This is a genomic window from Oxobacter pfennigii (assembly GCF_001317355.1).
GTDB lineage: Bacteria > Bacillota > Clostridia > Clostridiales > Oxobacteraceae > Oxobacter > Oxobacter pfennigii.
Window position 1 is genome coordinate 1 of record NZ_LKET01000026.1, and the last position, 57671, is coordinate 57671.

Consider the following 57671-nt stretch of genomic DNA (forward strand, 5'->3'; position numbering starts at 1 on the left):
GACTGGAAATACGTGGCATAGAAGATATTAATGATACAATTATTGCATTTACTGCCAGAGAAACTGCAACGCCGCCTTTTCTTGAAATAAATTTTGAAAGTTTTGAAGGCCCTACAGGTCCTACCGGACCAACGGGTGCTACTGGTCCTACCGGTCCGACTGGCACTACCGGCGACACAGGTGCTACTGGCGCTACTGGTCCTACCGGCCCGACTGGCGCTACCGGCGACACAGGTGCTGCTGGCGCTACTGGTCCTACCGGCGACACAGGTGCTACTGGCGCTACTGGTCCTACCGGCGACACAGGTGCTGCTGGCGCCACTGGTCCTACCGGCCCAACTGGCGCTACCGGTGACACAGGTGCTACTGGCGCTACTGGTCCTACCGGCCCGACTGGCGCTACCGGCGACACAGGTGCTACTGGCGCTACTGGTCCTACCGGCCCGACTGGCGCTACCGGTGACACAGGTACTACTGGCGCTACTGGTCCTACCGGCCCGACTGGCGCTACCGGTGACACAGGTACTACTGGCGCTACTGGTCCTACCGGCCCGACTGGCGCTACCGGCGACACAGGTGCTACTGGCGCTACTGGTCCTACCGGCCCGACTGGCGCTACCGGCGACACAGGTGCTACTGGCGCTACTGGCCCTACCGGCCCAACTGGCGCTACCGGCGACACGGGTGCTACTGGCGCTACTGGTCCTACCGGCCCGACTGGCGCTACCGGCGACACAGGTGCTACTGGCGCTACTGGTCCTACCGGCCCGACTGGCGCTACCGGCGACACGGGTGCTACTGGCGCTACTGGCCCTACCGGCCCGACTGGCGCTACCGGTGACACGGGTGCTACTGGCGCTACTGGCCCTACCGGCCCGACTGGCGCTACCGGTGCTACTGCTGCTGGTGCTATCATTCCCTTTGCAAGTGGACCTGTCACCACGCTGACTACAGTTCTGGGTGGATTAGCAGGCACACAGGGGCTTATCGGTTTTGGTTCCAATGATACCGCTCTTATTGTAGGCGGTTTAATTGACACCACCGGTCTTAACAGTCTTGCCTTCTCGATGCCAAGAGATGGCACAATAACGGATATCGCAGCATATTTCAGTGTCGGTGCAGCTGTTGCGCTTGTTGGAAGCGAAGTAACCATTTCGGCGCAGCTTTACAGTTCACCTACCCCTGATGATGCATTTGCTCCAGTTCCGGGAACAATAGTCGACCTGGCTCCTGTCCTTACCGGAGCTGTTGCTATCGGTACTACTGCCAACGGTATCCTGACAGGGCTTTCAATTCCCGTGACAGCACAAACCCGGCTGATGATGGTATTCTCGGCAGCCGTTACAGGAGGTCTTGATATCGCAACTATCATAACCGGTTTTGCAAGTGCAGGCGTTACCATCGAATAAATCAAAAATATAAGAGGTCTGGAGTTCCAGGCCTCTTATTTATATATAATGAAATATTTATTTTTTTACTTTGTCATAAAAAACACACCTAAAGTATTGGGGCCGCAGTGAGAAGAAATGGTACAGCCGGCTCTTGAAACGTATATTTCCTTAAAATCGTATATTTCCTTCATGGTATCACTTACAAAATTTATTCTCTCTTCTGATATACCCGAATGTGCAATATAAGCTTTATCAGTTCTTATGTTAGTATACTGGTTTAATTTATCTAAAGTATAGTGTCTTAATACTTTGTCTAGAGAACCTCTGTATTTTTTCCCTACGCTCATTTTTCCGCTGGTGTTATCGACCTCTATACAGGGTTTTATATTGAGTATATTTGCCCCTAAGGCAGCTATGGCAGAACACCTTCCCCCCTCATAAAGATAAGTAAGGTTATCTACTATAAAGCTTGCATGGCTTTTAGTCCTTAAATCCATTATTTCCTGTTGAATTTGAGATGCCGGCATGCCTTGCCCTATGCGTTCTGCAGCTTCTAAAACAAGAAGACCGGTACCTGCAGACAAATTATGAGAATCTATAGGATAAACATTTTTAAGCTCTGCCGCCGCAATGCAGCAATTCTGAAATGATGAGGACAGACCGGAACCTATATTTATATGAACTACTTCAAAACCCTCATCAGTCCATCTCTTAAAGTGGCTTACATACTCGCTGGGATTTGGAGCTGCTGTCTTTGGTAAAATTCGATGCTTTTTATATGTATCATATATGTCATCAGGTGCAATATCCACGCCGTCATCGTATTGCTTGTCGCCAAGTATGATATGAAGAGGCCGGTAATAAACATTATATTTTTCTCTTAACATCTCACCAAGGTCACACGTGCTATCTGCACTTAATATAATCTTTCCCATTTTATTTGCCCTCATCTATTTAATAATATTATTTTTAATTAACAGCAAATACATAATTTATGTACTTTTTTTAAACTCAGTCCTGCATTTTGGACATGTTATTATTATCTTTCCTTTCCCCTTAGGCACCCACATTCCGATTTGGCAGTTAGGACATTTAAACCTCCTATTGCTCCTTGATTCTTTGATATAGTGCACTGCTTTTTTAAGCCGGGTATAAACCGGGCTTAAAATTATGGAAAATTTATAATTTTCCATACTGCGCTTATAAGTATCTCTTGAAAAAAACCTGAAAATGCTTATGAGCATGGGAATATAACTCAGTAAAACCATAAAGGGCAGCTTAAATGCGTCAGCAAAAAAAGTCAATACACATGAGAATATTACAAGAGCTAATGAAAGCTGATCCCAGCCGTACCTTCCCATCATAAATCTTCTCAGCCAGTCCATTTTTTATCACTCCTAATTTAATTTTTTATGAAATCTTAATATGAATTATTGATATAATTCACCATATACATATCTGCAAACCCCTTAATTTCATCATTTAAAAGATTTACATCAATGGTGCAAAAACGCGCAATACAAAGCGCACCAGTGTCCTATACCACTTGATGTTTTTAAAGTCTTCCATGGTAATCTGATTGCACATTTTTAAAGTATTAAAAAAATCTTCTCTCATATCAACAATACTGGGTGAATTATACATCCATACACCACATTCAAAGTGCAGGTATAAACTTCTATAATCCATGTTTATAGTACCAACTACTCCATATTCATTGTCCACTACAAAGGTTTTTGAATGAATAAATCCAGGGATATATTCATAAATTTTTACTCCGCTCTCAACAAGTACTTTATAGTAGGATCTTGTAACCTCATGAACAAACCATCTATCCCCGCAATAAGGCACAATTATACGTACATCAACTCCTCCTTTAGCAGCTGATGATAAGGCCGTTACCATTTCATTATTAATAATTAAATAAGGTGTGGTAATATAAACATATCTTTTGGCTTTGTTGATTAAATTGAGATAAATCGTTTCTCCGACGGATTCATCATCTAATGGATTATCAGCAAAAGGCTGGACATACCCATCTCTTTCATTAAGATTCTTTACAGTAATGTCATTTTTAAATGTCATAAAATCTTCATCTATTCCCCTTAGATAATCCCACATGGACAAAAACATTACGGTAAGGCTCCACACCGCTTCCCCGCTTATCATAATGGCCGAATCCTTCCAATGGCCATGCTTTTCAATCTCATTTATATACTCATCCGCTAAGTTAATCCCCCCGGTGAATGCTACACAGCCGTCAATTATTGCAATTTTACGGTGATCCCGGTTATTTATACCAACAGATAATATAGGAATGAGGGGATTAAAGATGCAACATTTTATCCCCATGGCTTCAAGCTTTTTATCATATCCATAGGGCAAAGTAAGTATACAACCTATATCGTCATAAATGACGCGTACATCTACACCTTTGGATGCCTTTTCAACTAAAATATCCAGTATACTATTCCACATCACGCCTTCCCTGATGATAAAATACTCTAAAAATATATAATGTTCTGCCTCTTTCAATTCTTCCTTTAATCTTTCAAATTTTATCTCTCCAATGGGAATATATTCAGTTACCGTATTACCATAAGGCGGGCTATAAGCATAATCCTGTATATATCTTGACTGATTGGCAGCAGTTTCATTTTGCGAACTTATTTCATCCAGTATAAAGCTCCGGGGCGGTAAAGCTGCTATCATTTTATCTCCTATGGATTTCATTCTGCGCTTTTTAGCTTTGCTTAGCTTGTTGCCGCCGAAAAAAATATAAAACAATCCACCAAAAATAGGAAACAATAATATAGGTATAATCCATGCAATCTTATATGCCGGATTGCCTTTTTTATTTATGATCCATAGCACTGCAATGGCACTGACAAATATACTTGCACCGTAAAATAAGACAAAGTATTCTTTAAACCTCAGAATTATTCCTATTAAAACTGAAAGCTGTATTAATACTGCGATGCATATGAAAGCGACTCTGTGGAATAAAAATTTTCTTATGAATTTCATATTTTTCATCTCTTTAATTATTAATACTTAAATGTTTGCCTGGGATTATGCTGGAAATTTGTAATACTTCTAGCTTAATGCCAGTTTTTCATAGTGTTTGTATAAAGAATGAAATTTACCGCTATAATTTCTTTTCCAGGGTTTCTTCTTTCCGCAAAAGTGAAGTATGACTGTGTTTCGTATGACATGGTCCATATCCCACACCCTGTTACTTCTGATCTTATAATATGTGTAGTATCTTGCATCATAGTTATATAGTTTTTCGTCCAGACTTTTTATCTTCTTCGAATATAGAGCATTTAATATATCTTGATCCGGCATAATCAATTTGGACTTATTTTTTTCTGCAAACTTGTAAATGGACTGCTCATCAACGAGTTGTCTTTGAAGCTCCAGATTCATCAAAAGCACTCCTGAATTGTAGTATGCATCTATTTCATAGGGATTTAACCTGAGTCTGTTTATCTCTTTAATAGAAATAACATCATGATATGCGGCAGCATACAAAAAACCTTTAATATCCATATAATAGAGATCCCTTATGGGATTGATTACTAAAATATCGGGGTCCAAATATAATATTTTGTCAAGGTTTTGAGGTAAAAATTTAAATGCCAGTAGGCGATAATACATTTCTTTGGTATAATGGAGAACAACTGGTGCATTTTCAAAATAGCTGTCATCAATAGTAATTACTATTAATTGACTGCCATGTAATCTGATATAGCTGTTTAAATCATCCAATTCCTCATCTTTAATACTGGAATGTATCAAATAGATTGAAAAGCTTTCTTCCTGATTATTTATAAAAAGTGATTTTAGCATGATTTTTAAAGGCTTTATATAATTCGAATTCAAAGTAACAAGTATATTCATATTAATTATCCCCCCAGTTTACCAGAGACATCATGCAAAATTTACATTTATATATTTTTATCTAACCCTTTATTAATTCTTACCGGCAGAAACGATGTTTTGCATCAAATCATTGAGCTTTTTAATTCCGCTGATTATGTCGTCAAAGGTTTCTTCTGCCTTTTCGTCGATATTTTGCAGTATCTTTTCATTTAAGAATTTGTCCATTCTCGATACAATCTCATTGCCCTTTTGTGTAAGCGCTACCGTAACCACCCTCTCGTCCTGTTGATTTCTTACTCGTTTAAGCAGGTCCATATGCTCTAATTTTTTGCACATGGAAGATATATTTGCTCCGGCAACATATATCCCTTCAGCCAGGCTTCCGATACTATGGGATTCATATTTATATAATTCCATGAGTATTCTTACCTGGAGCATTGTCAATCCATATTGCTCGCATAAAGGACTAAAGATTTTATTTGTATTCTCATTAATTTTTCTCGTATAATCCCAGATGATATTTTTAAATTCGGAAATGTTCATGGCAGACCTCCATAAAATATATATTTTATATATAATATATTTTATATATAATAGTCAATATATAAATTACCTGAATTATAATAAAAATATTCGGCCTTCAAAAGAAAATACACATTTTTTCATTTTCGACATAAAATATAACGAAAGTATGACACCCTTGATAGCCACTATCAGAACATTATACCTGGAGATATTAATATTAAATAAGATATACATAACTGTCCTTTATAACAATTTATACATCACGATAGTCAGAAAAAGTCATACCGTATATATAAATGTTGAAAGGGAGAACAGTCATGAACACAGCACTTCAAATTAACCTGCAGGTAGCAGAACAAATATTGGCCGGCAGTAATGTGATTTTTGATACAACTGCATATTCTTATGGAAATATTAACTATGACAGCTCCACAGGTATCATAGCCTTAAACGAAACAGGCAGATATCAAATCAATTGGTGGGTTGCAACTCAGTCATCCACCTCAGTAGATGGAGTTGTATTCGCCGTTTCTTCTTCTGAAGGAGATTTTTTAATAGGAAATTCTCCAAACAAAACCGGATTGGTTTATGGGGCAGGAATTATAGAAGTATCCTCGGCTCCTGTTACGATTTCTTTAATAAACACCAGCATGAGTACCGCTTATTATGCAGCACAGGTCCCGTTAAAAGCAATGCTGGTAATATCTCAGAGCATGACTCCGGATGATACGCAATGCCTTGCCATAAACCAACTATCCAACATTCTTTTGCAGATGATCTCATCCTACTCCAGCACCACCTGGTCGGTGTTTTCTAATTCTCTGGCTTCTTATTCAGGCGTGCCGCTTGATTTGTACACGGATCCAAATGCAGCAGGTCCTGGAATTCTGCGTTTAGTGGACATTAATGATGACTATGAGGCACTGCCCATTACTAACATCACAGCTATTTATCCCGGAGATGGAACAGTATACGACCCAACTTTCACTTATTTGCCCACCCCCGTTCCTCTTCCCCAAAGCTGTGATGCCAACACTATTGCGGCAATACAGTCATATCTGCCTCTGGATACCGGCGTAGATATCCGTTTGGGTCCTGCTATTACAGCCACTGGAAATATCTACCGCAATGAATATGGCGTTCTGGTACTTTCTGATGCAGATGGAAACACTCCGATTTTTATAGCTACCCCACACATCCTGCGTATATTAACCGACTCTAACCCGATTCAGATGTCAGCATCAAAGAGTATCAGCAAAAAGCCAAGTATTTCTATAAATAATATATGAATTAGAATAACTCAAAATAATGCACCTTTGAAATGAGAACTATATCATAAGGCATAGCTCTCCTAATGCTTGCTATCTCAAGAGCTATGCCCTCCATATTTCTGGCAAAATAGTATTCAACTTTTTTATTAAATATGCTATTATAAATTATTATGAAGAATGAAAATAAATCATCTGAAAACAAAAAAAAGATAATATACCATACAACAAGATTGTTTTACGAAAAGGGCTTTAACAATACATCCTTTGAGGATATTGCTGATTGCTGTAAAATAACCAAGCCTTTGATTACATACCACTTTGGCACCAAAGCAAATCTGGCAAAGGTCGTTGTTCAAAAGTTCACTGCTGAAATTAAAAATCATATCACCGAGAGGATATATAGAAACTTTGAAAAATATAATCTTCAATACAGCACAGCTGCTGAGATTATGATGGTTCATCGTTTATACAATGAAGATAAAAAAGCTCTTTTATTTTTCTGTGAATACATGAACAGCAGCTTTGAAAATCAGTTTTCAGGCGGTGTTAACCTTTACAAAATGCATGATAGGCGGTACCACCTGAAAATTGACCGCTCTTCTGACGAGCTCACCATGTTGTCAATTGCATCACAATTTTCGGCATTATCTTTAATGTATGCTTATTTCACGGGAAAGCTCAGCTGCACCTTCGAGCAGTTTAGCGATTATGCAGCACGCATACCTTTTGTTTTCATGCATGTTAAAGAAGAAGAAATAGATGTTATTCTTGCTGAAGCTAAAAATATACTAAATAAATTGAATTTTAAAGTGTGTCCATATTTCAGGATTGAATAAGGCAAGCATCTTAAATGCAGTAAATTATGATGATTTCAGTTTATAGGCTATATATTTATAGCCTTTTTTATTGTACATTTTTTTCATTAGTAGTATTTATTTATTGTAATTTTAATGGTATTATATATATGTGACTTTACGTGTAAAGGAATAATTCCGGTATTTTGCTGGCTTTCTGGAAGCATATTCAAAAGAAATGAAAAATTTCCTATACATAACACCGGCATTATCCTTAAAGTTTTACAGGTTATGACATAACTTTTATAGACATTTTAGTTCCCCAGTTCGATATGTAATTTATGAAATTTTTGGATTCCGCTGTTTGCTTATCATTTTGCTTTGGCATATACAAACAGCAGATATACAAAAATTTTAGTGTCTTATGCATTCCAAGGTATATTCTTTTCCGAAAATGATATATAAATGAACAAGTTAATAAAGTTATAAGTCAATCCCTAATTAAATTCAGCGGTATATTATGAGGCAAAGTCAATAACTTTGACCGCATTAATATAAATGTATTAAAAGGAGGAAATTAAAATGTCAAAAATTGATGAAGTAAAAGCTGGCGTCGCAGCCGGTAAAACCAAAGTTGTTCCTGGTTTAGTACAGGAAGCATTGAACGAAGGACAAGCAGCAACTGCTATCCTTGAAGCAATGGTTGAAGCTATGGGAGTAGTAGGTGACAAATTCTCATCAGGAGAAATATTTGTTCCCGAAATGCTTGTTGCAGGTAAAGCAATGCAAAAAGGGGTAGAAGTTTTAAAACCTGTTCTTGCAGGTGAAGGTTCAGTTTCCCTTGGAAAATGCATAATAGGAACTGTTGCAGGAGACCTTCATGATATCGGCAAGAACCTTGTTGCTCTTATGATAGGCAGCGCAGGTTTCGATGTTATCGACCTTGGTGTTGATGTCACAAAAGAAAAATTTATTGAAACAATAAAAGCAAATCCTGATGTAAAAGTAGTAGCTTGCTCAGCACTTTTGACAACAACTATGCCGGCTATGAAAGAAACAGTAGAGGCAATTAAAGCCAGCGGTTTAACAGGATTCAAGGTATTAGTAGGCGGAGCACCTATCACTCCTGAATTTGCATCCTCAATCGGAGCTGACGCTTATGCCCGTGACGCAGGCGGAGCTGCTGTTAAAGCTAAAGAACTGGTTTAATATTTAATTTATAATTTCCATGCAGCACTTATAGTGTAAGTATTGTGGCATTAATTACCTTTGTTATCACAGCAATATATGGTTATAATTGGTATTTCTATATAATCATAATGTGACGGAGGAATGAGATATGTCAAAACTCAAATCATCTGAAATTAATGCTTATGCCTTCTATAGTTTTGCTTCCAGTTTAGCTTTTGCTATACCTATGAGTTATCTAACAATTTTCATGACGGAAAATCTTCTCTACAGCGCAGCACTCATGGGAACTACCTTATTAATTGCCCGTGCCATTGACTTTGTTATCGGTCTTATTGCAGGCAGCGTAGTTTCAAAGACAAATTTTAAGTGGGGAAAGTACCGTTCATGGCTGATCATTTTGCGTTTTGTGGTCTTTTTTGGTATCGTAATTCAATTTATAGATACATCTAAGCTTCCTACTTATACCAAAATGATAGTAACAATTTTAGGATATGGTATGCTGCACTTTTCTATGAACTTTATACAAACAGCACAGTATGGTGTTCTCTCGGCAATGGCAGGCAGCGACATGGAGGACAGAGACAAGCTTTCCATAAGGGGTACTCAGTGGATGGCGGCCGGCAATATACTGGTATCGGCCATAACTCTTCCTTTCATACAGGCTATAACGCCATACGTTGGCAGTTCGAATGCATATACAATTGCTGCAACATTGTTTGGGTTGGTTTTAGTTGTAGGCAATATGATGCTGTCAAAAGCGGCAGCGCCCTATGATATTCCTCAACCAAAGGACACAGCCACCAATGTTGTTTCTACAAAGATATCAGATTTAGTTAAATCTGTTGCTACAAACAGCCAGCTCCTGGTATATATAACAGCAAGTTCATTATTCAATATCGGTCTAATGACATTCAACGGCATTTTAGCTTACTATTTTATGTATGTACTGGGTAATTTCCTATTAATGTCACTGGCTATGACAATAACCACAGCCTTTGGCCTGGTGGCCAGTATAATAGGGCCCAAAATCGGCAGAAAACTTGGGAAAAAGAATGCCATGGTATATGGATTGCTTATTTATGCAGCCGGAAATTTATGCATTTCTTTCTTTGCAAAAGGCTCCTTGGTTGTATATATAATTTTTTCTTGTATCAGTGCAGTGGCTATGTATTTTTTCCAGGCTTTCGGACCCCTCTACGTTCTGGATGCAGGAGAATACGGGTTTTATAAAACCGGTAAGGACTATCGTGCTATGGCAACAGGATTGTTTACAATGCCATTTAAAATCGGCTTTGCTCTTGGCGGAGCTGTCTCAGGTTACGGCCTTGCAATTATAGGCTATACAGCCGGCATGACACCTACTCCACAGTTTGTTGACAAATTTATGCTGCTCTTAGGCGGTATACCGGCAGCCTTTTATGTAGTTGCAGCTGTGCTGATGATTGTAGGGTATAAAATAACTGACGAAGATGCTGCCAAGTATGCAGCTGCTAATATTGAAAGATTGGCAAAAACAAGCTAGTAATGTGGTTAAATCAATGTATTAACAAGCTAATAAATTAAGAGGAGTGAAAAAATATGGCAATAAAATTTGATGAAAAAGAACTCAAAGTTGCAAGCGAAATTCCAAACAGAATGGGAGGAGCTCCTACACCTGTTTATGATTTTCCCGTATCCAGAAAAGAAGGATACATTGCGGCTTTAAAGAAACAGCCAATTTGGGCAATAAGCAATGTTGAAACACGTTTCATTACTCCAAAAGCCAACCCGGATAACGTTGCCAGAGCATTTGCATTCGAAGATACAATGATGCCGCCGGCTGAAGGCGGCGGAAAAGATATGTTTGGTATTGAATGGGTATATGTACCGGTAGCCGGCGGTTCAATGGTTAAGCCAGGAGCTCCATTCCTTAAAGATGCTAATGAATGGAAAGAAAAATTAGTTTGGCCGGACCTGGACAAATGGAATTGGGAAGACAGTGTTAAGAATATCCATCTTAATCCGGAACAGTTCAATATCGCTTGGGTATTAAACGGATGGTATGAAAGACTTATATCCTTCATGGACTTTGATAAAGCTGTTGTGGCTCTTATAGATGAAGACCAGCAGGATGCAGTTAAAGAACTCTTTGACAAGCTTTCTGACCTTTACATTAAGCTCATTGACAAATATCTTGAACACTTCCCTGGTATTGATGGATTCTGTTTCCACGACGACTGGGCAGCGCAGAAGGATACATTCTTTTCACCTTCTACTGCAGAAGAAATGATAGTTCCCGCCATGAAGAAGGTTACAGACCACCTCCATTCAAAGGGTTTGTATGCTGACTTACACTCATGCGGAATGCTTGAAAAACAGATCCCAAATATCATAGCAGCAGGATGGGATTCATGGACTCCACAGACTATGAATAATACTCAGGCTTATTATGAAAAATATGGCGACCAATTATTGATAGGCGTTATTCCGGACGCTGTAAGCCCTGAAGCTTCAGAAGCTGAACAGAGAGCAGCAGCTAAAGCATTTGCTGAAAAATTCTGCGTACCCGGAAAAGGCTTAGTAGTAAATTCCTATGCAACTGCAGCAATTACTCCTGCATTCAGAGAAGAATTGTACAGGCACTCCAGGACCATATACAGCGAAATCTAATAAATAACTAAGTGACTGGGGATGGTTCATAATTGTTGTAAAATGACAAACAATTGTGAACCGTCCCCTTTGTTTTTACCCCCTGTTGAGGTATAATTAAACTGTACAATCTAGGTAATTGCAAGTGTTTATATTTTTTTATAAAAGGAGAAAACTATGAATTACGATGATATAAAACAATTGGCTGTATCCTGCGGATTTACCAACGTCGGAGATTTAAATGTAGATACTGTTGTTGCAAGAAATGAAGTCCGTGATGCCTGTGCGGAAAATAAATGCCATGCTTACGGAAAAAACTGGTCATGTCCTCCTGCCTGCGGCACATTGGAAGAATGCGCAAGCAGGATGAAAAAATATCATCATGGACTTATTTTACAGACTACAGGTGAATTAGAGGATTCCTTCGATTACGAAGGTATGATGGAGTTAGCTGAAACCCATAAGAATAATTTTGATGACTTCTCGGAAAGAATAAAGAAAATATATCCAGATGCCATGCTTCTTGGCGCAGGCGGATGCAAGAAATGTGAAAAATGCACATATCCAGATAGTCCCTGTCGTTTCCCCAATAGCATGACTTCATCAATGGAGGCTTATGGTTTGTTGGTAAGTGATGTCTGTAAATCAAATGGGGTTGAATATTATTATGGTCCCGGCACTCTGACTTATGTAGGCTGCGTGCTCATTGACTGATTTATATAGAATGCTTGTATAACAAAAAACCTTTCCCAATTCGGAAAGGTTTTTTCTGGCTTATTCACATGTTAACCGGCAGGTATACTGAAATATATTAAGGTGCTAAATGAGCACCTTAATATATTTAGTGAAATTTATATACCGTATTCGCTTTTTATGAATTTCTCCAGAGCGGCAAGGGAGCGTTCTACCTTTTCAGTATCGATACAATATGCCATTCTGAAATATCCCGAACAGCCGAAGCTGTCTCCCGGCACCAATATCAAATCGTATTTAGTGGCCTTCTGTGAAAATACCTTTGCATCTTCCTCCAATGCTTTAGGGAAGATATAGAAGGTTCCTCCCGGTTTTACGCAAGTAAAGCCCAATTCCACTAACTTTTCATAAATCAAATTCATGTTGCGCTCATATATGGACATATCTGAAGTTAAATCAACAACCTCAGCTACAGCAAGCTGAATTATTGACGGCGGGCAGTTGTGGCCTATACCCCTTGATATTTGCCCGCACATGCTGACTAAGTATTCCGAATCCTTGCAGGCTGGATTAACAGCAACATAACCAATACGTTCTCCGGGCAATGACAAGGATTTTGAATATGAATAACAGGATAATGTGTTATCATAATAATTTGATACATAGGGTGCTTTTACACCTGCAAATAATATTTCTCTGTAGGGCTCATCGGAAATTATAAAAATTTCATGGCCGTATTCTTTTTCTTTATTCTTAAGCATATCGCAAAGCTTTACTATTGTTTCCTCGGAATAAACCACACCTGAAGGATTGTTGGGAGAATTAATCAATACGGCTGCTGTTTTTTCATTGAGCATTTCCTCAAAAAGAGTAAAGTTAATCTGAAAATCTTCTGTATTGGGCGGAACAACCTTAAGCACCGCCCCCGATAAATTTATGTAAGGATGATATTCCGGGAAAAATGGTGCAAAGGTTAAAATTTCATCACCTGCATCTGATACGCACCTTACTGCATGGGCAATGGCACCTGCAGCACCGCTGGTCATAAATATGTGGTTTTCGGTGTAATTCATACCGAATCTTTTGTTCAATGAATCAGCAATTTTCTTCCTTACAGAAGGAATTCCCAAGCTGGGGCTGTATCCGTGAAGCTCTGCCGGATTTTTTTCTTTTAGCATTTCAATCATAACATCAGTAAATTCCCTTGGGACGGGAACAGATGGATTACCTAAGCTGTAATCAAATACATTTTCATAACCTATTGCTTTTCCGCGCTCTGTGGCAAATTCAGAGAGCTGCCTTATTACAGATTTACCTTCCAGCATCTTTTTGTATTTTTGTGAAATCATTTTTCATCCTCCTTCTTTAATATACTTCTTTAGGGGACACTTTTCCTCTTATTCAGTGTTAGGGGACGCACCTTCTCTTCTTAAGGAATAAGTCTGAGGTAGTCGAAGATATGTCTCCAACCTATAAATTTATAGGGTAGTCGGAGAAATGTCCCCATCATAGTCCATTTACAACATAATCCGGGCGTTTTCCTTTTAATGCAGCATCTACATTCATCCAGTTCTTTTTATGGGCGCGAACGAAATAGCTTGTGGTAATGCCGCCTATATGAGGTGAGAATATTATCCTGTCCTCATATTCCCTTGGCAGGTTTAATAATATATTATCTTTTGTTGTAGGCTCTGGATACACCGTATCTAAACCTGCACCTTTTATTTTTTCCGTTACAATAGCATCATATAATGCTTTGTTGTCAACAATTTCTCCCCTGGCCGTATTTATTATGTATGATGTGGGCTTCATTTTACTTAAAAATTCTGCATTTATCATGCCTGTAGTTTCAGGCGTTACGGGGCAGTGTATGCTTACTATGTCACAGGTTTTTGCCATCTCATCCAAATTCATATAAGTAACATTATAATCCTTTTCCAATTCGGCAGACTTTCTTGTCCTTGTATAATAATAAGTCTGGCATTCAAATGGTATAAGCCTTTTTGCTGTTGCCATGGCGATATCTCCAAAGCCTATAAGGCCTATTTTGCAGTCTCCCAATTCAGTTATTCCCTCTACCATCATCTTTTCCTTCATTTGAATTTGATTGCCTTCCCTCTCGGTCCTGTCCCCTACGATAAGATTGCGCAGAAGACTAAGCATTAAAAGAATGGTCTGCTCTGCCACGGCAGCTGCATTTGAACCCTTGGAATTGCATACATATATATTCCTTTCCTTAGCGGCATTACAATCAATGCCGTTATATCCTACCCCTTCCGACTGTATTATCTTAAGATTAGGCATATTGCTTATGGCATGTCCTGAAAGCTTTGCCATAGGGTCAATTAATATCGCATGTGCGTCAGGAACTGCTTTCAATATTTCCTCATCATCGGCACCCCGAGGGCAGAAAACCATTTCAATGCTCTTCACCACATCCAAATCAGGCATGTATTTCTTATATCTGTCTTTATTTCCGATAATCAAAACCTTCATAACAAGCTCCTTTACATTTGTAATCTTTCTCAAATGCTTTTAAAAACAGCACCTAATTTTCATTTTAAACAAAAATCAGGTGCTGTTAAAGCTTTTTTATTAATTTTGCGCAGTTATTAAAGCTAATTTTCTGTTATAGTCATTCATGACATATATATGAAATAATATCAGAGGTATGAGTAAAAACAATCCGTTGTATAAGAACATGTCTCTTAAAGATACATACTTTGTCATCATGCCAAGTATAATTGCTCCTCCGCCTACACCTATATCGGTAAGCGCATAGTATGTTGTGCTGGCAACTCCTCTGTTTTCAGGCTCAACTATATTTATGGTCATAGCCTGAAGACACGGCATTATTATACCGTTGCCCAAACCCATCAATACAGCCGCTATAATATATGAAATAAGTCCGGTACTCATTGATAAAACTATTATTCCTGCTATAAACGAAATAAAACCAAAAGTAACTACATATTTTGGGCCATGCTTATCTACCAATTTACCTGTAAAAAGCCTTGTTACCGCAACTCCGATGGAATTTCCTAAAAAGTACACTCCTCCGTTTACTATGCCTATTTCCTTACTGTAAATAAGGATGTATGACATAACTGTACCGTTTACTACTCCCACCAGCATATTAAGAGCTGAAACCCTGTATACTCTCTTTTCCAATAAGCTTTTCAAATTAATAGCTCTGGTAGGCTTAACCTGCTTGGGCAGGGCTATCATTGAAGAAAAAGCAAATGCGAAAACAATTAATACGGATGCAATAAGGAAAAGCTTCTTGTATTGATTATCACCCATAATTGATAAAGCAAGAGCCGGACCTAACGCCGATGATATGGTCTGGGCCAGGCCAAAATACCCTATACCCTCGCTCCTTCTTTCAAAAGGAAGGATATCTGCAACAATGGCTCCGCTGCCTGTGCTGGTCAGTCCGAAGCATACACCGTGCAAGCTTCTTACCAATACAAGCAGAAAGAAAGTGGATGACAAGGGATAAAAGAATGATATGACTGCCAGCATTCCCATTGCAATAACATACATCTTCTTTCTTCCCATAAAATCAAAAGCATATCCTGCATAAGGCCTTATGACCAAAGCAGCCAGTGAATATCCCCCGATTAAATAACCTATCTGTGACTGTGGTGCTCCTAAGACGTTAGTTGCATATAAAGGCAGCATAGGGCTTAAGAACTGGAATCCTATACTCATGCAAAAACTTGATAGGAAAAATACTGCAAAGTTTTTGGACCACAAAGATTGTCTGGATGTTTCCACTACTATTTCTACCTCCTGTTCAAATAAAACCAAAAAAAATTTTACATGTAAAAATTTTAATAACTCCTCTTAGGCTATCACAAATCTTTTTTTAAATCAATTTTTTATCTTAAAAATAAGAAACATAAACGTTTTCTTCAAGGAACATAAAAATATTCCAATAACGATTTGAAAGTCCAGTAAAACTGGACTTTCAAATCAGTGTATAAATTTATGTTGAATTAATTGAGCTTGCTTATATATTGATTTATATCTTCTACCATTCTTTCAGCTGCTGTGATACCGCCCGTCATAGTGTACCATGCATCCCCTGTCAATACGTAGATATCACCGTTTTTAGCAGCCTGTGTCTGTTTTATTATCGGGTCGTTCATGAAGTTTTCAGCACCTGCTCCTGTTCCTACAGTTGCACTTCTGTCAAGAAGGAAGATAACATCAGGATTTTTTTCAAGAACGTATTCCGCACGTACATCAAAGCCGTGCTGATTTGTCCAAGCCACTGCTCCGTCATCTACCGGTGTAAAACCAAAATCCTCATAAAGCATGTCAAAACGGCTGTTAGGGTTGAATACTGAAAGTGTAGTCTGGTCTACCATCATGCAGAACAATGCTTTTTTACCTGAGCTTTTAGCTTTCGCATTTATATCTGCAAAATCCTTCTTTATCTTTTCAAGCTTTGCATCAAGCTCAGGCTTGATAGAAGGGAAAATCTGTCCCAGAGTAGTTATATTATGCTCTATATCTTTTAAAAGCTGGGAATTTGAGGCATTCGTTGTAAGCTTCATAAAACTTGCATCAGGGTATCTTGCAAAGGTATCAGTCATATATTTTTCTTTTTCTTCTTTGCTTAAGCTCTCACCTGAAGCGCCCACTCCAAATGCCCTTCCGCCTGTGATGACAAGTTCAGGCTGTACCAGGTCCAGTACATCCCAATCCACATAGAACAAGCTCCCGCCTGAAATAACCTTGTCATCACCTGCTTCCTTGTAGAAGGACAAATCAGCAGGAAGGCTGTCTTTTGAGGGGACTATCAACTGAGTGATGCCTGTTTTATCAAAGTCTCCATTATATAATATATCAAGTATTGAATAATCGTAAATTGCCACTTTTGTAGGGTTGGTATTTAAAGTTACTTCTTTTCCGTCCGAATCTGTTACAGTAACTGTTTCTGCCGGTGTTTCTTCCGGTGCCTGAGTTTCAGGTGCTTTGTTGCAGCCTGATAGAGACAGCGCTCCAAGCGCCATCATGGCAGTTAATATAAAAGAAATAATTGATTTTTTCATTGTTAACCTCCTGAATTTTTATATATTATATATATTAATGGTTGTTTTATATAGCCCAACCAGGCTACATCTTGTCATAATACAGGCAGACGCTTTTGCCGTCCTGCTCAACTATGTTAAAATCGTGGTCAAATACATCATCTAAAACCGCTTTTGTGATTATATCCTTCGGACTGCCCTGGCTTATAATGCGGCCGTCTTTCATGGCTATTATATGGTCGGCATAGGCTGAAGCAAAATTGATATCATGAAGCACAACCACCACCGTCTTATTCAATTCGATGACAAGGTTTTTAATTACCTTCATCATCTCCACTGAGTACTTGATGTCAAGATTATTTAAAGGCTCATCAAAGAATATATAAGGCGTGTCCTGGGCTAAAATCATTGCAATAAAAGCTCTTTGCCTCTGTCCTCCCGAAAGCTCGTCCAAATACCGGTGTTCCAAACCAGACAAATTCATGTACTTAAGGCTTTCCTCTGCCTTTTGCTTATCAACATCCGTAAGCCTTCCACCGCAATGGGGAAAACGACCAAACTCCACCAGGTCATTTACTGTTATCCGGATATTAATGTTGTGTGTCTGCTTTAATATGGCTACCTTCTTTGCAACCTCGCTGGTTTTAATCCTTTTTATATCCATACCGTCGATGGTTACCGTTCCTGAAAGAGCAGGAATTAGGTTGGTTATTACTCCTAAGAGAGTGGACTTTCCGGCTCCGTTTGCACCTATCAGCGCAGTAATGGCATTTTCCTTTACCACCAGACTTATATCTTCCAGAGTTTTTTTTCTGCCATTTTTGTTGTATCTTTGATTAATATTTTTTATCTCTATCATCTAAACACCATTCTCCTTCACGATCAGGCAGAACATATATGAGCAGCCCACCAAATCGATTATTACCACTGCAGGTACAGCTCCTTGCAACAACTCGACTATGGATTGGCCGGCAATAAGCGCCAGTGCCGCAACTGCTGACGAGCCTATAAAAAGCAGCATATGCTCATAGGTTTTAAAAATCTCACGGCTTATATTAACTGCCAGCAGACCTAAAAAGGCAAGGGACCCTATTAATGCTGTGGCAATAGACATACCAATGGATATAAGCACCAGATTTATATTCAGCTCTCTTTCATAATTAATCCCTAAGGATTTTGCGTTGTCAGGCCCTAAAGACATAACATTATAGGTTCTGTGACGAAAAAGCATAACTGCAATGACACATATCATAATGGGAATGGCAAGCATAATGATATTGGTGTTCATATTGTTTACCGTGACGCTGGTAGCCGCCCTCACCTGATTAAAATCATTTGTATCCATGATGACCTGCAAGTATGTAGAACCGCTCCTTATGACTCCCGATAGTATAAGTCCAAACATTAAAAGAAAGACCAGATTATTTTTATTTTTTCTGAGTATAAACCCATACATGAACATTGAAATTACAATCATAGCCCCTGCCACAATCAAATAATTGAGATAAGGGTTTAAAAACACCTTAGACATTGACCCGAATAAGAAGACAATTAAGGTTTGGGTTCCTATAAATACCGAGTCAAAGCCTATCATTGAGGGAGTCAATATCCTGCTCTCGGTTATGGTTTGAAAAGCCAGGCTTACGACTGCGATGAGTACTGAGGCAACAGCCATTCCTCCTAAAGCAGGCACTGTTCGGCTCATGATATTGCCAAAAACCGCTGGTTCCATTACCAAATTAAGCCTTGTTGCTTTGGCATAGGTTCTGGAGTAAATATACAAAAATGTAGATGCTGCAAGAAGCAGAGCAAGGATTGCGTATATGAGAAAAGCACGTTTAGTTTGCGGTTTTAATCTTTTTAGCACCTCTTAACCCCCTTATCAAATAAATCATAAATATGATTCCCCCTATGATACTTATGGTCAAACTGACACTCATCTCAAAGGGGTGGATAACAAGACGGCTTAACACATCACATACAAGGACAAAATCTGCTCCGAAAAACATCAAATCTATAATGGACTTTTTCATATTGTCACCGTAAAAGGAGGTTGCCATATTGGGTATTATAAGCCCTACAAAAGGCAGCGGTCCTACTGCCACAAAGGTTGCGGCACTTATAAGGGCTATTATAACAAGACCAACAAAAACAACCCTGTTATAATTAAGACCTAAATTCTTTGAAAAGTCCTCGCCCATGCCTATGATGCTGAACCTGGTGGAATAAGTTATGGCAAAGACAAGGGGTAAAATTACTATGTATACCGTGGAAAAATCCCCGATTCTTGCAAAGCTTCCCAAGTTTATTGCTGTCATCATCTGCATCACATCAAACCTGTAGGCCACGGCAGTAGTCAAGGCTGAAATCAAGCCTCCGTACATCATTCCAATAAGAGGAATGTACACTACCTCTCTAATTTTCAGCCTGTTTATAACAGATGTAAAAATAAGTGTTGAAAAAAAAGCAAACACAAAGGCAAACAATGTTTGTACAATTCCCGGCTGCTGATTTAAAAATATATATGATAGTAGCAGTCCAAAGGCAGCTGCATCCGTAGTGCCGCTTGTTGAAGGCGACATGAATTTATTGCGGCTTATGGCCTGCATTATAAGACCGGCGACGCTCAAGCCTGCTGCAGACAATATTATGGCAGCAGTCCTCGGAATCCTGCTGTGCCATAAAACGCTCCATGCCGTTAAATCCTTGTTAAACAAGGCATTAAAGCTGACGCTGGCCGATGAGCCAATCATAAGCGAAGCTGTGAGGAGAATCAAAAATAAAACAATAATTGAAATCCTTTTCCATTGCCAAAAATAAGCAGCTTTTAACCTGATTTCCATGCCTTCCCTCATCATAAATAAAATTAATTAAGTTATCTATATCTAACTTAATTTTAAAAAATCAAGTTAGTACAAGCTAACTTATGAGTAAATATATCATGTTAAGAACATCAATGTCAATAAGTTTTTTAGCTTAAGCTAACTTTTTTATCTATTGAAATAATTCAAGAAGGTTTAAAACCTCCTTTTTATGTTATAATTTTAATGCAGCTTAAACCTTTGAGTTTTATAATTCAGGAGGGAAATTTAATGTATAAAAACCCCTATGAACATACGTCCGGAATAATTAAAAACTCCAAAGTTAAAGAAGCCGGATTTGAAGAACAGCAGTTTTTCACGGGACAAATTAATATGAATTATGTTTCAGGGCCGGATAACGGAGTCCCTCTTGTGCTTATTCCTGCCCAAATGGGTACCTGGGAGAGCTACAAAAAGGTTATGATTCCTTTATCCGAGAAATTCAAGGTATATGTAGTTGAAATAAGAGGCCATGGAAAGTCAAGCTGGACCCCCGGTAACTATTCCTGGAAAATCATAGGGGAAGATATGAAGGCCTTTTTAAAAGATGTGGTAAAGAACAAAGCAATTATTGCCGGCAACTCATCCGGAGGCATTATAGCATTATGGTGTGCGGCAAATTTGCCTGATTTTATCATGGGTGCAGTAATTGAAGATGCGCCTGTGTTTTCAGCCGAAATCCCAAGATTTAAAGAGCAGGATAAATACGTGTATAACGGCCTTAAACACTTAGTTGACACCATAGGAAATATTGAAAACCGAGATATTGCCAACTATTTTAAAGGGCTTAAGATGCCTGTATCTGAAAATCGAAATAAAGAAATGCCGGACTGGTTTGTCAAAATACTGTCCAAAATGATAAAAAAATATGAAGCAAATCACCCGGGGCAGCCACTGGAAGTTGGATTTGCCGATACACTAAGAGTTATGTTAAAATCCCTCTCCATGTTCGACCCGGACTTTTCACGGGCTTTTGTAGACGGGCGATTTTATGAAGGCATAGACCACAAAGATGCCTTAAGCCGTGCAAAATGTCCTCTGCTTATAATGCATGCCAATTGGCACCGCTATAAAGACTGGGGTTTAGTTGGGGCAATGGATGATGAGGATGCCGCACAAATACTGAAGCTTGCACCTCATGCTAAATATATAAAAATCCCTGCAAATCACGTCATTCATGTTTTTAAACCAAAGCTTTATATAGAAGCTGTTGAAAATTTTGCAAGGGAGATAGAAATACAGGGAAGTTAAACTAAAAGATTTAACTTCCCTGTAAAAGCATTGTAGGCTCTCCTGAATAATACACACATAAAACATGGAGGGCGCGGGTTAAGGCTGTATATAATAAAAGCCTCTCTTCCTCACTATTGTAATTTCCCTCGCCGGCGTTGAAGATTATAACCACGTCAAATTCCAGCCCTTTGGCAAGGTAAGCCGGTATTACAATTACATCGTTTAAGAATTCCTCATCGTCGTCAATCAACACCTTAATCTCTACTCTGTCCTTTAAATAATCGTATACTTCTTTAGCCTGTTTTTTAGTCCTTGTTATGACACCGATGGATTTATATCCTTTTCCTTTGTATTTTATTATGTCTCTATGAATTCTTTCCTTTATATACTCTTCTTTATTAAAGCCAAAGACTATAGGTTCATCTCCGTGCCTTGCCACCGATTCCGCTGTGACTTCCTTGTTAAGAAGCTTCCTCGAAAATCGTGTTATTTCCGCCGTGGATCTGTAGCTTTTAGATAAGCTCATAATACAGGTATTATCCTCTGAGAATATATGTGATATATTATTATAATCTCCTACATTCATATATGGGTTTATTGATTGATTTAAATCTCCCAGCATTGTAATACTTGCATGGTCAAAAAGCTGATGAAAAACCTCATATTGAAGGGGAGTATAATCCTGAGCTTCATCAATAATAACATATTTTATATCTGTTGTTTTTGGAAGGTCTCCAAATGCACCCTTCAGATATAAAAGGGGAGTCTGGTCTTCATAATACAGGGTATGATATTTGAAATTTTCCAGAGTATAGCTTTTTATATCGACTATTTCTTCTTTTGTGTATTCTGTATTTACGTTATGGTAAAACTGCTCCAAATTCTCAAAGAGCTTCATATAAAGATCAATCAGATTAAAATCTGTCAATCGGTCAACCTGTTGATATACTTCATTTAATTCTGCCTTCACGCTGTAAATTTTGTTTCCCGCAGCTTCATTTATACTTTTCCTTTCGTAAGGCTCAAGAAGATACAAAATCCTGTTCTTTATCTTTTGAAGCCTTCTTTTTATAGGAAGGTCGATATAATCATTGTGAAAAAGTTCCCTCAATTCTTTGGAGGAAATTATTAATTTGCCACCGAAAATTATATCATCAAAGCTCCTGCCTGCTTTTTGCACATGGTTTACATATTGCTTTAAAACATGGATGAATTCCATGGAAGACTTGTATTTTATGCTGTTCATCCTTCGTTGATAAGCGGGGCTATCCTGGGATGACAGGATATATTCCATCATATCGTAGTAATCTTCTTTATTAAGTTCATATCCTAAAGCTTTATGCATATATTCCTTAAAGGTTGTCTGGGAGATATTATCCTCACCCAGCTGGGGCAATACATTTGATATATAATCATTAAAAATCTGATTGGGTGAAAATATAACTATATTTTGAGAGGTTATTTTTTCACGATACTTATATAATAAATAGGCGACTCTGTGAAGGGCAATGGATGTTTTTCCGCTGCCCGCAGGGCCCTGTACAATTAAATTTTTAAATTCTTCATTGCGTATTACCTTGTTCTGCTCCCTTTGAATGGTAGTCACAATTGCCTTCATTTTGTCGTCGGTGCTTTTGCTCAGTATTTCCTGAAGGATTTCATCGTCAATCTTAAGGTTGCTGTCAAACATGTACTCAATTTTGCCATTGGTTATCTTATATTGCCTCTTTAAAGTCAGTCGTCCCTTGATAACCCCTTCAGGACATACATAGGACGCTTCTCCTATTTCATAATCATAAAACATGCCGGAAACAGGGGCCCGCCAGTCGTAAATGAGAACATCATAGTCATCGTTCACCAGGTTTGATATGCCTATATAAAACTTTTCAGCTCCCGCCTCTCCGCTTTCGTGAAAATCTATTCTTCCGAAGTAGGGGGATAAAATCATTTTTTCATACTTTTCCTTAACCTTTTCTATGAATCCGTGGCTTCTCTTTTGCCATCTTAATATATCAATATAACTCATAAAATCCGACAGCTGGTCTAATTCATTGGCTATAGAGACAGAACCGACCTCCTGCCATAATTCTCTTTGAGTTTCTATATTTTCTCTTTTTATTTTGTCATTTAAATGCCGCTTTTCATCAAGCTGCTTATGTGCTTCTTTCAGCACAGTATCCAGCCACTCGCTTTCCTTCTTCCATTCAACATCATTTATTCCCATGACAATTCCTCCCCTATAAATACAAGGTAATATATATTATACGTCGGTTTTATAGGTGAATACCAACAATATATTTTGTGTGAATTTTATATTTTAATCCATAGGAAAGAAACCAGGGTAATCCGGCACATAAAAACTAATGTTTCAGATGAAAAATCTGGGGCTGTTGCATATGAAACAACGTAAATGAGCATTGTGAGAGTTCTCAGCAAGTTCTTGGTGGGTCTGCCGCAGAAAATACTTAGAATTTTAGATTGTTTGAACGAAGGAAGTTTAAGAATTTTTGTATTTTCAAGGCAGGAAACCTTAGAACTTGCTGAACTCAAGCACAGCAATGCAGTGTTTAAAATGCAACAGCTCCGGTCAAATGTATCATTTTTCAAAGTTCTTTAGGGCATTTTTAATGCTGTCTACATTTCCATTATTCTCTTCAATAATACGGCTGACTTTGTCATAGCCCAGCTTCTGTGTATATTCCACCGTAAATGCATAAGAGCTTTCGAGGAGTTTTAAACATCTTTCACTATCGGCTTCTATTAAGTCCACGCATTTTGTACGGAAAATAATAACGGTTCTCTCTAAAAGAGACAGGCTTTCAAGTAAAGAATCTGCTATCAGCGGTAAAAACGCATTAAGTTCAAATTCCCCATGAGAAGCAGCGGCCGTAATGGCATAATCATTGGCAATTACCTTCATAGAAGCCTGTATCACCATTTCAGGGATAACCGGATTTACCTTGCCCGGCATTATGGTACTCCCCATTTGCATGGGGGCAAGTTTAATCTCGCCTATCCCGCCCGCAGGCCCCGAATTCATAAGGCGTATATCATTTGAAATTTTCATCAGGTTTACCGCCAGAGCTTTTAAAAGCCCCGACACTTCAACAAAAACATCATTGTTCTGCGTAATATCCATGGGATATTCGGCGGCGGCAAGTCCTATGTTTGTCATTTCCCTCAGCTTATCGATGACTCCAAAACGGTATTTCCGATCGGCATTTGCTGACGTACCCACCGCCGTTCCTCCGATATTTACCTGGCGCAGGCGCTCCTCAACCTTGTAAAGCCTCCACCGGTCCCGTGCTATAGCCTGGGCATAAGAGCCGAACTCGGAACCTAGGGTAATTGGAATTGCGTCCATAAGCTCGGTCCGCCCCAGCTTTTTTATATCATCAAACTGGTTTTCTTTTTTCTGGAAGGACTGCTGGAGCTTTGCACATCCTTCGCTTAAATCGCGGAGCAGCTCGATTGCCGCAATACGCAACGCCGTAGGATATACGTCGTTGGTGGACTGGCCCCGGTTCACATCATCAATAGGATGGATAAAATCATATTCACCGCAGTTTTTGCCCGATAATTTCAAAGCCAGGTTTGCAATTACCTCGTTTACATTCATATTTGTCGATGTGCCCGCCCCGCCCTGCATGGCATCGACGATAAACTGTCCGTCTGCTTGTCCGGAAAGAATGATGTCACAGGCATCAGTAATTGCCCTGTATACTCCCTCTTTTCCAACACCAAGCTTTATATAAGTCATGGCAGCTGCTTTTTTGACTTTTACTATGGCATAAATAAGCCGCAGGCTGGTTTTTTTATAGTTGACCGAAAAATTATCCTTTGCCCGTGCGCTTTGTATACCATACAATATATGATCATCAAGCTGTACTTCACCAAGCCTGTCTTTTTCAATACGCATATTAAGCTCCATTCTGCCGCTGTGCACCGGCTCAAATTAGTATAAGACTTATGAGGCGCATATGAGAATTATATTTAGTGGCTTATCCTTCATTTAACTGTGAAGTTCTAAGCCTTTTCACTAATGTTTGACTCCGTAATATTTAAAACACTTGTGAAATTATTCATTAGTCTTATGCCTATGGTTGGCCTTTCATATCAATCTGTCACTCTTCAATTTCCGCCAGTATATGGGGGAATATTTCAAGGCTGCGCCTTAAAATTCCCTGCATATATGCTATTATAATTCCATAGTTGGTTATAGGCACATCCTGGTCAACGGAACATTTCTGACGGTACTTTACTTCTCTTTCCGTAAGCATACATCCTCCGCAGTGTACGATGAGTTTATACTTGGATAAATCATCTGGGAATTCAGTGCCCGAAGTAAATTCAAAATCAAGCTGTTTCCCAGTGTAATTTTTTATCCACCTGGGCAGTTTAACACGGCCTATATCGTCACATTGCCTGTGATGGGTGCAGCCCTCGGAAATAAGCAATATATCACCGTCACAGAGCTTTTCAAGGGCGGCTGCCCCTTTTACCGCCTCATCCAGCAAACCTTTATACCGGGCGAAGAGTATGGAAAAGGATGTAAGCAATATATCTTTTGGTGTATCTGCCGAAGCCTTTGCAAACACCTGGCTGTCCGTAATTACAAGCTTAGGTTTCTTACCCAGGTTTTCAAGGGTTTCCCGAAGTTCAAATTCCTTGACGACAATAGCTGCTGCATCTGCTTCCAGAATATCACGGATTGTCTGCTGCTGGGGCAATATCAGCCTTCCTTTGGGAGCCGCCTTGTCTATAGGGGTGACTAGTACAACAAAATCCGACGGGCTTATCAAGTCGCCGACGATTTTCAGTTTTTGCTCGTCTCTCAAAGACATAGATGCTATTTTTTCCTTCAGTTCTTCTATATTCGCCTTTTTTATTGCGCTGACATATATCTCATTGCCTGACCCAGTCTTTTCTTCTGTCAGCAAGTCGGATTTATTATAAACTACAATATAGTTTATATTTTTTTCTTGAAACAGTCTGATTAACTCATGATCGGCTTCTGTTTTCCCGCAGGTTGAGTCCACGACCAGTATGGCCACATCCGTCTTGTTCAGCACCTGCCTTGCTTTTCTTATTCTAAGTTCTCCTAATGTCCCTTCATCATCAATTCCCGGCGTATCGATAATCATAACCGGACCCATAGGAAGGAGTTCCATGGATTTTAATACAGGGTCGGTAGTGGTGCCTTTAATATCGGATACAACTGCCAGGTCCTGCCCTGTAACAGCATTAACAACACTGGATTTTCCCGCATTTCTTTTACCGAAAAAACCTATGTGTACGCGTTCACCTGAAGGTGTTTCATTCATTCCCATAGTATCCCCCCTTAAAACCTGAAGTCCCGTTTACCATTTTTAATGCTGTCAAGGTTTTTAACAGTAATACCTTTTATTCTTTCACTGGGTATGCTATTGATTTCAGCATCAATCAAATTTTCACCGATTATTTTTGTATCTGAAGAAGCATAGTCTTCCAGGTATTCCTTCAAGGTCATAAGGGCATTGGGATGGCAAAAATTCAGGATCTGCCCGCTTTTACAAAAGCTCATGAACCTGTCGCCTGTCCTGCCTTCCCGGTAACAGGCTGTGCAAAAACTGGGGACATATTTAAGTTCCATGAGCCATCTTACGACTTCATCGAGAGTCCTTTTATCACTGACATCAAATTGCTCTGAAATTTCATCTTCGGGTTCCGGTTCATAGTATCCGCCGACGCTTGTCCTGGAACCCCCGCTGATCTGGGATACGCCAAGGCTGATTATCCTCTCTCGACAGGCCTTGCTTTCCCTCGTAGATATGATCATTCCCGTATACGGAACGGAAATCCTTATACAGGCAACTATTTTTGCAAATATATTGTCATCAATTCCATTATCGAATACATCCGGGTCAATATCATCCGCATGCTTTATCCTCGGCACGCTTATGGTGTGGGGTCCCACTCCAAAGACAGCTTCAAGGTGTTCCGCATGCATAAGAAGCCCAGCAAATTCGTACCGGTAAAGCTCAAGGCCGAACAAAACTCCCAGCCCTACATCATCTATCCCGCCTTCCATGGCCCGGTCCATTGCTTCCGTATGATAAGCATAGTCGTGTTTGGGCCCTGTAGGGTGGAGTTTTTCATAGCTTTTTTTATGATAGGTCTCCTGGAAAAGTATATATGTCCCTATGCCCGCATCTTTAAGCTTTTTATAATTTTCTACGGTGGTAGCTGCAATATTCACATTTACACGGCGTATGGCACCGTTTTTATGCTTAATGCTGTAAATGGTATTTATTGATTCTAAGATATACTCTATGGGATTATTCACCGGATCTTCACCCGACTCAATTGCAAGGCGCTTATGACCCATATCCTGCAGGGCGGTGACCTCCCGGATTATATCCTCCTGAGTAAGTTTTTTTCTTGCTATGTGTTTGTTTTTTACGTGGTAGGGACAGTAGACACAGCCGTTTACACAATAATTGGATAAATACAGCGGTGCAAACATAACAATACGATTTCCATAAAAATCATTTTTAATCTGGTTTGCCAGGGCAAACATTTCCCGGTTTTTTTCTTCAATATCGCACTCAAGCAGCACTGCAGCTTCTCTGTGGGAAAGGCCCTTTTTAAGCCTTGCTTTTTCAATTATACTATCAATTAATTCAGCATTGCTCTTGTTCTTCTCGGCATAGGCCAAGGTTTCCAGCACTTCCTGGTGGTCAATGAACTCAACGGCTTTTAATGATTTTGGATTATACATAATTATTTTCCTTTCTTTTGGGTCAGATGACTCTTCCCCATCAGTTATTTTTATTTAAATTTTATAGTCGCCTCTTGAGACGACCAATTTATATCCGATATTCTCAATACGGCTCTGCAGGCACATGCGGCATTCGGCAGCCTCATCCCCCGTACAGATTTTATTGTCATAGAGCATATACTTTTTCCTGACGTCAACAGGGGAAAGATTTGGCATTACAACATTGGCACCTGATAAAATGCCTCTTTCCCTCCCTTCGGGATGAATGGTGCCAAGGGCTGTTGTAGATGGAAGCAAAACATTGGGAAGCATCAGGCGTATAATTCCCAGCAAAAACAGCGTCAGTTCCAGTGTCCCTGCCTTTTTATCGGCAAAAGGCGTTTCATTATGAGGTATATACGGTCCTATCCCAACCATGTGGGGATCCAATTCTTTTATAAACAACAGGTCATCTATAATGCATTCATTTGTCTGGCAGGGAGAGCCCACCATAAATCCACAGCCCACCTCATAGCCTAACTCTTTCAGGTTGAACAGGCATTCCTTACGGTTCTTAAGGGACATGGCCTTTGGATGAAGCTTACTGTAGTGTTCACTGTTTGCAGTCTCGTGGCGAAGCAGATAACGGTCGGCCCCGGCATCAAAATACGCCTTATAGCTTTCATAGCTCTTTTCTCCTATGGAAAGGGTCACCGCACAATCGGGATGATTTTTTTTAATTGAGCGGACAATATCCGTTATTTTTTTATCATTATAATGCATGTCTTCGCCACCCTGAAGTACAAAGGTACGGAAACCAAGCTCATAACCCATAGCACAGCATTCAAGTATTTGTTCTCTTGTCAGTCGGTACCTGTCGGCTTTTAAATTGCTTTTTCTAATGCCGCAGTAATAACAGTCATTTTTACAGTAATTTGTGAATTCGATAAGTCCACGCATATAAACATCATGGCCATAGACGCTGTGCTTTACAAAACGGGCCCGCTCGAACAGGTAATTTGCATCTTCATCGCTAGGACATTCAAGTAATTCCAGGAATTCTTCCCGGTCAAGAATCCGATATCTTTCAAGCTTGTCAATTAATGTTTTCATGATTCATCATAGGTTGTATATACATTGGAAAATGCGGTTTTTGCACTGATACCGTCCAGTTTTCCGATTTTTCCTGATAATGCGCTTATTATATCCTGGGGTCCATCAATGGCTATACTTATAACATTGATTTTTCTTTGACGGTAAGGAATTCCCATTCTTCCGATGATATACTTGCCATACTCATGCAGCAGGCTGTTTAATTTTTCAACCGAGTCACTGTTTTCCACAATAATGCCTATTATTGCAACTCTTGTCTCCATTTCATCACTCCACATATTAAGATAAAAAAATTGCTACGCAACTCCGTCAGGGGGACCTATGTCCCCCTTCGGCGTAAAAATGCCAATGCATTTTTACTAAGGACGTCCTGTCCTTTACAATCCTCGTTTTTTATATACTAGGAAAGAGAACTTTCCTAGTATATAAAAAATACGCCTGAAAGGCGCAATTATCCACAAAAAATTTATAGATGGCCTGCCTTTCACTCAGAAAAATCTTTGTGTCAGTACCAGCAAATTTTAAACTTTATTGCAAGAATATACTTACAATTTAGTTGTTATTATTTTAACATAATTTGCAGCTTAAATCAAGCATTGCTTGAAAGGTACTTATAAAAGGCATCCTGGATGATATTAAAATATCTGTACGGGATGCCTTTTTATGGAAAAAAATATGTTACTTTAATTCTACAGAGTTTGTGCTTGTGCTTTGGCTTTACGTTCCTCAAGGTCTTTTCTTATTTGAGGCATTTTCTTTTCCACATTGAAGAAAAGAAGCATGATAATGATTAATGATGAACCGATAAAGGGGGCCCCGACGAAGGCAATCTTTATGGCATTCATTGCAAGGGGGGCTTGAGTGGGTGCATTGGGAACATATTGCCCCCAGGCAAGAAGTCCTGCAACAACAGCACCGCCGATACCAGAGCCTACTTTACCGCCGAAGCTTGCCCCGCTGTATACAAGCCCTTCGGTACGTTTTCCGAATTTCCATTCGCCGTAGTCGGCAACTTCGGCAAGCATAGCATTCATATTACCGGATAAACCGCCTACGCCCAATGAACGAAAGGCTGTTGAAACCCACAGCATTGGGATGGAGGTGGGGGCAAGCCACAATAAAACAGAGCCTAAAGCTTGCATGCCAAGGCCGATTGCAGCAGAAGGCATTTTGCCAAGCTTTTGTGAAACAGGGGCAAAAAGTATAATTCCTACGGTAATGCCACCCCATAGCATTGACATGAGTACACCTACGTCAACACCGCCATTAAGCCAGTAAATGCAATAGTATGCTGTTGCCGCCCAGCAAGCTGGAACGAGGCTGGTCATAAGGTAGATACCCAAGGCGTTCCACCAGTATCTGTTTCTCATAACTATCTTGATGCCTTCACTAACGGGAATTTTTTCCTGAATGGGTCCTTCACTGCTTTCAGTCCTTTCGGTAGTCAGCTTGAAGCAAACCAATATGAGGAACAAACCGATAATGCCGGTAATTGTGAAGTATAAGAAATATCCTCGAGAACCTCCTCCTAAAGCCTGCATAATCGGTGTGGCAAAGAAGTTAACCAACACTGCTCCGGCTGTCGTAAAGAATCCATATAACTGGCTTAGATGAAGCCTATGCTTCGGGTCGGGAGTAATGAGTGCGACAAGTGACTGAAGGGGCAGAGCAATGGCCGTTTGGAAGAAGAAAGCCATTAAGTTATAAGTAATAAATGCATAGACGACCCTTCCGGTATCAGAAAAGGCGGGAACAAAATATGTTGCCGACAGGGATAATGCGGCCGGTACTGCCATCCATAAGAGCCAGGGACGGGCTTTACCCCATTTTGTTTTAGTCCTGTCAACCAATGTACCTACTAAAAGATCCGTACATGCATCAATAATTCTTGAAACGAACAGAATCATTGATACGCTGGCTGCAGAAATAAGCATGTTGTCCGTGTAGAACAGGGTAAGATATGTCATAATTCCTGCAGCGGCAAGGTTATACCCAAAACCGCCGATGCCCATACCAAATTTGTCTTTTTTCAAACTTTCCGGTACTGTTGTATTAATGTGCATATGAAACCTCCTCAATTACAGTTTACAATTTGTTTTAAAGACTTTTGACTATGCTAAATTTTCTATAATCTTTATATCCCCTCCCTGTTAATGATTATCGATAAATCTCCCTGCCGTATTGGTGCAGCTCATCTAATACCCAAGCAATTTTTTGCTTTGAATCTTCGCTTTGTCCGATAATACCGCCGTCCCAGAAGATCAGTGCTCCATCTCTGCCATAATCATCAATTGCTTCGAACCCACTCCCGGACAATGGCCTCCGGTGCGTTGGGATAGCTTGCCGGGCCGCGCCTGTCAAATCCTCCGGTAATTACCAGGCGGTTTCCATACTTTTTCTTAGCCTCCAGTAATTTATCGTTAGGCATGGGCAGCTGTACAATATCCACACCTATATCAATAAATTCATCGATAAGCCATGTGCTGCAGTTGCCGCAGCAGTGAAATTCCGCAATCTTTCCGGCATTCTTTATTTCATCACATATTCTTTTCATCTCCTTGCCATATAAAATAAATATAAGATAAGCGGCTTAACGGGCTTGGCTTGCGGTTATTTGAATTACAGGTGGTAATCTTTCAAAAAATGTACTTAAACTACAAAAATAACATTTAAACTATTTACTTTGAAAAGCACATCATTTAAAATCTATTTGAAAAGCTATTTAGAACTGTTTTACCCTTATAAATAATCTATCACAAATATATTTTGTTGGATTTGTAAAAATTCAGAAAATTGCATTGTATTTTTTTGTTTTTTCTAATACAAAATCTGACTTAAGCATGGATAATATTGGATAAAGGAGGTGATTAAGCTGTGGTTATAAGTATGAAAATGATATTTGATCACTTAAGCCGCCACAACCCGAAATTATATTTATCCTGTGAAGGCTTTGACAGTATTAATAACGTTGTCTGGTTAAGTGGTAATGATCAAGATTACAAATCCAATCTTTTGTACGTCACCAAAGCTTCTGACCTTCTTAAACTTATACCAATTGAATCCCACCTTAATATAGTGTGCCTGAATGATATAAATTTAGATTTTGATGCAAAAGGCAATCTCAATTTAATTATTGTTGATGCTTCATCAGATATCTCTAACATATATAAAGAAATAAATACATTTATAGTCAATCAGAACAGCCTTCACAACAGTTCTTTGAAGCTATATGATGCTCTGCTTTCCGGAAAAGGTTTGCAGTATATTCTGGATGTCGGTGCAGAGGTTTTGGGAAATCCCATTATGGTTTATAACCTGGCATATAAAGTCCTCTCATACAGTAAAAATATTATCGTAAAAGATGATGAATGGAATGGCTTAGTTTCAAGAGGATATGGTTCTTATGACGATTATAATTTAAAAAAAGAGAGTTTTAGAAAGGTTGAGATGGCGGATAATCCAGTTATTCTAAATATTTTAACCGGTAAAAAAGCAATTTTTAATAAGGTTAAGATTGGCGGAAAACATATCGGATATGTTAGTGCTGTAGATCATGAACGCCCACTTTGTGAAAACAGTATAGAGATGATAGAGTTATTAAGCAAATTGGTTGCCAACGAGTTACAGAAAGATAGCTTTTTAAATCATTCAAAGGGCTTAATTTACGAATATTTAATTACTGAACTTTTAGATTCTAAAAATGTAAATCAAGAATACTTGCATGACCGAATAAAATATTTGGATTTAAACCTGGCAGAAAACCTATATGTTCTTACAGCCAGGAAGATAGCCGGCGATACAGACACTCTACCCTTTTATAGAGCCAAATTGGATTTATTAATATCCGACAGCAAATCATTACTATATAATAATGACCTTATCTACCTGATCAGCCGTAAAAAGAACAAACCTTTAAATAAAACGGATTTAGAGAACGCCTTGGATTTCTTAAAGGAGAATAGAATCCAGGCAGGCCTTAGCCGTTGTTTTCATGACATTTCATTAATAAGGCGTTTTTATATTCAGTCATGTAAAGCCATTGAAATTGGCAATCGTTTTAAACAGTATGCGTTATTGTTCATATATGACGAATTTGCTATTGACCATTTATTGGATATAGCCGCCGAGCAGTCCGACCTCAAAGAATTTTGCAGCAAATGGATTTTTGAGTTAATGGAATATGATAAAGTGAACCATACAAAATTCATGCAGACCCTTTATGTATATCTTATTTGCGGACGTGATGTTTCTAAAGCTGCACATATTTTCAATATTCATAGAAACTCAATGGATTACCGTATAAAGAAGATCGAAGAGATACTTGATATAGATATCAGTGATGCTGAAACTCATTTTGCACTTTACAGTTCCATTAAAATTTTATCTTTTATAAAGGATGAAGAGTTTTTATCTTCTATAAAGAATTCTTTATCAGCACTTGAATATGAGGCAAAATGATATAATGAAGGTTGATATTCCGCTTGGTCAAGACATCTCAGTTATCTTTGCTCTTTGCCTTTCGAGTTATATTGACATGTGGAGTTATTTTTTAGTATGCTTATCATAAGAGGTTTTATGGATAATATTGTTTATACGACAGCATAATAAACCTTGAAACAATATTAATTCAAGTATTAAGGAGGTACTTATGTTAACGAAAAGGCAGAATCTTTTAGAAACAATCAAAGGCGGAAACCCTGACCGTTTTGTCAATCAGTATGAAGCTTTTGTGTGTACTGATGCAATTTACGGCATGATTATGGGAGATCCTATTTCAGCCCAGGGAGAGCGCCCAATGCCAGGCGGACCACCTAAAAAGAATGCTTGGGGCGTTACTAATGCTTGGCCTGCAGGTGTACCCGGAGCATTCCCAGTACATGATGCGGAACACAAAGTTATAAAAGATATCACAAAATGGAGAGAAGTTGTTAAAGCTCCAAAGACAGATTTCCCCCCGGAAGCATGGGAACCATTTTTGCCTAAAGTAAGGGCCATTGACCGTAACGAAGTATTTGCTACAGCCTTTGTTGCTCCAGGTATATTCGAGCAGTGCCATCATTTAATGGGTATGGATGATTGTCTTCTTAACTTCTATGAAGAACCGGAAGAAATGCATGCACTTATTGATTATCTAACAGAATATGAATTAAGATATGCTGCAGAACTGGTTAAATATTACAAACCCGACTGTATCTTCCATCATGACGATTGGGGCAGCTCCATAAATTCCTTCATGGCACCTGACATGTTTGAAGAATTTATCGTGCCTGCTTACAAAAAGATCTATGGATTCTATAAAGCAAACGGAGTAGAACTTATCGTACATCACAGCGATTCTTTCGCTGCTAATTTGGTACCCCATATGATCGAAATGGGAATTGATATTTGGCAGGGCTGTGTTTCAAAGAACAATGTTCCTGAGCTAATTAAAAAGTACGGCGGAAAGATTTCCTTCATGGGAGATATAGACAACTCCTTGATTGACAGAGAAGATTGGACACAGGAAAGCGTTGCTGAAGAAGTAAGAAAATCCGTTGAAAGATGCGGAAAACACTATTTCCTCCCTTGTATCACACAGGGAGGACCTGGAAGCGTTTATCCTGGCGTATATGAAGCAATTACTAAAGAACTCGAAAAGTTAAGCAAAGAAAAGTTTTAATTTAAAATATTGAATAGAATAGACAAAAAAGTGATGCCATGGGGTTAAGCCCCATGGCATCTTTTATATATGAAGGTGTTGAACTTTTCAGCCATGCTTATCCAAACCTTCCGGTGATGTAATCACTGGTTCTTTTATCCTTGGGGTGCGAAAAAACCTCACCGGTAATACCCTGCTCTATCAGGCTTCCCATCAGCATGAATGTAACCCGGTCGGCGATGCGCCCTGCTTGCTGAACGGTATGGGGAGCAATGATAATGGTGAATTGCTCCTTAAGCTGTCTTAAGGACTCCTCAATTTTGGCTGTTGATACCGGATCAAGAGCCGAACAGGGTCTATCCAGCAGAATAACCTCAGGCTCCAGAGCCAAAACCCGGGCAATACATAAGCGCTGCTGCTGGCCGCCGGATAACCTGGCTGCCGGAGTGTGCAGTCTGTCCTTGACTTCATCCCAGAGTGCAGCCATACGCAAGGTCTTTTCCACTTCCTCCGCCATGGCCCTTTTTGTTTTCATTTTACTCATGCTGGGTCCCAGAGCCACATTATCAAATATGGACATGGGTAAAGGTGTCGGTACATCAAAGACCATCCCCACCCTGCGGCGCAATTCTGTCACATTTATATCCGGAGCATAGATGTTTTTCCCATCAAGAAGTATTTCTCCTTCAGGACGAGCCCCCGGAGTCAGGTCACTGAGACGGTTCAGTGTGCGGAGCAAAGTCGTTATACCGCTGTTAGCAGGGCCAAAGACAGCCAAAATCTCATTCTTTGGTATCTCTAAGTTGAGTTCTTTAATAACCTGGCGTTCTTTATAATAGAAGTTTAACCCTTTTATAATTATCTTAAATTGCTGAATCATCTTTCACCTCTTAACGGCCTTTGGCTACGAATCTATTGACCATCATATTGAAAACGACATTAATCAGAAAAATAATAATGATTAAAAGTGCTGCAGTGCCATAGGCATTCTCCATGGATATTCCCTCCCGCGCCAGTATATAAAAATGTACCGCCATTGTCCGGGTCGTTGAGAAGATGGATGTGGGCATACGCAAGGCTGAGCCGGCTGTCAATATAACGGCAGCCGTCTCGGCGACACATCGGCCTATGCTCAAAATGATGCCATTGGCTATACCCGGGAGTGCCGATGGGAGTACCGTCCAGATTATTGTCTGCCATTTGGTGGCTCCCAGAGAAAATCCTACCTCACGGTATAGGTTCGGTACAGTACGGATTGCTTCTTCTGATGTACGGATTATAGTAGGCAGAATCATTATAGCCATGGTCAGTCCTCCGGATAAAATAGACCACCCCAATTTGAGGTAAATTACAAAGAAAATAAAACCAAAAAGTCCGTATACAATAGAGGGTATTCCTGCTAATGATTCAGCGCTGAAGCGTATAATACGGGTGACTCTGCTCTCATGGGTGTACTCCGTGAGATAGAAAGCTGTACCAATTCCGAAGGGCGTTGCTACAATGACTGCAACCGCGGTCACCAGCAACGTTCCGACAATTGAAGAGGAAATACCGCCGGAGCGGCCCATATTCCTCGGAATCTCCGTTAAAAATTGCCAGCTGAGCATAGGTATGCCTTTTAAAAGTATATAAATGACTATGGCCATAAGAATCAGTATGACAAGAAGAGCAGCCGACCAAATCAAAAATTTGGCTATCTTTTGGATGATTCGTGAGTTAACTTTCATAGTAACCTCATTTCTTTCTAGTGATGTACTGGGCAACAGCATTCAAAATCATAATTATAATAAACAACACAATACCTGTTGAGAAAAGCGCCTGTTGGTGCTCACCTGATGCATATCCCATCTCAATACCTATATTCGTGGTCAATGTCCTGACGGGGTCAAGAATGGACTCGGGGATGGCAACGGCATTGCCTAAAACCATAATAACTGCCATCGTCTCCCCAATTGCACGGCCTATCCCTAAGATTATGGCGGCAACTATTCCCGACTTGGCCGCAGGTAACAGCAATGAACATATAGTTTGCCAATGTGTCAGTCCTAAAGCAAGAGCCCCCTCTTTATATTGACGGGGCAGGGCGAGTATGGAAACTTCAGAGATACTGATTATTGTCGGCAAGATCATGATGGCCAGAATGATGGAACCAGCCAATATGCTCAGCCCTGGTCCACCCAGATAATTCCGTATGGCAGGCACAATAAATACCACTCCCCAAAATCCATATACCACTGAAGGTATGCCGGCCAGCAGCTGAATGGCTGGTCTGAATATGTTTCGGAGTGATGCAGGGGTAAACTCAGCTAAAAAAATGCTGCAGCAAATTGCAATGGGAACTCCTAAGATTATTGCTCCCAGAGTCACTGACACTGAACCGACAATCATGGGGAAAATACCAAAAGCACCCTGGCTGGGAGCCCACTTCATACCAAAAATAAAGTTGAAGACACCAACCTTCAGTATAATAGGTAACCCTTTGACAAATATAAACACAGTTATGAGTGCCAGCACCGACAGGGCTGAAAGGGCAATCACAAGAAATACGCGTTCAGATAATTTTTCTTTAAAATTCTTCATTTTTCCGTCCCCTCTGCTGAGGTAATGAGCCCCTCATCACTCAGCAGTTTCTGCCCTTCCGGAGAAAGGCTAAAATCTATAAACTGCTTGGCTGACCCCGTAGGCTGGCCGTTGGTGATATACAAAAATGGTCTGGACAAACTGTAGCTTCCATTCATTATATTTTCCCGTGTCGCCGCAACATCTTCCAGATGTAATGCTTTCACTCTCTCATTTACCAGGCCCAAAGAAATGAAACCTATAGCATTAGGGTCATCTGCAACCAGTTGCCGTACTGCTCCATTAGAATCCTGAACTATGGCTTTCGGAGTTATTTCAGACTTGTTCATCACAAGTTCCTCGAAGGCGCTTCTTGTTCCTGAGCCTTCTTCACGGGTAATTATATGAATCCTTGAATTCACTCCCCCCACTTGGCTCCAATCGGTGATCGTGGCTGAATAGATACCGCGTATCTGTTCTAATGAGAGATTTTGAATTGGGTTGCCAGGGTTCACTATTACTGCTAATCCGTCCTTGGCGATTTCAACATACCACAGGCTTTTCTCCTCGTCATTCAATGCACGTGAGGACATGCCTATATCGGCAGTACCAGACTGGGCTGCCGTAATACCGGCCGAAGATCCTCCGCCTTGGATGTCAACCTCGGCATCGGGGTACAGGACCATGTACTCTTCAGCTAAAATCTCAACATAAGGCTGTACAGAAGTTGAGCCGGCAACAATCATGCCAGCCTGGGTCATGTGGCTGCAAGCTAGCATTAAGCTTATGGAAAGAATCAATATCACTGTACCGGCAGCTGTGCTGATTGGTCTTATAGGTCTTTCTCTCATATTTTTCACACCAAAATCAAGCATTAAATTCATCATCGGGTCAATTTTTAACGCTTAATTTCCTCCATTTCATAATTTTAAAAAACTGCTTTCTCCTATCAGTTACGCCGCTTAAAAACTTTTATCCAAACCGGCCTGTAATATAGTCCTCGGTGCGTTTGTCTTTAGGATTGGTAAATATCTGAGAAGTGGGAGCATATTCCACCAATACTCCCGCCCTATCCGGCTCCATCATCATAAATGCGGTCATGTCAGATACTCGTGCTGCTTGTTCCATGTTGTGAGTAACAATAACAATTGTGTAACTTTGGGCCAGATTGTGCATTAACTCTTCAATTTTCATTGTAGATTCCGGATCAAGGGCGCTGCATGATTCGTCCATCAATATGACCTCGGGCTCCACAGCCAGTGCACGGGCAATACAAAGGCGCTGCTGCTGACCGGGAGAAAGATCAAAGGCAGGTTTTTTAAGATTATCCTTAACTTCTTCCCACAGAGCCACCTGGCGTAAGCTCCGCTCCATTATACCTTCAAGTTCGGCCGTGCGTTTTATTCCATGATGCCTTGGGCCAAAAACAATATTGTCATACACAGACATGGGAAAGATGTTAGGCTTCTGAAAAACCATGCCCACCCTCTTTTTAAGTGCGGCAACATCCGTGTTCTTTTCATAGATAGGTACGCTGTCCAACAGTATCTTTCCTTCTACCCTGACTCCGGGTATCAGGTCATTCATGCGGTTAAAAAGACGCAGAAGAGTGGATTTACCGCAGCCTGATGGACCAATTATAGCTGTAATAGCACATTCTTGAATATCCATGGTAACATTCCTCAAAGCCTGGAACGTACCATAGTAAAGGTTCACCGCTTGCGCTCTTATTTTAACTCGTTGTTCAAAATTTAACATTTGATCATCCATTAATTACCTCACTCATATAATAAAAGGTTTCCAAAGACAGCTAAATACATAGTTGAAAGTCCTGTATAAGCTACTGAATATAATGGTTTTCATTTTTCTAACAAACATATTAAGATTACATTATTTATGTTAATTTTATGTTAAATACTGGTTAAGCCATTGTTAAATGCAAGTTGCTGTTTTGATAATAAAAAACAGTTCCTCCTCTGATACAGCCATAACAAAAAGACTCTGCCAAAACAGGATATTTCCTTGTTTTGGCAGAGGTATGTAACCGTATATTTCATATAATATATTCAATTACCGGCAACCTATAATTAAATCTTTATTATATAGTTTTATCAATATCTAAAATTGTCTGCAATAATACGTTTACACCTTTTAAGCAATTATCAATAGGGGTAAATTCTTTTTCACAATGACTGTGCCCTCTTTCACTTGGGACAAATATCATTGTCGTCGGAATAATATCTGCCAGATATTGAGCATCATGACCCGGTCCGCTGTACATTTTTTTTGTTGTATATCCATACTCTTTTGCATTCTTTTCAATACAGCTGACAAGCTCAGGGTTGAATCTGACAGTTTTGCGTGACCAGGCTTCCTTATAGCTTGCTTCACATTTTTCAACAACTTCCGGAATAGCTTTGATAATGTCAAGAACCTGTTTTATCACCTCTGGATCCTGGTGTCTTGCATCCAACGTGAACTTAACTAAATCAGGAATAATGGTGTGAATATTTGGATGAGCTGAAATCTTTCCTGTAGTATAAACCAGCTTACTGTCCAGCTTATCAAGCTCATCATGAAGATATTGAATAGTCTTTACAGCTGAATACAGCGCATCTTTTCTGTATTTCATGGGTGTTGTTCCTGCATGGTCGGCCTGGCCTATAAATGTGAATTCATAATTTACCATGCCGCAAACACCTTCGACAACACCTATATCAATTTTTTCATTTTCCAATACCGGACCTTGTTCTATATGCAATTCCACTAAAGCCTTACATTTTTCAGCTGAGGTTCTGTTCTCCTCCGATCCCATATATCCGCTTGTTTCCAACGCTTCTTTAAATGTAATTCCCTCTGTATCCTTGGAGGCTAACATAACATCTTTATCAAATTTACCTGTTATTACACCTGAGGACATCATTGCAGGCTCAAAGCGTGCACCTTCCTCATTCGTCCATATAACAACAGTAATAGGGTGCCTGTGGGGTATTTTCTCCGTAATAATAGTTTCTGCCGCTTCCAAAGCCGTAAGCACCCCTAAAATACCGTCATAATTTCCTCCCTGCTTGACAGAATCAACATGGGATCCTGACATTATACAAGGCAGTTCCTCTTCTCCGGGAATTGTGGCATAAATATTAGCCATATCATCTATTTTTATATCCATACCAAGAGCTTGGCACCTTCTGCAAAACTCTTTTCTGGCATCTATTGCTGCAGGTGATAGCGATAATCTTGTGATCCCACCCTTTCCGGTATCTCCAAATTTACTGAAAGTTTTTATTTTATCTTCCAATCTTTCCTTATTGCAGGTTAACATATCAATTCCCCCCTTTACTTAATTTTACTGAGCTTTTTTAACTCTCTTTCTCGGCGATATGGCATCAATAGGGCATACTAAAGAACACAACAGACAACCGACGCAATTTTTGGCCTGCAAGACAGGCTTTTTCGAGCTTTCATCAACTTTTATTGCCTGATGGCCGCCATCATAGCAGGATAAAAAACATCTGCCGCAGCCAACGCATTTTTCTCTGTCAAACTTGGGATAACAAATACTGTCTCTTTCAAGCTTATCAGCGGGCAAAATATTATCCAATGCCTTTCCCACAATCTCAGAAATACTTCTATAACCCTCGGTGCTCAGATAGAATTTCATTCCTTCGATTAAATCATCAATTATTCTGTAGCCATACTGCATTATTGACGTGGTTACCTGTACATTTTCGCAGCCTAAAACCATAAATTCAGCTGCGTCCTTCCATGTTTCAATTCCGCCCATGCCGCTGATTGGGATATCCTTTAAATCCTCACACTTTTTCATATCATGAATGAATCTTAATGCTATCGGCTTTATGGCTTTTCCCGAATATCCCCCGACGCTGGTCTTTCCTTTGACATTTGGCTCCGATTCAAAGGTTTTAAGATTCACATTCATGATGCTTTTAATGGTATTAATAGCTGCAATACCTGTTGCACCGGCATTCATCGCAGCTTTTGCCTGCACTTCCATATTCCCTGTATTGGGAGTCATCTTTGCAAGTATTGGCAACCTGGTACCTTTTCTTGTGGCTTTTGTATAAGCAGTTACCAGATCGGGATTTTGTCCTACATCAGAACCCACCCCATCAATTGACATGTGAGGACAGGAAAAATTACACTCAATAATATCCGCTCCGGCTTCTGTCATAAGCTCAGCAAGTTTCATCCATTCTTCTTCATTTTGTCCCATGATTGATGCTATGATGATTTTACCTGGGTAGTCTTTTTTCAGCTGTTTTAAAAAGTTAATATTTTCTTCCAAGGTATGTTCTGAAATCTGTTCTATATTTTTAAAACCTACAAAAGGCAGGCTTTCTTTGCTCAGAGCAGCAAACCTCGGTGAAACCTCTTCAGGTACAAAGGTGCCGATAGTTTTAAAAGTAACTCCTGCCCATCCCATATCAAAAGCCTTTGCCACCATTTCATAATTGCTTCCCACTACAGAGGAAGAAAGGAAAAATGGATTTTCGCACTTAATTCCGCAAAACTCTATGGATAAATCAACCTCTGATTCTTTTATTTTTTGTTCAGCTGACATTGCTTTCATTATTCTGTCAATTGGTACTGCTTGATTAATATTGCTTTTCAGGCATGATTTTTCGCAAGGCTTTGCGTCACAATTTTCACAAGGCAGGAGATGGGGCAGCTTATTGACTGCTCCAGCCTTGTTTTCAAATCTCAGGGAACGAATGATGGTATCAACCTTAATTTCATGAGGACATGCCTTTGTACAAGGTGCATCATGACATAGTAAACAAGCCGCTGCATCTTCTTTAGTCGAAATTTCTTTATATAATAAACTGCTCATATTCACGCCTCCTGACTGTTCTATTTGCGTCTTTCCCTTTTGACAAATTGCCCAAGTCCCGGTTTTCCTACAAAATCTCCGTTATCGTATACTAAATTCCCCCGAACAAAAGTTTTTATCGGATATCCATGTAGGGTTTTTCCTTCCCATATGGTGTGATCATAATCTGAATGCATGTTATCAACTGAGATCGTAAAATCCTTGTTGGGATCATAAATCACAATATCCGCATCCTTTCCCACAGTTAATGATCCCTTCTGTGTACATCCAAATATTTTTGCAGGGTTGGAGGAGCATAACTCTACTGCACGGTTAAAGCTGATTTTTCCTTCATTTGCTGCTGAAAGCATATAAGGGTACAGGTTCTCGATTCCGGCACAGCCATTTGGAATCTTCGTAAAGTCCTCCTTGCCCCAGTCTTTTTCATAGCTCTGAAAAGGGCAGTGGTCTGTGGCAACGGTGTCGATGGTTCCCACCTTAATGGCCTTCCAGAGCGCATCCTGGCTCTCCTGGCCTTTAATAGGCGGCGAACACACGAAATTTCTTCCGTCTTCTCTCTTATAAACATCGCTGGTAAACTCAAGATATTGGGGGCAGGTTTCAATGAGGATATCATGACCATCCATCTTTGCTGCAACAGCAGCTTCCAACCCTTCTTTATCTGCCATATGGACTATATAAAGGGGTGCGTTGATGGATTTTGCAAGATGAACCGCCCTCTTATCCGCCTCCGCCTCCACATATTCCGGCCTGCTCAAATAATGGTACCAGGCTGAAGTCTTTCCCTCTTTCAAGAATTGCTCTATATTTAAATCGATTAAATCCGGATTTTCAGCATGAAGATTGGTTATGGCACCGACTTCCTTTGCCTTTAGCATTATCTTCACCAGAGTGGCATCATCAACCATCATTCTTTCTTTTTTATACACCAAAAAGCATTTGAAGCTGGTAATTCCGTTATCCACCGCTGCTTCAAATTCATCAAGGATAGTCCCGTCGTTTAAATCAGTTATGATGCAGTGGAAGGCATAATCAACACAGGCTTCAGGGTCACACATTCCTTTTCTTTCTTCAACAGTTTCCAGTATCCCCTTTCCTTTTCTTTGCATCGGATAATCGAAAACCGTTGTAACACCGCCGCAGGCCGCAGCTCTTGTCCCTGAGAGATAACTGTCCGCAGAGATAGTTCCGCCAAAAGGCATGGCTAAATGAGTATGGGCATCTATCGCACCGGGCAGCACCAGCATGCCTTTGGCATCCACTACCTCGGCTCCAATTTCCGGAAATCCACTCCCGATTGCAGCTATTTTCCCATCTTTAACAGCAATATCTGCCATATAGGATTCTGTACTTGTAACAATAGTCCCGTTCTTTATTATCAAATCCATACCAATTCTCCTCTCATATTATTTCTTTGTTTAAATTAAGATTCAGATGAAGTTGCCCCCATCTGAATCAAGTCTTAATATTATTTTGTCGCTTCATTCCAGTAGGCTGGATTGAATGTTGTTTCATCAACTACCGGAGTGCTGGTCAAATCCTTATTATAAAGTTTTAAGAAGTCTGCTGTCTGTTTAACGGCAGCCATGTCAATTTGTCCGATTTTTGATGCATCAAATCCATCCGGAGTTACAAGCTTTGCAACTTCTTTAGCCATATAAACCTGATGGTCTTTTGATACTGATTTATCCACATTATACACAAGCTCTCCTGCCGCTTCCGGATCTTTGCATGCCTCTGCCCATCCCTTTATGGAAGCTCTTAAGAAACCCACCAATACATCTTTATTTTGGGCTGCCCAATCGGCGTTTACAAAGAGACAGTCCTCAAGCATGGCAACATCTTCGTCATTCATATCTATTACAACCAAATCCTCTTCCTTAATGCCGCTCTCCAGCACCAGGCCGAACTCATTGTAAGTCATAGCAGAAGCTGCATGAACAGTATCTCCTATTAACTGATCCATTGTATAATCCTGCTGAACAAGCTCAAGATCCTTGTCCTTATCTAAGGTATACTTCTCCAATAATGCAAGCACTTCATATTCATTGCCGCCAAACCAGTTGGCAACCTTTTTGCCCTTCAAATCTGCAGGGCTGGCAATACCTGAGGATTTTTTTGCAGTCAAAAGCAAACCGGATTTCTGGAATATCTGGGCGACATTCACAAGCTCATAGCCCTGAGTCTGATAGGTTATTAAGCTTGATACCCAGGTAACACCGATATCAGCTGCTCCATTGTACACATTCTGTTCAGGAATGATATCACTTCCACCAGGAAGAATTTCAACATCAAGGCCTTCAGCTTCAAAATATCCTTTATCCTTTGCCACATAATAACCCATAAACTGTGACTGCGGAAGCCATTTTAATTGAAGCCTTACCTTTTTAAGCTCTGCACTTTTAGTCGGTTCTGCTGTGGGCGCGGCCGTAGGTGCTGCTGTAGGTGTACCTCCCTGCTGTGAACCGCCGCAGCCTGCCAGAGTTGATACAATCATCAGCAGACTTAATAATAAAACTGCTATTTTCTTTTTCATTTTAGCTCCCCCTTTTTATTTTTATATAATTTATCTTTGTGAAGCATGCCATTTTATAACCCTGCGTTCTATCATCATGACTATCAGATAGAGGATAATTCCCACAACTGCCGCCACCACTATGTAGGACCAGCCCTTTGCCATGATGCCCTTTCTTAAATTGTCCTTGATTCCGAACCCAATTCCTGATGTAGATGCCGAAAAATATTCACTTATCATAGCCGCCATAACTGCCGCAGCCACGTTGATTTTCAGTGCCGTAAACACACTGGGAAGGCAATTGGGTAAACGGAGCTTTAAGAAAATAACTCTCCCTGATGCCGCATAAGACTCCAGCAAGTCCTTTGCAAAGGGCCTTAAATCGTTCAGTCCCCGGTATGCATTAATTGACATGGCAGCCAAGCATACGACAGTTACTACTCCTACCTTTTGTGAAAAACCGTCAGTAAACCATCGATTCATAATAGGAGATAATGCAACAATGGGAATTGCATTGACGGCTGCTATTATACTAAGAACCGAATAACCCCATTTAGGGAACATAGTAGCTATGACAGCAATCAAAAATCCGATTGCACATCCAAGGATAAGTCCCGTTAATGCAGCTGAGACTGTAATAACTGTATCAAACATAGTTTTTGCAAAATTGTCACGCAAAGTAATAACAATTTGCGATGGCACCGGCAGCTGAAAAGGCTTAAACCCTAAAGCAGCATGAATAAATCCTAATTGCCATATGGCGATAATTAATATCCCAAAGCACAGCGGCAGCAACACATTTTTAACTTTTTCCGTCATATACTTCCCTCCCGTACTCCTAATGCTGTATATGATGTTTATCAATTGTTCTGTCTGCTTATTAATTTGCTTCTTGTCTTCTCCAAGGTATTGCTATTTTTTCAAATAAAACGACGATGAAGTAGCTTATAATACCCATTAGCGCGCTGGTTACCACTGAAGCCCAGAATACATCCTTTGTACCCGAATATAAGGAATACAGAAGCTTCACTCCGATACCGCCTTTTGAGCCAAGCATATCAACCAGAATTGACGCGGTAATTGACATTGGTGCTGCAATTTTTAATCCCGCAAACAAATATGGCAAACTAAAGGGAACCATCAGTTTATAGTAAATACTTCTTTTCTTAGCGGCATAGGAATATAGAAGTTCCTTTTTGTCCATATCAACACTATTAAGTCCGCTGAGCATGTTAATGGCGACAGGGAAAAATGTTATATAAGCCGCAATAACTATTCTTGATGCGTCCATATCTTTTACCAGAGTAAAAATAATTGGAGCCAATCCCAGGACAGGTATCATCTGAGAAACTATTAAATAAGGCAATGCTATCTTCTCTGCTACTTTTGATAAACTCATGATAATGGCTAGTCCGAACCCTACCAGTGCACCGATGGTAAATCCCATAACGGCTCTTGAAAATGTAAGTCCTGACGCAGTCATCAAGTCCGTAAAATTCTGTGTTATGGATAGGATAATACTGTGGGGATAAGGAAGCTTGGCTTCAGCTAAGGGATCATTTAAAACCTTGTCCAAAATAAAGGCTCCAAATTCCCAGAATAGAAAAATACAAGCGGTCCATACCAGATTAACTTTATATTTTTCCTTCTTGTCCATACTCTTCACACTCCCTCAAAGCTGTTGCGGATCTTTGTAATATAATCGTAAAATTTTTGTGTCTGCTTTGATTCCATGTTTCTTGGCCTGGGTATATCAATATCGATTACTGCGGATACACGCCCGGGATGGGGTGAAAGCACAACTACTCTGTCTGATAAAAAGACGGCTTCTGAAATATTATGGGTTACAAAAACCACAGTCTTTTCTGTCTTTGTCCATATATCAAGAAGGTCTATATGCAGCTTTTCACGGGTAAATTCATCCAGTGCAGAAAAGGGTTCATCCATGAGAAGGATTTCAGGATCGATGGCCAATGCCCTTGCAATACCCACCCTTTGCTGCATGCCTCCGCTTAACTCATAAGGATAATGCTTTCCGAAATTTAAAAGTCCGACTAATTCCAGCATTTTGGTAACCTGTGCCGTACGGTCCGCTTTCTCCATTCCCATAATTTCCATTGGCATGCATACATTTCTTCTGACAGTTCTCCAATCATACAAAACCGGATTCTGAAAAACAATCCCATATTTTTTTTGAAGCCTGACTTCTCTTGGAGTTTGTCCACTAACTGATATTCTTCCCTCCGTGGGTTGCAACAGATCGGCTATAAGTCTTAATAAGGTCGTTTTTCCGCAGCCTGAAGGTCCTAATAGTGAAATAAACTCTCCCTGCCTTATATCCAGATTAACATTTTTAAGTGCTGTTACCGGTTTTCCGCCGTTTTTATCCTGGTAGACCATGCTTAAGTTTTCAATTTTAATTTCTGTTTCTTTTTTCTGCTGCATTGAAATAACACTTCCTGCATAATCACCTTCCAGTTCACTTAACATACTCACTATTATTTACCTCCTTTAACCAGTAATTGTATAAATTATAGTGACTTTATCATATACTAAAGCTCAACACCTAAATAAAAAAAAGTCATATATCTACCTCCCTTTATATGATTAATAAAACATTTACTAATTTGTAATTATAACCAGACTGCATCCCCAAAAAAATTATTAATCGCTCCATTTGGATGCGATTCATTGAAATTAATAGATATACACTAACACACCGATAAAAAAAATTATATGTCCACTGTGGACAATAATAGCGCTTATAATTTATACACTTTGGACATACCATTTTTTTGTGAGTATCCTTAGCTGCTGATACTTAAAGATACACTCAAACTTTAATATTTATTTCTTATGATAAATTGATATAATAAGTTCAAAGAACCGCTTGATTTGAAGTAGGTATACTAACAGAAAATTTATTTTTAAAAGGAGTATTATTGAAATGGAACTTAATGCTTTCAGCTGTGGAGCTAATGCAGTTTGCTTCATCAAAAACGGGAAAAAATACGGTATGATATGCGCATGGGCAATGCAGGCAGACTATGATAAGATTCTGATGTTATTAGGCGTTCAAAGTGTAACCGGTAGAAACATTTGTAAAGGTGATATTATCGGAGTCAGTGCATTGAATGAAAATCAGAAGGATGTAGTGGAGTCTTTAGGTCTTGGCCATTCTGATGAAACCGATAAGTTTGTTAACATCAAATATACAATAAATGATTCTGCCATATTGATAGATGATGCAAGCAATTGCATGGTTGTAGAAGTGCTGGATGTATTGCATCTTCAGGGGATTGAAGAAGATAATTTACTCTATGGTCTTGTAAAATCATTTACAAGCAACGATTCTAAAAAGTTTGCTTTATCTGATTAGAAATATATAAAAACGGCAGTAACTATCCAGCCTGAAAGAACTCCCCAAAATCTTTCCATTCAAGAGAGTTTTTTCAGGCTGCCTTTGTTACAGCACCTTTAATTGGCAAATATCTGGCCTCCTATATAATACCTACAGGCGCTGCATAGATAACATATTCCTCATGGCCATCCAGTTACAGCAACCGGTCTGCCTTGGCCTGGTCGAAGGCGGCTACTGCACAGGTACCGCAGCCGATGGCATGACTGCTTAGGTACAAATTCTGTACTACATGTCCCACATCTATCAGCATTACTTTATGTGCATCGGTGCCGTATCTCCACTCGCTTCTATATGGAACCGCACTATAGAAAATACATTGAATCGTCTGCATGAAAAATGTAGTCACGAAATCCATCCGCATCAATGCGTTTGTACCCTGACGGTCAATTATTTCATCAAAATTATATTTCATCCAATCACTCTTACATTAAAGAATATTAAAAATTGCGGGAAGGATTTACTCCTCCCCTCAATTGTTTGCACCACCGAGTAGATTTTCACATCGGGTCTGCGCTCCACATGGCTTCAAGCCTACAAACACATCATTTGTGCTAAACTTAACGCTCAACTCCCGAAAACGAAGCTACTCATAATGTGCTCACATCCTATTCCATGGTGCCGTGGACCTCTTCATGTTTGATTCGGACGATTCTATTTTTCTCGTCTAGGACCAGCACGTTCGGCTGAAAGGTTTTTGCTTCCTCAGCATCCATCAGGGCATACGCGATGATGATGACCTTATCGCCGATCTGGACGAGCCTTGCGGCGGCGCCGTTGATGCAGATGACGCCGCTGCCGGCTTCGCCCTTGATCGTATATGTTTCAAAACGTTCGCCGTTATTCAGATTGACGATCTGTACTCTTTCCCCCGGCAGAATACCGGATTGTTCAAGCAGCTCAGTGTCTATCGTCACGCTGCCGACATAGCTTAGGTCCGCATGGGTCACGGTCGCCCGGTGCAGCTTACTTTTAAACATACTTAGAAGCATCTTTCTCACCTCGATTAAATCGACAGCACCCTGTTGTCGATCAGTCTTGTTTTCCCGAATTTCACAGCCACGGCAGCCAGGGCTGTCTTCCCCGGCTCAATGGCTGTGATATCGTCAAGCGTTTCTCCATCGAGAATCTTGACATAGTCGATGACCGCAAGATCCCGGCTGTGTATATGGCTTTCTATGATTTCAGTCAATCTCGTGACACTGCGACAATCAACAGCCCCGGACGCGAGATACTCCGCTGCTTTTTGAAGGCCTACATTAAGGCAGGTCGCCTGTTTCCGTTCCTCCGGATTCAAATAAACATTTCTCGAGCTCATGGCAAGGCCGTCCATCTCCCTGACGATCGGGCAGACAATCACCTCAACCGGAATGTGGAGGTCCCGGACCATCTTCTTGATGATCAGTGCCTGCTGGGCATCCTTCTGTCCGAAATATGCGTTATCCGGCCGCACGATGTTGAACAGGATGCTGACGATCGTCGTAACGCCTTCAAAATGCGTTGGCCTAGAGGCTCCGCAGAGCTTTTTTGTGATGTTCCCTGTCACTTCGATCACTGTAGAGGAGCCGGGTACGTAGATCTCGCCGACCTCGGGATTGAAAACCACATCGGCGCCGGCCTCCCGCGCAAGCTTATAATCGCGACCGATATCCCGCGGATAGCTCTCAAAATCCTCGCCGGGCGCAAATTGCGTCGGATTGACGAAGACGCTGGCGACGACCAGGCCGTTCTGTGATTTCGCTGCCTTAATCAGGGAGCAGTGGCCTTCATGCAGATAGCCCATTGTCGGAACAAAACCCAGCGTTTTGTTCCGACGGTCCACGCTTCTGCACCATGCTTCCAGCTCGGCTGCAGTTTTGATCATACTCATTTTTTCACCTGCTTATGGCTTAGTATAATTTTTCCAAAACGTCATCACTGATCGTAAAGGAATGCTGTTTTTCCGGGAACTGCTGAGACCTGACTTCACTGACATAAGTGCTGACAGCTTCAGCCATCTTCCCTCTCAGATTGGCATACTGCTTGACGAATTTCGGCGTGAAGTCGGAGTAGAGCCCCAGCATATCGTGAACCACCAGGATCTGCCCGTCGCAGTATTTTCCCGCGCCTATGCCGATGGTCGGGATTCCGATCTTTTCACTGATCAGTTTGGCAAGCATCTCCGGAACGGCCTCGAGAACAACTGCAAAAGCTCCCGCATCCTCCAGGGCCAGAGCGTCTTCAACGAGCGCCTTAGCGGCGCTCTCTTCCTTCCCCTGTACCTTAAAGCCACCGAAAATATTGACCGACTGCGGCGTCAAGCCAATATGCCCCATAACGGGTATCTGTGCCCTGACGATCGCCTTGACCATTGCGGCCATGGATGTGCCGCCTTCAAGTTTAACGGCATTAGCCTTGCCCTCCTGGATAAACCGCCCCGCATTGCGTACGGCTTCGTCCGGATTAATGTGATAAGTAAGAAAAGGCATATCGCCCACAAGCATGGCGTTTTTTACGCCTCTGGCCACGCATCTGCAGTGATAGAGCATTTCGTCAAGGGTCACTTCAAGGGTAGAATCTTTTCCCTGAATCGGCATTGCCAGAGAATCGCCAACAAGTATGGCATCAATACCGCTTTCATCTAAGATTTGCGCCATTGAATAGTCATAAGCCGTCAGCATCGTGATTTTTCTGTTGTTTTTCTTCGCGTCTATAAATGCTTGCGTTGTGAATTTATCAGACATGAGTCTTTTCCTCCAAAATTCGTTGAAATTTTTTAGTTTGTTCGGGCGTCAGCCTTTTGCCATCCAGCATCAGGGCCGTTTTGAGCGCCAGAGATTTATAGAAGTCCAGTTCCAAGGGCAGCCGGGCTTCGAGGGCTTGCAGATGCGCGCCGACGGTATTAAAGTCGCCGCGGACGATAGGCCCAGTCAGGGCGTCAATCGTGCCTTTTTCTCGGATATTGGATAATGTCGCGTCAATAAGCGGCTCGATTGCCCGAAATACGTCTTCCCTTCCCATTCCGGACGCCTCAAAGCACTGGATACCGCTCTCCACGAGCGTCACCAGAAAGTTTGAAATAACGCAGGCACCCGCGTGATACAGAGGCTTATTTTCAGCCTCTATCAGGCTGTAATTCCCGCCTGTCTTAGCCAGTATTGTTTTGACAGCCTGAACGGCCTTTTCCGTCCCTTCGATCGTGAACCACGCTTGGGAAAGGCGGGCCGCACTAGGCACCGGCTCGCTGAAGCTCTGCAGCGGGTGCATGCTTCCCACCGCGCAGCCGGCCTTTTTGATACTGTCAAGGCAAAAAGACGGATGCGCCCCGCTGACGTGAATCCAGGTTATAGCAGGCTTAATGGCATACTCTTGAATTATAGCCGCGGCTTTACGGTCGATTTCTGCTAAAGCTTGATCAGGCACAGTGATAAAAATGATGTCGCTTGAATCAGCTAAAGCTTTGAGTGTCGTAAACTCACGAGATGCAGTGAGTATTGCCGCATCCTGCGCAGACTTTGCCGTCCTGCTGTAATAACCCAAAACATTTAGATCATGGCTTTTAAAGTAAAGCCCGAGAGACTTTCCAACCCTTCCTGCGCCGATGAATCCAATTTTCAAAAGCATCACCTCACGTTAAGTGTGCAGCTCTTCGATTCATACAAGCTTTCGGACGATTGAGGCTCCCGGGTATTTGTCAAATAACCAAAAAATAGAAAAATGTCCCTTCCACCTGTGCGGCTGTTCCATAAGCAGAGCAAGCCCCCTTTGACAGACGAAAAAGACATCGATGCAGATTCAAAATAAAATGTACCTATCTCTGTCACAAAGGATCAAAGCAGATTTTAAAACTTTGCCGGAAAAGCCCTCAATTTGCGTGCAGCTCATAGAGATACCGCCGCTTATACAGTTCGTAAAGATACTGCCGAAAAAATTGTAACTTATGTTCAAAGAAAATGCAACAAGATATTTCGTTTAATTGATGGAATTTTAAGCAAAGACATTTTCCTACCGGTCCGCACCGTTTGCGAGCGCCGCAAACAGTATACAGGATGGGAATCCCGTACTGCGATAGCTGCCATAATGATTCATCTTAAGACAGGATTTACTATGAGAACAAAAGCATCAGAATTTAGAGTTCCAATACCTTGGCTTTCATCTATTAAATTCGTGCGGAGGTCAATCTTCAAAATACATATCAGATATATGTGAAATAGAATGAATCAGCATAGTAAAATATTCACTTATTGTTTTCTCCATAAGTCCCTCCACCTTCACAGAAAATATAGATTTTCTACCTCATGACATCTTTTACTATCTAAAATTTTGGTATAGGCGAGGTGAGTTGAACCCCTGTCCGAAAGTCAGAAAACCCGAGTTTCTCCGAGCACAATCAGTGAATTAACATTCCCTCCGTCAGTCTCCCATTGACAGAATACTGACTTCAGTAGCTTCATAAATTCCGTTCTTTACTCAAAGCTTTGTAAAGCGCGATGCCCCGCTGATCGACCTAATCCCCGGCCGTGGGACTCCAAGGTTGAACGAGCTGCCTAAATCAGACTGCTAATGCTAAATTATCATTAACGTTTATTGTTTGTCCCCAGCTTCCAAAATTAAAGAACTCTCTGAAATCTTTTTATTCCGGAGAGTTCTTTAAAGCTGGTTTTATACAGGCCTGTCCTTCTATATAATCCCCACAGGTGCTGCGTAGATAACATATTCCTCATTTCCATCCAGTTGTAAAAACCGATCTGCCTTTTCCTGATCAAAGGCGGCTATGGCACATGTACCACAGCCTTCTGTTTTGAAAAAGATAGCAACTTATCAAGCAAATCCGCACCTCTCACATCATCTAAAACTCAATCAATTATCCTGCTCATATATCCACCGCCTGATAATAGTAACTGTTATCCAAGAATTGCTTATTTTGCAGCCAAATTACTGTAAACGCACATCGCTTCACAATATATAGCTTAGCTCCTTTTACAGCCTACTTTGGCAGGCTCATTTATACCGCCGCCCCCCCCCCCGCTTAACTTCTCAGAAGTTGACCTGCATTATAATACGTAATATTATTTGAATAACAGATAGCATTCAAGGTTAAATTATATAGTGAGTTTTGAAGCGAATGCGCATATAAAAAACAAAAAGAGGTGTACTATGTCGGAAATTTATCTTGCAGGAGGCTGCTTTTGGGGTACTGAAAAATATATTTCTTTGATCCGGGGCGTTCAATCAACACAGGTTGGCTATGCAAACGGGATGACTAAAAATCCTACTTATGAGGAGGTTTGCAATCTGAACACCGGGCATGCTGAAACGGTGCGTGTGGTTTATGATCCCAGAATAATTCCTCTTGAATTCTTGTTAGAGTTATATTATGAAACCATTGATCCTGTTTCTGTCAACCGTCAAGGCGGTGATTCCGGGATGCAGTATAGGACCGGTATCTACTATGTCAATGACGAGGATCGTCAGGTGATTGAAAATTCCATTGCAAAATTGCAAAAGCGATACGATAAACCTGTTGCAATAGAAATAGGGCCGCTTCGCAATTTCAGCCAAGCGGAGGAATATCATCAAAAATATCTGGATAAGAATCCGGGCGGTTATTGCCATATTCCAAAGGCTCAATTTGAGAAGGCCGCAAGGTCATTTGTAAATTCTGCAGATTATAAGGTGCCGAATGCTGACGAGCCACAAAACACTGACCATGATGCAGTATGAGGTTACACAAAACAACGCCACCGAGCCGCCGTTTCAAAATGAATTCTGGAATACCTTTGAGCCCGGCATTTACGTGGATATCACAACTGGTGAACCGCTTTTTGCTTCAAGTGACAAATTTGAATCCGGTTGCGGCTGGCCCAGCTTTTCAAAACCAATTGTTCCCAATGTGATTAGTGAAAAGACGGATACTTCTCACGGAATGTCGAGAACCGAGGTGAGAAGCCGTGTAGGAAACGCCCATTTAGGACACGTGTTTGACGATGGGCCTAAGGAAACGGGCAGTTTACGTTACTGTATTAATAGTGCATCCCTACGGTTCATTCGGAAAGAAGAAATGGAACGTGAAGGCTATGGTTATCTATTGGAACTGATAAACTAAATTGACATCGTTATTATGTCGCGTTTATATAATCTTAGTCTTTCATCAGTCATCGCAGTTATCAAGTGTTTTAATAAACTTACAGGCAAGTTTCAGGTAATAAAGGATGGGAACAATGAATCCACCGTCGCATACTTTTAGAGCCGTATCACATTTTTCTATACTATATAACGCCTTCCTTTTTAAGCTCCTTTATTGCATGTTTTACAGCTAATTTCACAACATAATACAGAATAATAATTGGCATTGCATAGAGAATTAAAGTTCCTCCAGTAATTCTCGAAAGCATAGACTACACATCCCCTTTTTTAATTTTACATATATGGATATTATATCATACCTTATTTTTTTACTGCATTTACAATAGAGACATAAAAATTATTATTATATAATGACAACCATGATTTCAGCTTTATTATCGTTCCCTCTATAAAGAACAATATCGTGAAACCAGCATTATACTGCTCTGCATTTAGTATATTCTTTCTCATAATGATTTCAAATTCCCATTTCCTTGGTATGGTAGCCCTCTATAAGACAGCATAAATATCACAGTTTTAGCTATAAAGCAAATTGCCTCATCCTCCGCTTTAGCTTCTCTTCCATAACGGGTAGTATAAGCTTGACCCGAATATGAATTAATCTATCTGCCTTTTCGAATTTTATAATCAGTACACAAATTGGAATTATCAGTTTTTTATTTATGCTCATAATTACACCGATAAAATGAAACAGCACCATCTACCATGGTTGATGGTGCTGTTATAATTCCTGTAGAGTGGCAACAGCTATCGTGTAGTTATGGAAAGAATTCTCTGCTGAAGCAGCTATTCGGCTTGAATCAGCGTTGGAATGCGGAAGCATAGAAGCAATAAAAAAAACTGGTTATAAGCGGACTTGGTATAACACTTCTTCCACGGGTAGTCGTAGAGGAAGAAATATAACAAGGACAATTGATAGATCTTAAATGGCCAGGACCTGATTTTCAAATAAAACCCAAGTAGTATATCACAACAACAAATGGTCCACACGGGCATTAAAGGCCATGATGGAGCCAGTTCATGAAAAGTGTCTATACTATAAAATAATGATAAAGGAATACAGTGCTAGGTGTTAATAACAACTCAGCAATATCTCAAAAACAATGGAGAACAACTCAGGCGATCAATACTGGATGATAAATTTCATATCAATCCTGTCAGAATAGTGGAAATACTAAAGGAATATGGGAAACAAACAGAAAAACTTCTTATCGAAATTTGTCTATTCAAAAATCAGGCGAATATAGATGCCATGGACTTAGTGCTGATTATAAGTTGGGGACTACATACAATGAGTACTTATCATTTTTATACTCCAACATTTATGACAAAAACCCTGTGTGCCTCCCTTGAACTTTTAAAAAAACCTGCAAGCTTAAATATCAAGCGATAGTTTTCGGGCAGTATTTCAATCACGTTTTTATCAGTCAAATAGAGCGTTTTCAAATGCTTCGCTCCCTCAGTATAACCCTCAATTTCCTTAGGATCATCAACACCCCATTTTATCGTTGCACCTGTTTTTTTCAATGACGGATGATGCTTCGAACTTTTTGCAGTTAACTTGGAATATGCATCGAAAATTATTGTATAGCACCTGAACTTCGATTTCAGAGCGGTGAAAAGTGTTTTTATCTCTTTTTCAGAAAGATACATGAGCAATCCCTCTGCAATAACAAGTATCTCATTTTCGATTGCTCCTATGCCATCCAGCCATCTGAGGTCTGTGACAGAGGAGGCAATGTATTTATAGCTATCTGTTTCACCATACAATTGCTTTTTTATATCAATAACCGCCGGGAAATCCAAATCATACCACATTCCAACAGGAAGTCCTAACCGCATAAATCGTGCATCAAGTCCGCAACCGAGATGCAAAACCAAGCAGCTTGGATTTTCTCCGATGAAGCCCTTGGAGAAATCGTCAATAATTGCTGCGCGTATTGCAAGCATGACCTGTGTTTTATTCTGGATTTTCAGCCTAGAGTAATCGTAATCAAGCTTGCCTATCGCCGCTTCGGCATATAAATCTTTAAAAACTCCCGCTTTGCTCATCTTAGCTTTGCCGTACAGCGGGATTATCAAAGTTTCCATTTCGTTTTTCAACTGTATTTTCATATGGCTATCTCCCAATATCAATAATCTTACCCTGCAAAATGTTTTCCATTGATTGTAAAATATAAGTCGAATATGAGTCCTCTGCTCTGATATTCAATGCCGATCCTTTTGCAGCCATCACATGCGGAACTTCTCTTCGAATAATGAACCAATATATATATTAAGTTCATTATAATTTTTTTCTGTCTGCCAGTCAATATGAATTGTACTTACAATTTACGCCGGTTCATATTCATGGTATACTGAACCAGAGGGCAGGTGTATATATGAACGGATACGAGAAAAGGACCCAGGAAAAGCGTGATACCATTGTAAAAGTGGCTCAAGAGCTGTTCGCAGAAAAGGGTATTGCGGCGGTTAGTATCACTGATATCGCGGCAAAAGCGAATGTGTCCCGTGTTACTCTGTTCAAATATTTTGGGGATAAAGAAACATTGGCGAAAGAGGCAATGTTTTTATGGATTGAGCTGCTCATGAAAGAATATGAAGACATACTTTCAAGTTCTAAGCCCTTCCATCAAAAGCTGCTTGGACTTCTGAGCACAAGGCTTGCCGGGAGTGAAAGGATAGGAGAGCGTTTTATCCATTCGACGGCATGGGATGACCCGGAATTTCTCAGACTTATCAATGAAATGACTGCCACTCACGCTCTTCCGATAATCATACAGCTTATTGAAGAAGGGAAAAGCTCGGGCAATATTGATTCCTTACTCAACAATGAAGCGATTCTCGCCTATTTTTCAGCCTTCGGCTCTATTGTCAAAAATCCTGAGTACATCAAAAAAGGAAGAGAGTTTCAAATCAGCATGTTCAACCTATTTATGGGCGGATTGATAAAAAACTGGCATCAAAAAATGGATACCGTCTATCATACTTCAAATACTTAGCATCTGAATCCAGTATATTATAAGTTTTAAACAAGTAAAAGGACTTAAATCACGAAGTTCAAGTCCTTTTGCTTCATTTTAATTGGTGGAGGCGAGGGGAGTTGAACCCCTGTCCGAAAGTCAGAAAACCCGAGTTTCTCCGAGCGCAGTCAATGAATTAACATTCCCTCCGTCAGTCTCCCACTGACAGGATAC

54 protein-coding genes and 1 other RNA gene (1 of these 55 running past the window's edge) are annotated in these 57671 nt (G+C 40.3%); 14 read left to right on the top strand and 41 right to left on the bottom strand.

Annotated elements, in window-relative coordinates; translation table 11 throughout:
* The first annotated feature begins 86 nt into the window (after positions 1 to 86).
* Complete coding sequence (locus OXPF_RS23605) at positions 87 to 1409, top strand: exosporium glycoprotein BclB-related protein (RefSeq protein ID WP_083479718.1); 1323 nt, start codon at positions 87 to 89, stop codon at positions 1407 to 1409.
* Between the two features lie 65 nt (positions 1410 to 1474).
* Here OXPF_RS23605 and OXPF_RS05345 read toward each other — a convergent pair whose 3' ends face one another.
* The 5 genes from OXPF_RS05345 to OXPF_RS05365 form a co-directional block, all read right to left on the bottom strand.
* Positions 1475 to 2326: a DegV family protein gene (locus tag OXPF_RS05345; RefSeq protein WP_054874181.1), complete on the bottom strand. Its 852-nt coding sequence runs from the start codon at positions 2324 to 2326 to the stop codon at positions 1475 to 1477.
* A gap of 57 nt (positions 2327 to 2383) precedes the next feature.
* Positions 2384 to 2776 (bottom strand): hypothetical protein, encoded by a 393-nt coding sequence (locus OXPF_RS05350; RefSeq protein ID WP_054874182.1) that lies wholly within the window; start codon positions 2774 to 2776, stop codon positions 2384 to 2386.
* Positions 2777 to 2882: 106 nt separating this feature from the next.
* The gene (gene cls, locus OXPF_RS05355; protein WP_054874183.1) at positions 2883 to 4427 is read right to left on the bottom strand and encodes a cardiolipin synthase; all 1545 of its coding nucleotides are present in this window, start codon (positions 4425 to 4427) and stop codon (positions 2883 to 2885) included.
* Positions 4428 to 4487: 60 nt separating this feature from the next.
* Positions 4488 to 5294, bottom strand: coding sequence for a glycosyltransferase family 8 protein (locus OXPF_RS05360; RefSeq protein ID WP_054874184.1), 807 nt, complete (start codon positions 5292 to 5294; stop codon positions 4488 to 4490).
* A gap of 72 nt (positions 5295 to 5366) precedes the next feature.
* A complete protein-coding gene (locus OXPF_RS05365; RefSeq protein WP_054874185.1) occupies positions 5367 to 5819 on the bottom strand; it encodes a MarR family winged helix-turn-helix transcriptional regulator in 453 nt (150 codons plus the stop codon).
* A gap of 299 nt (positions 5820 to 6118) precedes the next feature.
* On the opposite strand from OXPF_RS05365, the gene OXPF_RS05375 reads away from it, so the two are divergent.
* From OXPF_RS05375 to OXPF_RS05405, 6 genes are all read left to right on the top strand, one after another.
* Positions 6119 to 7090 (top strand): hypothetical protein, encoded by a 972-nt coding sequence (locus tag OXPF_RS05375; protein ID WP_054874187.1) that lies wholly within the window; start codon positions 6119 to 6121, stop codon positions 7088 to 7090.
* A gap of 152 nt (positions 7091 to 7242) precedes the next feature.
* Positions 7243 to 7908 (top strand): TetR/AcrR family transcriptional regulator, encoded by a 666-nt coding sequence (locus tag OXPF_RS05385; protein WP_054874189.1) that lies wholly within the window; start codon positions 7243 to 7245, stop codon positions 7906 to 7908.
* A 540-nt stretch (positions 7909 to 8448) separates the two neighbouring features.
* Complete coding sequence (locus OXPF_RS05390) at positions 8449 to 9075, top strand: corrinoid protein (protein WP_054874190.1); 627 nt, start codon at positions 8449 to 8451, stop codon at positions 9073 to 9075.
* A 130-nt stretch (positions 9076 to 9205) separates the two neighbouring features.
* On the top strand, positions 9206 to 10579 hold the full coding sequence (locus OXPF_RS05395) for an MFS transporter (protein ID WP_054874191.1): 1374 nt from the start codon (positions 9206 to 9208) through the stop codon (positions 10577 to 10579).
* A 56-nt stretch (positions 10580 to 10635) separates the two neighbouring features.
* Entirely contained in the window at positions 10636 to 11706 is a 1071-nt protein-coding gene (locus OXPF_RS05400; protein WP_054874192.1) for a uroporphyrinogen decarboxylase family protein, read from the top strand.
* A 156-nt stretch (positions 11707 to 11862) separates the two neighbouring features.
* Positions 11863 to 12399, top strand: coding sequence for a DUF2284 domain-containing protein (locus OXPF_RS05405; protein ID WP_054874193.1), 537 nt, complete (start codon positions 11863 to 11865; stop codon positions 12397 to 12399).
* A gap of 137 nt (positions 12400 to 12536) precedes the next feature.
* Here the strand turns inward: OXPF_RS05405 and OXPF_RS05410 are convergent, their stop codons facing one another.
* From OXPF_RS05410 to OXPF_RS05440, 7 genes are all read right to left on the bottom strand, one after another.
* Complete coding sequence (locus OXPF_RS05410) at positions 12537 to 13727, bottom strand: pyridoxal phosphate-dependent aminotransferase (protein ID WP_054874194.1); 1191 nt, start codon at positions 13725 to 13727, stop codon at positions 12537 to 12539.
* A 157-nt stretch (positions 13728 to 13884) separates the two neighbouring features.
* The gene (locus OXPF_RS05415) at positions 13885 to 14874 is read right to left on the bottom strand and encodes an NAD(P)-dependent oxidoreductase (RefSeq protein ID WP_054874195.1); all 990 of its coding nucleotides are present in this window, start codon (positions 14872 to 14874) and stop codon (positions 13885 to 13887) included.
* A gap of 99 nt (positions 14875 to 14973) precedes the next feature.
* A complete protein-coding gene (locus OXPF_RS05420; RefSeq protein WP_160317157.1) occupies positions 14974 to 16158 on the bottom strand; it encodes an MFS transporter in 1185 nt (394 codons plus the stop codon).
* A gap of 221 nt (positions 16159 to 16379) precedes the next feature.
* The gene (locus tag OXPF_RS05425; RefSeq protein ID WP_054874197.1) at positions 16380 to 17441 is read right to left on the bottom strand and encodes an ABC transporter substrate-binding protein; all 1062 of its coding nucleotides are present in this window, start codon (positions 17439 to 17441) and stop codon (positions 16380 to 16382) included.
* 64 nt (positions 17442 to 17505) lie between these two features.
* Positions 17506 to 18279, bottom strand: coding sequence for an iron ABC transporter ATP-binding protein (locus tag OXPF_RS05430; RefSeq protein ID WP_054874198.1), 774 nt, complete (start codon positions 18277 to 18279; stop codon positions 17506 to 17508).
* The gene (locus tag OXPF_RS05435; RefSeq protein ID WP_054874199.1) at positions 18280 to 19287 is read right to left on the bottom strand and encodes an iron chelate uptake ABC transporter family permease subunit; all 1008 of its coding nucleotides are present in this window, start codon (positions 19285 to 19287) and stop codon (positions 18280 to 18282) included.
* On the bottom strand, positions 19259 to 20263 hold the full coding sequence (locus tag OXPF_RS05440) for an ABC transporter permease (protein WP_054874200.1): 1005 nt from the start codon (positions 20261 to 20263) through the stop codon (positions 19259 to 19261). The genes OXPF_RS05435 and OXPF_RS05440 overlap by 29 nt, the downstream gene beginning before the upstream one ends.
* A gap of 249 nt (positions 20264 to 20512) precedes the next feature.
* Between OXPF_RS05440 and OXPF_RS05445 the strand changes: the two genes are divergently transcribed.
* On the top strand, positions 20513 to 21532 hold the full coding sequence (locus OXPF_RS05445; protein WP_054874201.1) for an alpha/beta fold hydrolase: 1020 nt from the start codon (positions 20513 to 20515) through the stop codon (positions 21530 to 21532).
* Between the two features lie 10 nt (positions 21533 to 21542).
* Here the strand turns inward: OXPF_RS05445 and helD are convergent, their stop codons facing one another.
* The 9 genes from helD to OXPF_RS05490 all read right to left on the bottom strand — a co-directional run bounded on the left by helD (position 21543) and on the right by OXPF_RS05490 (position 31920).
* Entirely contained in the window at positions 21543 to 23738 is a 2196-nt protein-coding gene (gene helD / locus OXPF_RS05450) for an RNA polymerase recycling motor HelD (RefSeq protein ID WP_054874202.1), read from the bottom strand.
* Between the two features lie 372 nt (positions 23739 to 24110).
* Entirely contained in the window at positions 24111 to 25433 is a 1323-nt protein-coding gene (locus tag OXPF_RS05460) for an aspartate ammonia-lyase (protein ID WP_201779676.1), read from the bottom strand.
* A gap of 205 nt (positions 25434 to 25638) precedes the next feature.
* The gene (hydF, locus tag OXPF_RS05465) at positions 25639 to 26844 is read right to left on the bottom strand and encodes a [FeFe] hydrogenase H-cluster maturation GTPase HydF (RefSeq protein ID WP_054874205.1); all 1206 of its coding nucleotides are present in this window, start codon (positions 26842 to 26844) and stop codon (positions 25639 to 25641) included.
* Between the two features lie 11 nt (positions 26845 to 26855).
* Entirely contained in the window at positions 26856 to 28274 is a 1419-nt protein-coding gene (gene hydG, locus OXPF_RS05470) for a [FeFe] hydrogenase H-cluster radical SAM maturase HydG (RefSeq protein WP_054874206.1), read from the bottom strand.
* A gap of 54 nt (positions 28275 to 28328) precedes the next feature.
* The gene (gene hydE / locus OXPF_RS05475; RefSeq protein WP_054874207.1) at positions 28329 to 29366 is read right to left on the bottom strand and encodes a [FeFe] hydrogenase H-cluster radical SAM maturase HydE; all 1038 of its coding nucleotides are present in this window, start codon (positions 29364 to 29366) and stop codon (positions 28329 to 28331) included.
* The gene (locus OXPF_RS05480) at positions 29363 to 29629 is read right to left on the bottom strand and encodes a TM1266 family iron-only hydrogenase system putative regulator (protein ID WP_054874208.1); all 267 of its coding nucleotides are present in this window, start codon (positions 29627 to 29629) and stop codon (positions 29363 to 29365) included. Before OXPF_RS05480 ends, hydE begins: the two co-directional genes overlap by 4 nt.
* Positions 29630 to 30055: 426 nt before the next feature.
* Entirely contained in the window at positions 30056 to 31429 is a 1374-nt protein-coding gene (locus tag OXPF_RS05485) for an MFS transporter (RefSeq protein ID WP_054874209.1), read from the bottom strand.
* 94 nt (positions 31430 to 31523) lie between these two features.
* The gene (locus OXPF_RS22370; RefSeq protein WP_160317158.1) at positions 31524 to 31682 is read right to left on the bottom strand and encodes a hypothetical protein; all 159 of its coding nucleotides are present in this window, start codon (positions 31680 to 31682) and stop codon (positions 31524 to 31526) included.
* The gene (locus OXPF_RS05490) at positions 31654 to 31920 is read right to left on the bottom strand and encodes a hypothetical protein (RefSeq protein WP_054874210.1); all 267 of its coding nucleotides are present in this window, start codon (positions 31918 to 31920) and stop codon (positions 31654 to 31656) included. Before OXPF_RS05490 ends, OXPF_RS22370 begins: the two co-directional genes overlap by 29 nt.
* 332 nt (positions 31921 to 32252) lie before the next feature.
* On the opposite strand from OXPF_RS05490, the gene OXPF_RS05495 reads away from it, so the two are divergent.
* Positions 32253 to 33824: a PucR family transcriptional regulator gene (locus tag OXPF_RS05495; RefSeq protein ID WP_160317159.1), complete on the top strand. Its 1572-nt coding sequence runs from the start codon at positions 32253 to 32255 to the stop codon at positions 33822 to 33824.
* A 190-nt stretch (positions 33825 to 34014) separates the two neighbouring features.
* The gene (locus OXPF_RS05500; RefSeq protein ID WP_054874212.1) at positions 34015 to 35025 is read left to right on the top strand and encodes a uroporphyrinogen decarboxylase family protein; all 1011 of its coding nucleotides are present in this window, start codon (positions 34015 to 34017) and stop codon (positions 35023 to 35025) included.
* Positions 35026 to 35122: 97 nt separating this feature from the next.
* Here OXPF_RS05500 and OXPF_RS05505 read toward each other — a convergent pair whose 3' ends face one another.
* The 12 genes from OXPF_RS05505 to OXPF_RS05560 all read right to left on the bottom strand — a co-directional run bounded on the left by OXPF_RS05505 (position 35123) and on the right by OXPF_RS05560 (position 47375).
* On the bottom strand, positions 35123 to 35884 hold the full coding sequence (locus tag OXPF_RS05505; RefSeq protein WP_054874213.1) for a phosphate ABC transporter ATP-binding protein: 762 nt from the start codon (positions 35882 to 35884) through the stop codon (positions 35123 to 35125).
* Between the two features lie 10 nt (positions 35885 to 35894).
* Positions 35895 to 36731, bottom strand: coding sequence for a phosphate ABC transporter permease PstA (gene pstA, locus OXPF_RS05510; RefSeq protein WP_054874214.1), 837 nt, complete (start codon positions 36729 to 36731; stop codon positions 35895 to 35897).
* A 7-nt stretch (positions 36732 to 36738) separates the two neighbouring features.
* Positions 36739 to 37584: a phosphate ABC transporter permease subunit PstC gene (pstC, locus tag OXPF_RS05515; RefSeq protein WP_054874215.1), complete on the bottom strand. Its 846-nt coding sequence runs from the start codon at positions 37582 to 37584 to the stop codon at positions 36739 to 36741.
* Positions 37581 to 38450, bottom strand: coding sequence for a phosphate ABC transporter substrate-binding protein (locus OXPF_RS05520; RefSeq protein WP_242854329.1), 870 nt, complete (start codon positions 38448 to 38450; stop codon positions 37581 to 37583). Before OXPF_RS05520 ends, pstC begins: the two co-directional genes overlap by 4 nt.
* 85 nt (positions 38451 to 38535) lie before the next feature.
* The gene (pstB, locus tag OXPF_RS05525; protein ID WP_083479707.1) at positions 38536 to 39333 is read right to left on the bottom strand and encodes a phosphate ABC transporter ATP-binding protein PstB; all 798 of its coding nucleotides are present in this window, start codon (positions 39331 to 39333) and stop codon (positions 38536 to 38538) included.
* 328 nt (positions 39334 to 39661) lie between these two features.
* The gene (locus OXPF_RS05530) at positions 39662 to 40885 is read right to left on the bottom strand and encodes a Zn-dependent hydrolase (RefSeq protein WP_054874216.1); all 1224 of its coding nucleotides are present in this window, start codon (positions 40883 to 40885) and stop codon (positions 39662 to 39664) included.
* A 24-nt stretch (positions 40886 to 40909) separates the two neighbouring features.
* Positions 40910 to 42415, bottom strand: coding sequence for an NAD-dependent dihydropyrimidine dehydrogenase subunit PreA (preA, locus tag OXPF_RS05535; protein ID WP_054874217.1), 1506 nt, complete (start codon positions 42413 to 42415; stop codon positions 40910 to 40912).
* 20 nt (positions 42416 to 42435) lie between these two features.
* Positions 42436 to 43803: a dihydropyrimidinase gene (gene hydA / locus OXPF_RS05540; RefSeq protein WP_054874218.1), complete on the bottom strand. Its 1368-nt coding sequence runs from the start codon at positions 43801 to 43803 to the stop codon at positions 42436 to 42438.
* 80 nt (positions 43804 to 43883) lie between these two features.
* Positions 43884 to 44951 (bottom strand): ABC transporter substrate-binding protein, encoded by a 1068-nt coding sequence (locus OXPF_RS05545; protein ID WP_054874219.1) that lies wholly within the window; start codon positions 44949 to 44951, stop codon positions 43884 to 43886.
* Positions 44952 to 44981: 30 nt separating this feature from the next.
* Positions 44982 to 45749 carry an ABC transporter permease gene (locus OXPF_RS05550; RefSeq protein WP_054874220.1) on the bottom strand — a complete coding sequence of 256 codons (768 nt, stop codon included), beginning with the start codon at positions 45747 to 45749 and terminating at the stop codon, positions 44982 to 44984.
* Positions 45750 to 45810: 61 nt separating this feature from the next.
* Positions 45811 to 46587 carry an ABC transporter permease gene (locus OXPF_RS05555; RefSeq protein ID WP_054874221.1) on the bottom strand — a complete coding sequence of 259 codons (777 nt, stop codon included), beginning with the start codon at positions 46585 to 46587 and terminating at the stop codon, positions 45811 to 45813.
* A 5-nt stretch (positions 46588 to 46592) separates the two neighbouring features.
* Positions 46593 to 47375: an ABC transporter ATP-binding protein gene (locus OXPF_RS05560; protein ID WP_054874321.1), complete on the bottom strand. Its 783-nt coding sequence runs from the start codon at positions 47373 to 47375 to the stop codon at positions 46593 to 46595.
* Positions 47376 to 47877: 502 nt separating this feature from the next.
* Here OXPF_RS05560 and OXPF_RS05565 point away from each other — a divergent pair.
* Complete coding sequence (locus tag OXPF_RS05565; RefSeq protein WP_054874222.1) at positions 47878 to 48309, top strand: flavin reductase; 432 nt, start codon at positions 47878 to 47880, stop codon at positions 48307 to 48309.
* A gap of 175 nt (positions 48310 to 48484) precedes the next feature.
* Here OXPF_RS05565 and OXPF_RS05570 read toward each other — a convergent pair whose 3' ends face one another.
* The 5 genes from OXPF_RS05570 to OXPF_RS05590 form a co-directional block, all read right to left on the bottom strand.
* A complete protein-coding gene (locus tag OXPF_RS05570; protein WP_054874223.1) occupies positions 48485 to 48763 on the bottom strand; it encodes a nitroreductase family protein in 279 nt (92 codons plus the stop codon).
* Between the two features lie 193 nt (positions 48764 to 48956).
* Positions 48957 to 49340 carry an aspartate 1-decarboxylase gene (gene panD, locus OXPF_RS05575; protein ID WP_054874224.1) on the bottom strand — a complete coding sequence of 128 codons (384 nt, stop codon included), beginning with the start codon at positions 49338 to 49340 and terminating at the stop codon, positions 48957 to 48959.
* A 14-nt stretch (positions 49341 to 49354) separates the two neighbouring features.
* Positions 49355 to 50218 (bottom strand): pantoate--beta-alanine ligase, encoded by an 864-nt coding sequence (gene panC / locus OXPF_RS05580; protein WP_054874225.1) that lies wholly within the window; start codon positions 50216 to 50218, stop codon positions 49355 to 49357.
* Between the two features lie 19 nt (positions 50219 to 50237).
* The gene (gene panB / locus OXPF_RS05585; protein ID WP_054874226.1) at positions 50238 to 51071 is read right to left on the bottom strand and encodes a 3-methyl-2-oxobutanoate hydroxymethyltransferase; all 834 of its coding nucleotides are present in this window, start codon (positions 51069 to 51071) and stop codon (positions 50238 to 50240) included.
* A complete protein-coding gene (locus OXPF_RS05590; RefSeq protein WP_054874227.1) occupies positions 51064 to 51945 on the bottom strand; it encodes a Rossmann-like and DUF2520 domain-containing protein in 882 nt (293 codons plus the stop codon). The genes panB and OXPF_RS05590 overlap by 8 nt, the downstream gene beginning before the upstream one ends.
* Before the next feature lie 1539 nt (positions 51946 to 53484).
* Here OXPF_RS05590 and msrA point away from each other — a divergent pair.
* Positions 53485 to 54051 (top strand): peptide-methionine (S)-S-oxide reductase MsrA, encoded by a 567-nt coding sequence (gene msrA, locus OXPF_RS23610; protein ID WP_423230556.1) that lies wholly within the window; start codon positions 53485 to 53487, stop codon positions 54049 to 54051.
* A complete protein-coding gene (msrB, locus tag OXPF_RS23615; RefSeq protein ID WP_423230557.1) occupies positions 54011 to 54433 on the top strand; it encodes a peptide-methionine (R)-S-oxide reductase MsrB in 423 nt (140 codons plus the stop codon). The genes msrA and msrB overlap by 41 nt, the downstream gene beginning before the upstream one ends.
* Before the next feature lie 163 nt (positions 54434 to 54596).
* Here msrB and OXPF_RS23330 read toward each other — a convergent pair whose 3' ends face one another.
* Positions 54597 to 54722, bottom strand: coding sequence for a hypothetical protein (locus OXPF_RS23330; RefSeq protein ID WP_278308350.1), 126 nt, complete (start codon positions 54720 to 54722; stop codon positions 54597 to 54599).
* 1060 nt (positions 54723 to 55782) lie between these two features.
* Positions 55783 to 56589, bottom strand: a complete 807-nt coding sequence (locus OXPF_RS05600) for a class I SAM-dependent methyltransferase (protein ID WP_054874228.1) — start codon at positions 56587 to 56589, stop codon at positions 55783 to 55785.
* A 266-nt stretch (positions 56590 to 56855) separates the two neighbouring features.
* Here OXPF_RS05600 and OXPF_RS05605 point away from each other — a divergent pair, with 266 nt between their 5' ends.
* Positions 56856 to 57476: a TetR/AcrR family transcriptional regulator gene (locus tag OXPF_RS05605; protein WP_054874229.1), complete on the top strand. Its 621-nt coding sequence runs from the start codon at positions 56856 to 56858 to the stop codon at positions 57474 to 57476.
* An 83-nt stretch (positions 57477 to 57559) separates the two neighbouring features.
* Here OXPF_RS05605 and ssrA read toward each other — a convergent pair.
* Positions 57560 to 57671, bottom strand: a transfer-messenger RNA (tmRNA) gene (ssrA, locus tag OXPF_RS21615); it runs 248 nt beyond the window's last position.

Coding starts and splice junctions, on each gene's coding strand:
- OXPF_RS05345 (WP_054874181.1), bottom strand. CDS start 2,326: ATGGGAAAGATTATATTAAGTGCAGATAGCACGTGTGACCTTGGTGAG.
- OXPF_RS05350 (WP_054874182.1), bottom strand. CDS start 2,776: ATGGACTGGCTGAGAAGATTTATGATGGGAAGGTACGGCTGGGATCAG.
- cls (WP_054874183.1), bottom strand. CDS start 4,427: ATGAAAAATATGAAATTCATAAGAAAATTTTTATTCCACAGAGTCGCT.
- OXPF_RS05360 (WP_054874184.1), bottom strand. CDS start 5,294: ATGAATATACTTGTTACTTTGAATTCGAATTATATAAAGCCTTTAAAA.
- OXPF_RS05365 (WP_054874185.1), bottom strand. CDS start 5,819: ATGAACATTTCCGAATTTAAAAATATCATCTGGGATTATACGAGAAAA.
- OXPF_RS05375 (WP_054874187.1), top strand. CDS start 6,119: ATGAACACAGCACTTCAAATTAACCTGCAGGTAGCAGAACAAATATTG.
- OXPF_RS05385 (WP_054874189.1), top strand. CDS start 7,243: ATGAAGAATGAAAATAAATCATCTGAAAACAAAAAAAAGATAATATAC.
- OXPF_RS05390 (WP_054874190.1), top strand. CDS start 8,449: ATGTCAAAAATTGATGAAGTAAAAGCTGGCGTCGCAGCCGGTAAAACC.
- OXPF_RS05395 (WP_054874191.1), top strand. CDS start 9,206: ATGTCAAAACTCAAATCATCTGAAATTAATGCTTATGCCTTCTATAGT.
- OXPF_RS05400 (WP_054874192.1), top strand. CDS start 10,636: ATGGCAATAAAATTTGATGAAAAAGAACTCAAAGTTGCAAGCGAAATT.
- OXPF_RS05405 (WP_054874193.1), top strand. CDS start 11,863: ATGAATTACGATGATATAAAACAATTGGCTGTATCCTGCGGATTTACC.
- OXPF_RS05410 (WP_054874194.1), bottom strand. CDS start 13,727: ATGATTTCACAAAAATACAAAAAGATGCTGGAAGGTAAATCTGTAATA.
- OXPF_RS05415 (WP_054874195.1), bottom strand. CDS start 14,874: ATGAAGGTTTTGATTATCGGAAATAAAGACAGATATAAGAAATACATG.
- OXPF_RS05425 (WP_054874197.1), bottom strand. CDS start 17,441: ATGAAAAAATCAATTATTTCTTTTATATTAACTGCCATGATGGCGCTT.
- OXPF_RS05430 (WP_054874198.1), bottom strand. CDS start 18,279: ATGATAGAGATAAAAAATATTAATCAAAGATACAACAAAAATGGCAGA.
- OXPF_RS05440 (WP_054874200.1), bottom strand. CDS start 20,263: ATGGAAATCAGGTTAAAAGCTGCTTATTTTTGGCAATGGAAAAGGATT.
- OXPF_RS05445 (WP_054874201.1), top strand. CDS start 20,513: ATGTATAAAAACCCCTATGAACATACGTCCGGAATAATTAAAAACTCC.
- helD (WP_054874202.1), bottom strand. CDS start 23,738: ATGGGAATAAATGATGTTGAATGGAAGAAGGAAAGCGAGTGGCTGGAT.
- OXPF_RS05460 (WP_201779676.1), bottom strand. CDS start 25,433: ATGCGTATTGAAAAAGACAGGCTTGGTGAAGTACAGCTTGATGATCAT.
- hydF (WP_054874205.1), bottom strand. CDS start 26,844: ATGGGAATGAATGAAACACCTTCAGGTGAACGCGTACACATAGGTTTT.
- hydG (WP_054874206.1), bottom strand. CDS start 28,274: ATGTATAATCCAAAATCATTAAAAGCCGTTGAGTTCATTGACCACCAG.
- hydE (WP_054874207.1), bottom strand. CDS start 29,366: ATGAAAACATTAATTGACAAGCTTGAAAGATATCGGATTCTTGACCGG.
- OXPF_RS05480 (WP_054874208.1), bottom strand. CDS start 29,629: ATGGAGACAAGAGTTGCAATAATAGGCATTATTGTGGAAAACAGTGAC.
- OXPF_RS05485 (WP_054874209.1), bottom strand. CDS start 31,429: ATGCACATTAATACAACAGTACCGGAAAGTTTGAAAAAAGACAAATTT.
- OXPF_RS05490 (WP_054874210.1), bottom strand. CDS start 31,920: ATGAAAAGAATATGTGATGAAATAAAGAATGCCGGAAAGATTGCGGAA.
- OXPF_RS05495 (WP_160317159.1), top strand. CDS start 32,253: ATGAAAATGATATTTGATCACTTAAGCCGCCACAACCCGAAATTATAT.
- OXPF_RS05500 (WP_054874212.1), top strand. CDS start 34,015: ATGTTAACGAAAAGGCAGAATCTTTTAGAAACAATCAAAGGCGGAAAC.
- OXPF_RS05505 (WP_054874213.1), bottom strand. CDS start 35,884: ATGATTCAGCAATTTAAGATAATTATAAAAGGGTTAAACTTCTATTAT.
- pstA (WP_054874214.1), bottom strand. CDS start 36,731: ATGAAAGTTAACTCACGAATCATCCAAAAGATAGCCAAATTTTTGATT.
- pstC (WP_054874215.1), bottom strand. CDS start 37,584: ATGAAGAATTTTAAAGAAAAATTATCTGAACGCGTATTTCTTGTGATT.
- OXPF_RS05520 (WP_242854329.1), bottom strand. CDS start 38,450: ATGATGAATTTAATGCTTGATTTTGGTGTGAAAAATATGAGAGAAAGA.
- pstB (WP_083479707.1), bottom strand. CDS start 39,333: ATGGATGATCAAATGTTAAATTTTGAACAACGAGTTAAAATAAGAGCG.
- OXPF_RS05530 (WP_054874216.1), bottom strand. CDS start 40,885: ATGTTAACCTGCAATAAGGAAAGATTGGAAGATAAAATAAAAACTTTC.
- preA (WP_054874217.1), bottom strand. CDS start 42,415: ATGAGCAGTTTATTATATAAAGAAATTTCGACTAAAGAAGATGCAGCG.
- hydA (WP_054874218.1), bottom strand. CDS start 43,803: ATGGATTTGATAATAAAGAACGGGACTATTGTTACAAGTACAGAATCC.
- OXPF_RS05545 (WP_054874219.1), bottom strand. CDS start 44,951: ATGAAAAAGAAAATAGCAGTTTTATTATTAAGTCTGCTGATGATTGTA.
- OXPF_RS05550 (WP_054874220.1), bottom strand. CDS start 45,749: ATGACGGAAAAAGTTAAAAATGTGTTGCTGCCGCTGTGCTTTGGGATA.
- OXPF_RS05555 (WP_054874221.1), bottom strand. CDS start 46,587: ATGGACAAGAAGGAAAAATATAAAGTTAATCTGGTATGGACCGCTTGT.
- OXPF_RS05560 (WP_054874321.1), bottom strand. CDS start 47,375: ATGCAGCAGAAAAAAGAAACAGAAATTAAAATTGAAAACTTAAGCATG.
- OXPF_RS05565 (WP_054874222.1), top strand. CDS start 47,878: ATGGAACTTAATGCTTTCAGCTGTGGAGCTAATGCAGTTTGCTTCATC.
- OXPF_RS05570 (WP_054874223.1), bottom strand. CDS start 48,763: ATGAAATATAATTTTGATGAAATAATTGACCGTCAGGGTACAAACGCA.
- panD (WP_054874224.1), bottom strand. CDS start 49,340: ATGCTTCTAAGTATGTTTAAAAGTAAGCTGCACCGGGCGACCGTGACC.
- panC (WP_054874225.1), bottom strand. CDS start 50,218: ATGAGTATGATCAAAACTGCAGCCGAGCTGGAAGCATGGTGCAGAAGC.
- panB (WP_054874226.1), bottom strand. CDS start 51,071: ATGTCTGATAAATTCACAACGCAAGCATTTATAGACGCGAAGAAAAAC.
- msrA (WP_423230556.1), top strand. CDS start 53,485: ATGTCGGAAATTTATCTTGCAGGAGGCTGCTTTTGGGGTACTGAAAAA.
- msrB (WP_423230557.1), top strand. CDS start 54,011: ATGCTGACGAGCCACAAAACACTGACCATGATGCAGTATGAGGTTACA.
- OXPF_RS23330 (WP_278308350.1), bottom strand. CDS start 54,722: ATGCTTTCGAGAATTACTGGAGGAACTTTAATTCTCTATGCAATGCCA.
- OXPF_RS05600 (WP_054874228.1), bottom strand. CDS start 56,589: ATGAAAATACAGTTGAAAAACGAAATGGAAACTTTGATAATCCCGCTG.
- OXPF_RS05605 (WP_054874229.1), top strand. CDS start 56,856: ATGAACGGATACGAGAAAAGGACCCAGGAAAAGCGTGATACCATTGTA.